56 protein-coding genes and 3 tRNA genes (2 of these 59 cut by a window edge) are annotated in these 55876 nt (G+C 63.5%); 24 read left to right on the plus strand and 35 right to left on the minus strand.

The genetic code is table 11. The features are described 5' to 3' along the window. The 6 genes from dxs to FQU74_RS11990 all read right to left on the minus strand — a co-directional run. On the minus strand, positions 1–595 hold the start of the coding sequence (dxs, locus tag FQU74_RS11965) for a 1-deoxy-D-xylulose-5-phosphate synthase (RefSeq protein ID WP_146286711.1). 1334 nt of this gene lie to the left of the window's left edge; only the first 595 of its 1929 coding nucleotides appear in the window; the start codon lies at positions 593–595; its stop codon lies off the left edge, out of view. A 20-nt stretch (positions 596–615) separates the two neighbouring features. Next, the gene (locus tag FQU74_RS11970; protein WP_229704376.1) at positions 616–1485 is read right to left on the minus strand and encodes a polyprenyl synthetase family protein; all 870 of its coding nucleotides are present in this window, start codon (positions 1483–1485) and stop codon (positions 616–618) included. Continuing rightward, positions 1482–1721, minus strand: a complete 240-nt coding sequence (locus tag FQU74_RS11975; RefSeq protein ID WP_146286712.1) for an exodeoxyribonuclease VII small subunit — start codon at positions 1719–1721, stop codon at positions 1482–1484. Before FQU74_RS11975 ends, FQU74_RS11970 begins: the two co-directional genes overlap by 4 nt. Positions 1722–1724: 3 nt before the next feature. Next, positions 1725–2642, minus strand: a complete 918-nt coding sequence (locus FQU74_RS11980) for a histone deacetylase family protein (protein ID WP_373289021.1) — start codon at positions 2640–2642, stop codon at positions 1725–1727. 86 nt (positions 2643–2728) lie between these two features. After that, on the minus strand, positions 2729–3484 hold the full coding sequence (locus FQU74_RS11985) for a pyrroline-5-carboxylate reductase dimerization domain-containing protein (protein ID WP_146286714.1): 756 nt from the start codon (positions 3482–3484) through the stop codon (positions 2729–2731). Beyond that, positions 3481–4803, minus strand: coding sequence for an aspartate aminotransferase family protein (locus tag FQU74_RS11990; RefSeq protein ID WP_146286715.1), 1323 nt, complete (start codon positions 4801–4803; stop codon positions 3481–3483). The genes FQU74_RS11985 and FQU74_RS11990 overlap by 4 nt, the downstream gene beginning before the upstream one ends. 68 nt (positions 4804–4871) lie before the next feature. On the opposite strand from FQU74_RS11990, the gene FQU74_RS11995 reads away from it, so the two are divergent. The 3 genes from FQU74_RS11995 to FQU74_RS12005 all read left to right on the plus strand — a co-directional run bounded on the left by FQU74_RS11995 (position 4872) and on the right by FQU74_RS12005 (position 6549). Further along, entirely contained in the window at positions 4872–5468 is a 597-nt protein-coding gene (locus tag FQU74_RS11995; protein WP_146286716.1) for an XRE family transcriptional regulator, read from the plus strand. Positions 5469–5658: 190 nt separating this feature from the next. Beyond that, positions 5659–6141 carry a VOC family protein gene (locus tag FQU74_RS12000; protein ID WP_146286717.1) on the plus strand — a complete coding sequence of 161 codons (483 nt, stop codon included), beginning with the start codon at positions 5659–5661 and terminating at the stop codon, positions 6139–6141. Positions 6142–6153: 12 nt separating this feature from the next. Then, positions 6154–6549 carry a DUF1428 domain-containing protein gene (locus tag FQU74_RS12005; protein ID WP_146286718.1) on the plus strand — a complete coding sequence of 132 codons (396 nt, stop codon included), beginning with the start codon at positions 6154–6156 and terminating at the stop codon, positions 6547–6549. Positions 6550–6593: 44 nt separating this feature from the next. Here the strand turns inward: FQU74_RS12005 and FQU74_RS12010 are convergent, their stop codons facing one another. After that, positions 6594–7310 (minus strand): response regulator, encoded by a 717-nt coding sequence (locus tag FQU74_RS12010; RefSeq protein ID WP_146286719.1) that lies wholly within the window; start codon positions 7308–7310, stop codon positions 6594–6596. Beyond that, a complete protein-coding gene (locus FQU74_RS12015) occupies positions 7307–7807 on the minus strand; it encodes a MarR family winged helix-turn-helix transcriptional regulator (protein ID WP_146286720.1) in 501 nt (166 codons plus the stop codon). The genes FQU74_RS12010 and FQU74_RS12015 overlap by 4 nt, the downstream gene beginning before the upstream one ends. A gap of 158 nt (positions 7808–7965) precedes the next feature. Here FQU74_RS12015 and FQU74_RS12020 point away from each other — a divergent pair, with 158 nt between their 5' ends. Next, positions 7966–8832 carry a branched-chain amino acid aminotransferase gene (locus FQU74_RS12020; RefSeq protein WP_146286721.1) on the plus strand — a complete coding sequence of 289 codons (867 nt, stop codon included), beginning with the start codon at positions 7966–7968 and terminating at the stop codon, positions 8830–8832. Between the two features lie 119 nt (positions 8833–8951). On the opposite strand, the gene FQU74_RS12025 is transcribed toward FQU74_RS12020, so the two are convergent. From FQU74_RS12025 to FQU74_RS12075, 11 genes are all read right to left on the minus strand, one after another. Beyond that, positions 8952–9137: a hypothetical protein gene (locus FQU74_RS12025; protein ID WP_146286722.1), complete on the minus strand. Its 186-nt coding sequence runs from the start codon at positions 9135–9137 to the stop codon at positions 8952–8954. Between the two features lie 66 nt (positions 9138–9203). Next, a complete protein-coding gene (gene queG, locus FQU74_RS12030) occupies positions 9204–10238 on the minus strand; it encodes a tRNA epoxyqueuosine(34) reductase QueG (RefSeq protein WP_146286723.1) in 1035 nt (344 codons plus the stop codon). Between the two features lie 44 nt (positions 10239–10282). Beyond that, positions 10283–10948 carry an FtsZ-binding protein FzlA gene (fzlA, locus tag FQU74_RS12035; RefSeq protein WP_146286724.1) on the minus strand — a complete coding sequence of 222 codons (666 nt, stop codon included), beginning with the start codon at positions 10946–10948 and terminating at the stop codon, positions 10283–10285. Between the two features lie 116 nt (positions 10949–11064). Continuing rightward, positions 11065–11814, minus strand: coding sequence for a monofunctional biosynthetic peptidoglycan transglycosylase (gene mtgA, locus FQU74_RS12040; protein ID WP_146286725.1), 750 nt, complete (start codon positions 11812–11814; stop codon positions 11065–11067). A 71-nt stretch (positions 11815–11885) separates the two neighbouring features. After that, positions 11886–12398, minus strand: a complete 513-nt coding sequence (locus FQU74_RS12045) for a DUF1269 domain-containing protein (protein WP_146286726.1) — start codon at positions 12396–12398, stop codon at positions 11886–11888. 154 nt (positions 12399–12552) lie between these two features. After that, on the minus strand, positions 12553–17091 hold the full coding sequence (gene gltB, locus FQU74_RS12050) for a glutamate synthase large subunit (RefSeq protein ID WP_146286727.1): 4539 nt from the start codon (positions 17089–17091) through the stop codon (positions 12553–12555). A gap of 3 nt (positions 17092–17094) precedes the next feature. Next, complete coding sequence (locus FQU74_RS12055; RefSeq protein WP_146286728.1) at positions 17095–17535, minus strand: GFA family protein; 441 nt, start codon at positions 17533–17535, stop codon at positions 17095–17097. After that, on the minus strand, positions 17525–18301 hold the full coding sequence (locus tag FQU74_RS12060; protein WP_229704377.1) for a hypothetical protein: 777 nt from the start codon (positions 18299–18301) through the stop codon (positions 17525–17527). The genes FQU74_RS12055 and FQU74_RS12060 overlap by 11 nt, the downstream gene beginning before the upstream one ends. Positions 18302–18332: 31 nt before the next feature. Continuing rightward, positions 18333–19769, minus strand: coding sequence for an NAD(P)-dependent oxidoreductase (locus tag FQU74_RS12065; RefSeq protein WP_146286729.1), 1437 nt, complete (start codon positions 19767–19769; stop codon positions 18333–18335). Between the two features lie 162 nt (positions 19770–19931). Beyond that, positions 19932–20738, minus strand: coding sequence for an undecaprenyl-diphosphate phosphatase (locus FQU74_RS12070; protein ID WP_146286730.1), 807 nt, complete (start codon positions 20736–20738; stop codon positions 19932–19934). Between the two features lie 3 nt (positions 20739–20741). Continuing rightward, the gene (locus tag FQU74_RS12075; protein WP_146286731.1) at positions 20742–21728 is read right to left on the minus strand and encodes a complex I NDUFA9 subunit family protein; all 987 of its coding nucleotides are present in this window, start codon (positions 21726–21728) and stop codon (positions 20742–20744) included. A 153-nt stretch (positions 21729–21881) separates the two neighbouring features. Between FQU74_RS12075 and FQU74_RS12080 the strand changes: the two genes are divergently transcribed. The 9 genes from FQU74_RS12080 to FQU74_RS12120 all read left to right on the plus strand — a co-directional run bounded on the left by FQU74_RS12080 (position 21882) and on the right by FQU74_RS12120 (position 27097). Further along, positions 21882–21966: transfer RNA gene (locus FQU74_RS12080), tRNA-Leu, on the plus strand. A gap of 141 nt (positions 21967–22107) precedes the next feature. Continuing rightward, positions 22108–22192: transfer RNA gene (locus FQU74_RS12085), tRNA-Leu, on the plus strand. Positions 22193–22302: 110 nt separating this feature from the next. Further along, entirely contained in the window at positions 22303–22917 is a 615-nt protein-coding gene (locus FQU74_RS12090) for a ribonuclease D (RefSeq protein WP_146286732.1), read from the plus strand. Further along, entirely contained in the window at positions 22898–23863 is a 966-nt protein-coding gene (locus tag FQU74_RS12095; RefSeq protein WP_146286733.1) for a KpsF/GutQ family sugar-phosphate isomerase, read from the plus strand. Before FQU74_RS12090 ends, FQU74_RS12095 begins: the two co-directional genes overlap by 20 nt. Positions 23864–23875: 12 nt before the next feature. Beyond that, positions 23876–24478: a hypothetical protein gene (locus FQU74_RS12100; RefSeq protein ID WP_146286734.1), complete on the plus strand. Its 603-nt coding sequence runs from the start codon at positions 23876–23878 to the stop codon at positions 24476–24478. 27 nt (positions 24479–24505) lie between these two features. Next, entirely contained in the window at positions 24506–24994 is a 489-nt protein-coding gene (locus tag FQU74_RS12105) for an LptA/OstA family protein (protein ID WP_146286735.1), read from the plus strand. Continuing rightward, positions 24994–25746 (plus strand): LPS export ABC transporter ATP-binding protein, encoded by a 753-nt coding sequence (gene lptB, locus FQU74_RS12110; RefSeq protein ID WP_146286736.1) that lies wholly within the window; start codon positions 24994–24996, stop codon positions 25744–25746. The genes FQU74_RS12105 and lptB overlap by 1 nt, the downstream gene beginning before the upstream one ends. Positions 25747–26022: 276 nt before the next feature. Continuing rightward, positions 26023–26598 carry a ribosome hibernation-promoting factor, HPF/YfiA family gene (gene hpf, locus FQU74_RS12115; protein ID WP_146286737.1) on the plus strand — a complete coding sequence of 192 codons (576 nt, stop codon included), beginning with the start codon at positions 26023–26025 and terminating at the stop codon, positions 26596–26598. A 34-nt stretch (positions 26599–26632) separates the two neighbouring features. Then, positions 26633–27097, plus strand: coding sequence for a PTS sugar transporter subunit IIA (locus FQU74_RS12120; RefSeq protein WP_146286738.1), 465 nt, complete (start codon positions 26633–26635; stop codon positions 27095–27097). On the opposite strand, the gene FQU74_RS12125 is transcribed toward FQU74_RS12120, so the two are convergent. The 7 genes from FQU74_RS12125 to cysQ all read right to left on the minus strand — a co-directional run bounded on the left by FQU74_RS12125 (position 27098) and on the right by cysQ (position 35148). After that, positions 27098–28507: a nodulation protein NodH gene (locus FQU74_RS12125; RefSeq protein WP_229704378.1), complete on the minus strand. Its 1410-nt coding sequence runs from the start codon at positions 28505–28507 to the stop codon at positions 27098–27100. It lies immediately after the preceding gene. Between the two features lie 7 nt (positions 28508–28514). Further along, a complete protein-coding gene (locus FQU74_RS12130) occupies positions 28515–30203 on the minus strand; it encodes a DUF5927 domain-containing protein (protein ID WP_444542688.1) in 1689 nt (562 codons plus the stop codon). Next, positions 30200–31201, minus strand: coding sequence for a glycosyltransferase family 2 protein (locus tag FQU74_RS12135; RefSeq protein ID WP_146286740.1), 1002 nt, complete (start codon positions 31199–31201; stop codon positions 30200–30202). The genes FQU74_RS12130 and FQU74_RS12135 overlap by 4 nt, the downstream gene beginning before the upstream one ends. Positions 31202–31383: 182 nt before the next feature. Further along, positions 31384–32409, minus strand: coding sequence for a glycosyltransferase family 2 protein (locus FQU74_RS12140; RefSeq protein WP_146286741.1), 1026 nt, complete (start codon positions 32407–32409; stop codon positions 31384–31386). A 5-nt stretch (positions 32410–32414) separates the two neighbouring features. After that, positions 32415–33314: a UTP--glucose-1-phosphate uridylyltransferase GalU gene (gene galU / locus FQU74_RS12145; protein WP_146286742.1), complete on the minus strand. Its 900-nt coding sequence runs from the start codon at positions 33312–33314 to the stop codon at positions 32415–32417. A gap of 248 nt (positions 33315–33562) precedes the next feature. Beyond that, positions 33563–34357: a 3-deoxy-manno-octulosonate cytidylyltransferase gene (locus FQU74_RS12150; RefSeq protein WP_146286743.1), complete on the minus strand. Its 795-nt coding sequence runs from the start codon at positions 34355–34357 to the stop codon at positions 33563–33565. Then, positions 34354–35148, minus strand: a complete 795-nt coding sequence (gene cysQ, locus FQU74_RS12155) for a 3'(2'),5'-bisphosphate nucleotidase CysQ (protein ID WP_146286744.1) — start codon at positions 35146–35148, stop codon at positions 34354–34356. The genes FQU74_RS12150 and cysQ overlap by 4 nt, the downstream gene beginning before the upstream one ends. Positions 35149–35322: 174 nt before the next feature. On the opposite strand from cysQ, the gene FQU74_RS12160 reads away from it, so the two are divergent. The 3 genes from FQU74_RS12160 (at position 35323) to dnaJ (ending at position 39477) form a co-directional block, all read left to right on the plus strand. Next, on the plus strand, positions 35323–36144 hold the full coding sequence (locus tag FQU74_RS12160; protein ID WP_146286745.1) for an ABC transporter permease: 822 nt from the start codon (positions 35323–35325) through the stop codon (positions 36142–36144). Positions 36145–36346: 202 nt separating this feature from the next. Further along, positions 36347–38251, plus strand: a complete 1905-nt coding sequence (gene dnaK, locus FQU74_RS12165; RefSeq protein ID WP_146286746.1) for a molecular chaperone DnaK — start codon at positions 36347–36349, stop codon at positions 38249–38251. A gap of 71 nt (positions 38252–38322) precedes the next feature. Next, positions 38323–39477 (plus strand): molecular chaperone DnaJ, encoded by a 1155-nt coding sequence (dnaJ, locus tag FQU74_RS12170; RefSeq protein WP_146286747.1) that lies wholly within the window; start codon positions 38323–38325, stop codon positions 39475–39477. A gap of 27 nt (positions 39478–39504) precedes the next feature. Here the strand turns inward: dnaJ and FQU74_RS12175 are convergent, their stop codons facing one another. The 3 genes from FQU74_RS12175 to dapF are packed head-to-tail and all read right to left on the minus strand — an operon-like array spanning position 39505 to position 43500. Then, a complete protein-coding gene (locus FQU74_RS12175; RefSeq protein WP_146286748.1) occupies positions 39505–41391 on the minus strand; it encodes a heavy metal translocating P-type ATPase in 1887 nt (628 codons plus the stop codon). A gap of 22 nt (positions 41392–41413) precedes the next feature. Further along, on the minus strand, positions 41414–42667 hold the full coding sequence (gene mtaB / locus FQU74_RS12180; RefSeq protein ID WP_146286749.1) for a tRNA (N(6)-L-threonylcarbamoyladenosine(37)-C(2))-methylthiotransferase MtaB: 1254 nt from the start codon (positions 42665–42667) through the stop codon (positions 41414–41416). After that, positions 42664–43500, minus strand: a complete 837-nt coding sequence (gene dapF / locus FQU74_RS12185; protein WP_146286750.1) for a diaminopimelate epimerase — start codon at positions 43498–43500, stop codon at positions 42664–42666. The genes mtaB and dapF overlap by 4 nt, the downstream gene beginning before the upstream one ends. A 108-nt stretch (positions 43501–43608) precedes the next feature. Here dapF and FQU74_RS12190 point away from each other — a divergent pair. Together FQU74_RS12190 and FQU74_RS12195 are read left to right on the plus strand one after the other, a co-directional pair. Then, positions 43609–43684 (plus strand) — tRNA-Lys (locus FQU74_RS12190). A gap of 237 nt (positions 43685–43921) precedes the next feature. Next, positions 43922–45034, plus strand: a complete 1113-nt coding sequence (locus tag FQU74_RS12195) for an acyltransferase family protein (RefSeq protein WP_146286751.1) — start codon at positions 43922–43924, stop codon at positions 45032–45034. A 20-nt stretch (positions 45035–45054) separates the two neighbouring features. Here the strand turns inward: FQU74_RS12195 and FQU74_RS12200 are convergent, their stop codons facing one another. The 5 genes from FQU74_RS12200 to FQU74_RS12220 form a co-directional block, all read right to left on the minus strand. Then, entirely contained in the window at positions 45055–45774 is a 720-nt protein-coding gene (locus tag FQU74_RS12200; RefSeq protein ID WP_170246236.1) for a sulfate/molybdate ABC transporter ATP-binding protein, read from the minus strand. A gap of 10 nt (positions 45775–45784) precedes the next feature. After that, the gene (cysW, locus tag FQU74_RS12205; protein ID WP_146286753.1) at positions 45785–46663 is read right to left on the minus strand and encodes a sulfate ABC transporter permease subunit CysW; all 879 of its coding nucleotides are present in this window, start codon (positions 46661–46663) and stop codon (positions 45785–45787) included. Then, positions 46656–47492: a sulfate ABC transporter permease subunit CysT gene (cysT, locus tag FQU74_RS12210; RefSeq protein WP_146286754.1), complete on the minus strand. Its 837-nt coding sequence runs from the start codon at positions 47490–47492 to the stop codon at positions 46656–46658. Before cysT ends, cysW begins: the two co-directional genes overlap by 8 nt. Positions 47493–47501: 9 nt before the next feature. Beyond that, positions 47502–48617 (minus strand): sulfate ABC transporter substrate-binding protein, encoded by a 1116-nt coding sequence (locus FQU74_RS12215; protein ID WP_146286913.1) that lies wholly within the window; start codon positions 48615–48617, stop codon positions 47502–47504. A gap of 95 nt (positions 48618–48712) precedes the next feature. Beyond that, positions 48713–48952 carry a hypothetical protein gene (locus tag FQU74_RS12220; RefSeq protein ID WP_146286755.1) on the minus strand — a complete coding sequence of 80 codons (240 nt, stop codon included), beginning with the start codon at positions 48950–48952 and terminating at the stop codon, positions 48713–48715. 326 nt (positions 48953–49278) lie between these two features. Between FQU74_RS12220 and FQU74_RS12225 the strand changes: the two genes are divergently transcribed. Beyond that, positions 49279–49752: an Lrp/AsnC family transcriptional regulator gene (locus FQU74_RS12225; RefSeq protein ID WP_146286914.1), complete on the plus strand. Its 474-nt coding sequence runs from the start codon at positions 49279–49281 to the stop codon at positions 49750–49752. Between the two features lie 9 nt (positions 49753–49761). Here the strand turns inward: FQU74_RS12225 and pdxR are convergent, their stop codons facing one another. Beyond that, positions 49762–51249, minus strand: a complete 1488-nt coding sequence (pdxR, locus tag FQU74_RS12230; RefSeq protein ID WP_170246237.1) for a MocR-like pyridoxine biosynthesis transcription factor PdxR — start codon at positions 51247–51249, stop codon at positions 49762–49764. 106 nt (positions 51250–51355) lie between these two features. Between pdxR and FQU74_RS12235 the strand changes: the two genes are divergently transcribed. The 5 genes from FQU74_RS12235 to FQU74_RS12255 form a co-directional block, all read left to right on the plus strand. Beyond that, on the plus strand, positions 51356–52366 hold the full coding sequence (locus FQU74_RS12235) for a TRAP transporter substrate-binding protein (protein WP_146286756.1): 1011 nt from the start codon (positions 51356–51358) through the stop codon (positions 52364–52366). Between the two features lie 66 nt (positions 52367–52432). Continuing rightward, positions 52433–52969, plus strand: a complete 537-nt coding sequence (locus tag FQU74_RS12240; protein WP_146286757.1) for a TRAP transporter small permease — start codon at positions 52433–52435, stop codon at positions 52967–52969. Then, positions 52969–54309 (plus strand): TRAP transporter large permease, encoded by a 1341-nt coding sequence (locus tag FQU74_RS12245; protein ID WP_146286758.1) that lies wholly within the window; start codon positions 52969–52971, stop codon positions 54307–54309. The genes FQU74_RS12240 and FQU74_RS12245 overlap by 1 nt, the downstream gene beginning before the upstream one ends. Before the next feature lie 58 nt (positions 54310–54367). Beyond that, the gene (locus tag FQU74_RS12250) at positions 54368–54751 is read left to right on the plus strand and encodes a nuclear transport factor 2 family protein (RefSeq protein ID WP_146286759.1); all 384 of its coding nucleotides are present in this window, start codon (positions 54368–54370) and stop codon (positions 54749–54751) included. Between the two features lie 30 nt (positions 54752–54781). Continuing rightward, positions 54782–55876, plus strand: the 5' portion of a protein-coding gene (locus FQU74_RS12255) for an NAD(P)/FAD-dependent oxidoreductase (protein WP_170246238.1). The gene runs 303 nt beyond the window's last position; 1095 of the gene's 1398 nt are visible here — the first part of the coding sequence; it begins with the start codon at positions 54782–54784; its stop codon lies beyond the right edge, outside the window.

The following is a 55876-nucleotide window of genomic DNA, read 5'->3' on the forward strand; positions in this document are numbered from 1 at the left end:
AGGACGACAGCGCCCCGACCGGCGGCGCGATCGACATCTCGTTGTCATTCAGGATGACGAAAAGCCGCTTGCCCAGATGGCCTGCGTTGTTCATCGCCTCGAAGGCCATGCCGGCGCTCATCGAGCCATCGCCGATCACGGCAATCGCATCGCCCGGATCGCCGCCCAGATCCGCCGCCACCTTGAAGCCCAAGGCCGCGCTGATAGAGGTCGAGGAATGCGCCGCACCGAAGGGGTCATAGGGGCTTTCGCTGCGTTTGGTGAAGCCCGAAAGCCCGCCCTCGGTCCGCAGGGTGCGGATGCGGTCACGCCGCCCGGTCAAAATCTTGTGGGGATAGCACTGGTGGCCCACGTCCCAGATCAGCTTGTCACGCGGGGTATCGAACACCGCATGAATCGCCACGGTCAGTTCAACCACGCCAAGACCCGCGCCCAGATGCCCCCCGGTTTCCGACACCGCGCTGATCGTCTCGGACCGCAGCTCGTCAGCCAGCTGCCGCAGTTCGCGGTCAGACATGCCTTTCATATCGGCGGGAATGCGCACGCGGTCCAGCACCGGGGTCTTGGGCTTGTGGGTCTGGGGAAGATCGGTCATGGCGCCCCTCCTCGGGGGATTCAGCTTTGCCGCGAGATAACGAAGCGCGCCGCCTCGATCAAGGCGGAAGCCCGGTCTCCATAGGGCAATAGTGCCGCGGCCGCCTCATCAATCAAGGCCTGTGCGCGGGATTTCGCGCCCTCAAGGCCCAGAAGCGAGACAAAGGTGGCCTTTCCGGCCTCGGCATCCTTGCCAACCCGCTTGCCGGTCGTGGCCTCGGACCCTTCGACATCAAGGATATCGTCGGCAATCTGGAAGGCCAGACCAAGCGCTGTGGCATAGGCGCGCAAGGGCGCGGGATCGGCGCCTGCAAGGATTGCCCCCGCCTCGGCCGAAAAGCAGATGAGCGCGCCGGTCTTGCCCGCCTGCAGGCGGGTAATCTCGGGCAGGGTCAAGGGCGCGGGCGCGGTTTCGGCGGCGATGTCCAGCGCCTGGCCCAGCACCATGCCCTCGGCGCCGCTCGCCTTGGCAAGACCCGCAACCAGCGCAAGCCGACGGTCCGCAGGCCCAAGCGCCGGATCGCAGAGCAGTTCGAACGCCAGCGTCTGCAGCGCATCGCCCGTCAGAACGGCCGTGGCTTCGTCCCATTTCACATGCACCGTGGGCAGACCGCGACGCAGATCGTCGTCGTCCATGCAGGGCAGATCGTCATGAACAAGGCTATAGGCATGAAGCGCCTCGACGGCTGCCGCAGCCGCGACGGCCTGCTCGGGGGCGAGACCATGCAGACGCGCAGATTCCAGCACCAGAAATGCCCGCAACCGCTTGCCGCCCTGCAGGGCATAGCGCATGGCCTGCACCACCGGCACATCATCGTGGTTCGCCAGCGCAACGTTCAGGCGCGCCTGCACAAGTGCCGCGTCCTGCTTCAGAACGTCAGGAAAGCTCACAGCCCCTCCACCGGCGTCGTTCCAAGGGCGCGGCCCTCTTGCGCGCGGATCAGCTCGACCTTCTCTTCGGCATCTTTCAGCTTGGCTGCGCAATGCGCTTTCAGCTTGGCACCCTGTTCATAAAGCGCGATCGACTGCTCCAGCGCGACATCGCCACGCTCCAGCTGCGTCACCACCGCCTCCAGCGCCTGCATCGCCTCTTCAAAGCTTAGTTCGGCAATCGGCTTGTCGGTCATGGGTCACTCCTCGCGCAGCTTGTCGACATGGGCAGCCACCGAGGCTGCCAGTGCCGGCAGATCATAACCGCCCTCAAGGACGGATACCACCCGCCCGCCGCAACAGGTGTCGGCGAGTTTGCAGATCGCCCCGGTGAGCCAGGCAAAATCCTGCGTTTCCCACTCCAGCCCCGCGAGAGGGTCATCGGCATGGGCGTCAAACCCGGCAGAGATCAGGATCAGGTCGGGTCTGAAGGCCGCAACACGATCAAGTGCCGGCTGCCATGCCGCCCGCATCGCGCCACCGCCCGAGCCGGATCGCAAGGGCAGGTTCAGGATCTGGCCATGCGCCCCGACCTCGGACGCCAGGCCCGAGCCGGGGTAAAGCGGCATCTGGTGGCTTGAGACGAACATGGCGCGCGGCTCGTCCCACAGCAGGTCTTGTGTTCCATTGCCATGATGCACGTCGAAATCGAGCACCGCGACGCGCGACAGCCCATGATGATCCAGCGCCCGCTTTGCCCCGATAGCGACGGATCCGAAGAGGCAAAAGCCCATGGCGCGGGCAGTTTCCGCGTGATGCCCCGGCGGGCGGCAAGCCACAAAGGCGCGCCGCGCCTCATCCGCAAGCACTGCATCCACCGCGGCACAGACCCCGCCCACCGCCCTGAGCGCGGCACGCAACGAGCCGGGTGCCAGATAGGTGTCACCATCGAGCATGGCCCAACCTGCGGCGGGCATCGCGCGCTCAACGCGGGCGATGTAGCCTTCGGGGTGGCAGCGCAGCACGTCGTCGCGCGCCGCAAGCGGGGCCTCGCGCCGGTCCAGCGCCATCCCGGCCAGAGCACGCTCTACGGCCAGCAGTCGGGCGGCCTGTTCGGGGTGGCCGTCCGGTTCGCGATGCTCCAGACATTCCGCATGGGTCAGATACAGCATCGCCACCCCTTCCTTCCGGCGCCGTTCATTTACGGCCACAGGTTGCGATGAACGCAGCCTCGGGCGCAATCGCCCGATTGGCACGCAGCCAATCAGCCCTTCAGCCGTTGCGCCACGGCATCCAGCCCCCGATCCCAGGCTTGCAGACCCTCTGTTTCGGCCAGTTTGGCGACCAGCAGTTCGGTGATGCCTCCCGGTGTTGCGACGCTTTGCAGGATCTCTGCGGTCGTGCGCCCCTCACACAGCAAGACCTCGGCATTGCCGCGCAGCGTGGCGGCGACAAGGCTGCGCGCCTGATCATGCGGCAGCCCCTGCGCGGCAAACCAGTCGATGATCTGCGCCATCCACGCAAAGGATGCGCCCGAAAGCGCACCAAATGCCGCCGCCGCGACAAAGCGCTCTTCGGTTTCAAGGACCAGAACAGGGCCAACGCAGTCAAGAAACGCCTGCCAGAAAGGCGTACCGGGGAACAGGATCGAAGGTCCAATGCGCAGCGCGTTCGCATAGCCCGGCATCATCGCCATATCGCCGCAGGCCGGACCGATGGCCGCAGCGAGTGCGTCGGCGCGCGTTCCCGCCATGGCCGAGAGCACAGGCTGCCCTGCGCGGAAGCGAAGACGTGACAACTCGGCAATGCCGCGTGCCGCAGGAAGGGCGACGAACACCCCCGCGCTGCGGTCGACGACCTCCTGATTGCTTGTGGCAATCGCGCAACCGTAGGTATCCGCGAGGCGCTTGGCCATATCCGCGCCACGCGGCGAGAGGATAAATCGATAGTCCGTCCCCTGCAGCCCGCGCACCATCATCTCGGCAAGCTGGCCTGCGCCGAGGATGCCGATCGTGGTCACGGCATCTCCTCCAGAACCTCGGCCATGGCTCGCGCAGTCATCGCGATATCGGCCTCGGTATGCGCAATCGAGGACAGCGAATGAAGCGTGGCCGAGGGGTTCATGTAGATCCCCTTGTCCATCAGCCGCAACGCAAAGTCGCGGAACTTCACGCGGTCGACATGGGTGCAGAAGTCGCGATAGTCCGAGATCTCGGGGTGATCGGTGAAGAAGATCTGGAACATCGAGCTGACACCCTGCACGACAATCCCGTGCCGGTTCGAGGTTCCGGCAACCTTGCGGATCTCGGCCGTCATCTGCTCACCCAGATCACGGAGCCGACGGAAGCCGGCCTTCTCATCGGCGAGCAGTGTCTCGAGCATCACCTTGGTCACATGCAGGGCAAGGCGGCCGGCGTTATGAGTGCCAAAGTGCAGCACCTTGCCCCATTCGAGGCCCGACATGATCTCGTCCCGACCGCCGATCATGGCCATGGGCAGGCCGCCGCCGAGGGCCTTGCCATAGGTCACGATATCGGGCTCCAGCCCGTAAAGCTCGGCGCAGCCCCCGGCGGCAAGGCGGAAACCGGTCACAGTTTCGTCCAGATAGAACAGCGCCCCGTACTGGCGGCAAAGCTCTTGCATGCGGTTCAGATAGCCGGGCTTGGGCGGGATCACCCCCATGTTCGACATGACGCCTTCGGTCACCACGCAGGCGGCATCGCGCCCATGCAGGGCCATCGCTCGTTCCAGCGCGTCAAAGTCGTTCCAGCGCACGACAATGGTGTCCTTCCACGCCTCCTCAGGAATCCCCGAACTGTCGGGGATGCGGATCGGATCGTTGGGGTGGCCCAGAAGGGTTGGCGGATAGGGGTTGGTGTTGACCAGAACCGCGTCCCACCATCCGTGATAGTGCCCCTCGAACTTGATGATCTTGCGCCGCCCCGTATGTCCGCGCGCCAACCGGAAGGCCGCCATCGCGGCCTCGGTCCCGGTGTTGGCAAATCGCACCTTCTCGACATGCGGCAGAAGCGCCACCAACATTTCGGCGACTTCGACCTCGACTTCCAGCGCGGTTGCGAAATGCGTTCCGCGCGCGGCTTCACGTGCTATGGTCTCGGCCACTTTCGGATGCGCGTGGCCAAGGGGAAGCGCACCAAAGGCCATCATCCAGTCAAGGTACTCACGCCCGTCGACATCATAGAGGCGCGCACCCTGACCATGGCTCATGTAGCGCGGGGCCCCGCCAAAAGTCGCAGGCCCGCGCGACGCGGATGAGACCCCTTCGATCAGCACCTTGCGTCCACGCGCGAAAAGGGCTTCCGATTTCGGTCCGGCCATGATGCATCCTTTCTTGTGTTGCTCACCAATTGTTATTATACGAACATCACGTCGTCAACTGGAACACCATGCCCCCAACCACAGATCGCCCCAGAACTGCCGAACCCCACCGTGAACTGGCCGAGCGTATCCGCCGCTGGCGGGAAGAGAGGGGCTGGAACCAGCAGGCCCTTGCCGACCGCGCAGGCTTTGCCCGCTCGACGCTGTCAAAGATCGAGAATGGCCAGCTATCGCCCACATTCGAAATCCTTCTGAAGGTCGCACAGGGCTTTGACTGCGCACTCTCTGATCTTGTGCGCAACGAGAGCGGGCGCCTTTCGGGGCGGATGGTGGTCGAACGCGGCGCGCCGGGCACCCCCATCGAAAGCACTGGCGCCCGTCTTTGGTCGCTGGGGTCTGAACTGCGGGGGCGCCCGTTCCAGACCATGCTGGTCGAATTCACCTTGACCGAGGTGCCGCCCGTCAGTGCCTGGAACCGCCATGAGACAGACGACATGCTACATGTCCTGTCCGGCCAGTTGCTGCTGCACACCGAGGGCTATGCGCCTGTGACGCTCGGCCCCGGCGACACCGTCCATTTCGATGGCACCATGCCCCATGCCTGCCTGAACGGCCTCGCCGACGAGGTGTGCCGCTGCCTCTACGTCTACGCCCCCCGCGTCTGAGGGGCAGCGAGGCCAAAACCGGTTGTGACCCGGACCGCTTGTCGTGCAAGATCGGTGCAGGATCGCCAGCGGCCCCGCAACAGCACCGTACGGACAGACAGACCAATTGCGCACTTGCTACTCGTGACACTCGGGCACGCCCCATGTGTCGCGGCGCTGGCGGAATTTCAGCCTGACGGGAGGATTCCGAATGACCGACCTCGTGCATTGCCTTTGGTTTGATCATGGCGAGGCCAGCAAGGCCGCCGCATTTTATGCCAAGACCTTTCCGGACAGCCATGTTGATCGGGTAAACACCGCACCTTCGGATTTTCCGGGTGGGACGGAAGGCGCCGAGTTGACCGTTGAATTTACACTTCTCGGCCGCAAATGCATTGGCCTGAATGGTGGCCCCATCTTCCGCCCCAACGAGGCGGTAAGCTTCATGGTCGTCACGGATGATCAAGAGGAAACCGACCGCTACTGCGACGCGATCATCGCAAACGGCGGGGCCGAAAGCGCCTGCGGCTGGTGCAAGGACCGTTGGGGCTATTCCTGGCAGATCACCCCGCGCCGGCTGCTTGAACTGACAACCAGCACGGATCGGGACACCGCGAAACGCGCCTTCGCTGCGATGATGACGATGACCCGGATCAACATTGCGCAGCTTGAAGCCGCGATCGCAGACCGCTGAGGAGGACATGTCATGAGCTATATCGATGGTTTTGTCATCGCCGTGCCGACCGCGAACAAAGAGAAGTTCATCGCACATGCCCGGCTGGGCGATGGAGTGTTCCTCGATCTTGGCGCGATCCGCGTGGTCGAATGCTGGGGCGATGATGTGCCGGACGGCAAGGTCACCGACTTTCGCAAGGCCGTGCAGGCGAAAGATGACGAGACGGTTGTCTTTTCCTGGATCGAATGGCCCGACAAGGCCACGCGTGACGCAGGAATGGCCACGATGATGGGGTGGATGGCCCATCCCGAGAAGGCCGATCCGCGGATGGACCCCGCCAAGAACCCGATGCCCTTTGACGGGATGCGGCTGATCTTTGGTGGGTTCGAGCCGATTGTCATCGTTGGGCCGGGTATCGGGCAATAGCCACGCGAGGGCGCCCTGCCATCGGCACCGCGCGCGCCTGGCCCTTAGTCGGGCTGCAGCATATAGCCCGCACCGCGCACGGTCTGCAGATAGCGGGGTTGCTTGGGGTCTGACTCGATCTTGCGGCGCAGGCGCGTGATCTGAACGTCGACAGCACGCTCCTGCGCTTTGTCCGACGCCTCGCCCTCTGCCGGGCCCATGTCACCGACCAGCATCTCGCGGCTGACGGCTTCGCCCGGCTGGGCTGCGAAAATGCGCATGAGCTGCGCCTCGGTCGCGGTCAGGCGAACCGGCTCGTTGCCGCGCCACAGCTCGCCCCGCTCCATATCATAGCGCACGTCGCCCAGATGCAGCACCTTGGGACCCGCGGCCTGCGCCTTGACCGTCGGCACCCGCCGCAGGATGGCATTGATACGCAAGAGCAGTTCCTTCGGCTCGAACGGCTTGACCAGATAGTCGTCGGCCCCGGCCTCCAGACCCTCGATCCGGTTCACGGCCTCGCCCCGCGCGGTCAAAAGCAGGATCGGCACGGCAAGCCGCGCGCGCAGATCGCGGGTCAGCGCCACACCATCCTCGCCCGGCATCATCACATCAAGTACGATCATGTCGAATTCGAGCCCGGACAGAAGGCGCCGCGCCTGTGCGGCATCGCGCGCCACTGTTACCAGAAACCCGTTCCGGATCAGGAATTTTTGCAACAGGCCCCTGATGCGTTCGTCATCATCGACGACAAGAAGATGCGCCTGCGGATCCTGCGTCATACCCCGCCCTCCTTCAGCGCAAGATACTGGCGCTTCATCTCGGGGTCCATCATCGCCTCGAGTACCTGGCGGAAGCCCTGCACCGCCGCCGGCCCCGCCGCGCGATAGGCCGCCCGCATGCGCGCCCGCTGGGCGTCTGACAAGGCGCGCTCCAGTTCGGCCCCACGCTCGGTCAGGAACAGGTGGCGCTCGCGCTTGTCTTCCTTGCCCACGCGACTGTCCACAAGCCCGTCCTCGATCAGCCCGCGCAACACGCGGTTCAGGCTCTGCTTCGTGACACCGAGGATGTTCAGCAGATTGTTCACCGTGGTGCCGGGGCTGCGATGGATGAAATGCAGCGCCCTGTGATGGGCCCGGCCATAGTGCATGCCGTCGAGAATGCGATCAGGATCGGCGGTAAAGCCGCGATAGGCAAAGAACATCGCCTCGATGCCCTTGCGCAATTGCTCGTCGGTCAGAAACAGCAGGCTCTCACCGCCCGCGCCCGGCTCACTCATCCGCATATCCCTGACGGGCCTCCCTCGGTACCGGGCGAAGTTACGTCAGCCTTGTTGACTTTCCAAGACGCAACTGATACCGAAGCCCAGATTTTGCGCAACTTTCTGCCGCATTCGCCACAAAGCTGCGCAACATTCGGAAATGTGAGGAGAGCGGCATGCCCGGCTATGATGATCGTGACGGCAAGATCTGGATGGATGGCACCCTTGTGGAATGGCGTGACGCCAAGGTGCATATCCTGACACATGCGCTGCATTATGCCTCGTCAGTGTTCGAAGGCGAGCGCTGCTACAATGGCAAGATCTTCAAATCGACCGAACATTCGCAGCGCCTGTTGAAATCGGGTGAGCTTCTGGACATGCCGATCCCCTACACGGTCGAAGAGATCAACGCAGCCAAGGATCAGGTTCTGGCCGCCAATGGCCTGACCGACGCCTATGTGCGCGCCGTCGCCTTCCGTGGCGCGGGCGACGAGATGGGCGTGGCAAGCCTTGGCAACCCGGTGCGGCTGGCCATCGCCTGCTGGACCTGGGGCGCGTACTACGGCGACGCCAAGTTCAAGGGTGCCAAGCTCGACATCGCCAAGTGGAAACGCCCCTCTCCTGAAACCATCCCGACCGCGGCAAAGGCGGCTGGTCTTTACATGATCTGCACGATGTCAAAGCATGCGGCGATGGCCAAGGGCTGCTCGGACGCACTGTTTTTCGACTATCGCGGCTATGTGGCCGAGGCGACGGGGGCCAATATCTTCTTCGTCAAGGGCGGCGAGGTGCACACCCCCCTTCCGGATGCCATCCTGAACGGCATCACCCGGCAGACGGTTATCGGCATGCTGCGCGCCAAAGGCATCACGGTCCATGAACGCCACATCGAGGCGGCCGAACTGGAAGGCTTTGAGCAGTGCTGGCTGACCGGCACAGCGGCCGAGGTGACCCCGGTGGGTCAGATCGGCGATTATACATTCGAAGTGGGCGCCCTGACCCGTGAGATTGCCACCGATTATGAAAAGCTGGTGCGGGCCTGAGTGCAGAGGGGGATCTGCCCCCGTCGCGCGACACGCAACTCCCCAAGGGAATTTGCGGCCAGAATGAAAAAGGGCCCCAAGCCTTCCCGGCTTGGGGCCCTTTCGTGTTTGGCTATTGATCAGGCTTCGCGGCCACGATCAATGCGCATGAATTCCACGGTCCGGCGATTGACCACCGGCTGCGGCACGGGGCGCTGCTGCAGCGATCTCCAGAAGGTGCTGCCGTCTTCACGGGCAATGCGCAGGAACTGCTTGAGCCGCCCACCGTTCGAAGGCTTTCGTTTGTCAGCAAGGTGCTTTGTCATGTCAGTCCTCCATCCGTTACCCGGACAGGATAGGCCCGAATCGGTCCTTTTCCAAAGCTTCAAAGCTCAGGACAGGCGCGCAACCGCCCACGCGGCCGCTTCGGCGACCGTCGGGTCGGGATCGGTGCGCAGCTGGTCTGCAACCACGCGCAGGGCGGGCATTCCGGAGTTTCCGATTGCGTAAAGGACGTTGCGGACAAAGCGGTCGCGCCCGATGCGCTTGATGGGGCTACCCGCAAACCGGGCGCGAAACCCCGCATCATCAAGGCGCGCAAGTTCGGCCAGATGGGGCGCTCCGACCTTTGGCTGATAGCCCAGGTCCTTTGCGGCTTGGGCGAACTTGTTCCATGGACAGACGGCAAGGCAGTCATCGCAACCATAGATGCGGTTGCCCATCATCGCCCGCAGATCGGGGTCGACAGGCCCCTTGTGCTCGATGGTCAGGTACGAAATGCAGCGCCGCGCATCGAGCTGATAGGGGGCCGGGAAGGCGCCAGTCGGGCAGATATCGAGGCAGGCCCGGCAGGACCCGCAGTGGCCGATCTCGGCGGTGTCTTTGGGCAGGTCGAGCGTGGTGAAGATCGCCCCGAGAAAGAACCAGCTGCCAAGATCCCGCGCCAGAAGGTTGGTGTGCTTGCCCTGCCAACCCAGACCCGCCGCCTGCGCCAGGGGTTTTTCCATCACCGGCGCCGTATCGACAAAAACCTTGATCGCCGCATCATCCGCCACCTGATCCAGCAGCCAGCGGCCCACCCGCTTCAGGCGCCGCTTCACAAGGTCATGATAGTCCTTGCCCTGCGCATAGACGCTGACGGCGGCGCGATCCGGCTGGGACAGGATGGAGAGCGGATCATCCTCGGGGGTATAGACCTCGGCCAGCATGATGACAGATTGCGCCTCGGGCCAGAGCGCTGCGGCAGAGCCGCGCCATTCCTCACGCTCGGCCATCCAGCCCATCTGCCCGTGACGGCCCGCCTGCAGGAAGGCGCGCAATCGTCCGGCCGTTTCGGGCGCGGCATCCGGCGCGCAGATGCCGACCTTGGAGAAACCCTCCTCCAGCGCCTTGGCAATCAGCCGGTCTTTCAGATCCTGCGGTGACATGGGTTTCAACCTGATCCAGAGCCCCCGGCGTCGTGGATGTGCCGTCAGAAATCCAGATTGACGTAGTGGCGCGGCGGCGGAAAGCCCGGAACATAGTCGGCCAGCAGCGGCCGAAAGCTGGGGCGCGACTTGATCTTGGCGTACCAGTCCTTGACGGCGGCATGGCGGTCCCAATCCACGTCCGAGATGTAGTCAAGGCAGCTCAGATGTGCAGCGGCGGCAAAATCGGCCAGCGTCATGCTGTCGCCTGCCAGCCAGCGGCGCTGCTCAAGAAGCCAGGCCATATAATCGAGGTGATACTTGATGCGGGTGGCGCCGAACTTGACATTGCGGCTGTCGGGATAGCCGGTTCCCTGCATCTTGCGGTTCACCCGCTCGTAGAGCAGCTTCGAGGTGACCTCGTCATGGAACTTGTCATCGAACCAGTTGCAAAGCCTGCGCACCTCGTAGCGCGCATCGACATCGCGCGGCATCAGCGCGGGGGCGGGATAGGCTTCCTCCAACCACTCGCAGATCGCCTGGCTTTCGCTCATCAGGCGGCTTTCGACCTTCAGGACCGGCACCTTCCCGGCGGGGTTGCGGCGCAGGAACTCGGGCGACTGCTCCCAGTAACGCTCTTCGACCAGCTCAACCTCGATCCGCTTTTCGGCCAGCGTCAGGCGGACCTTGCGGCAGAACGGAGAGAGCGGGACGTGATAGAGGCGGATCATGTCGATGACGGCTTTCCGGCGATCAGAAGGACGGGGTCAAACTTCATTGCCGCGAAGCGCCCCGACATGCAATCCCGAAGGCGGGGCCGGTGTCGTCAACGGCGGTTATGCGCGACCTATTCGAAACAGCCTGCGCGCCCGTCGGCGGCAATCGTCTCTGCCCCCGAAAGGATCTGGGCGGTGCGGCGCCGCACGACCGGCCCCGGATTGACCGGATCGCGCGTCTTGGGATCGGGCAGGATCGCCGCGAGACGTGCGGCCTGCGTGGCACTAAGCCTTGAGGCAGGTATCCCGAAATAGTGCTGCGCCGCAGCCTCGACCCCGAAGATGCCTTCGCCGAATTCGGCCACGTTCAGATAGACATGCAGGATGCGCCGCTTGGTCCAGATCAACTCGACCGGCAGGGTCAGAACCGCCTCGGCGGCCTTGCGCGCCCAACTGCGCCCGTGCCAGAGGAAGACGTTCTTCACCACCTGCTGACTGAGCGTCGATGCGCCCCGCCCGCGCCCCTCGTCCAGCGCCGCGCGGATGGCCTGCATGTCAAAGCCCCAGTGCAGGCAGAAATTCGCATCCTCGGCCGCGACGACCGACCGTGCCATGACCGGGGCGATGTCATCCCAGCCGACCCAGTCCTTTTCAATGCCGCCCAAGCGCCAGCTTTCTTGCATCTGATAGAGGTTCGTGGGCACAGGCAGCACGGCAAAGATCAGGATCAGCGCCGCGTAGAACGCAACAAGGCCAAGGCCCAGGCGTCGCGCCCAGATCAGCGCACGCTGCTTCCAGCCCACCACGGCAGCCTCGATGATCTCGGGCGCGGAGGTTGCCTTCCTGCGTGAACGGGGTTTCTTTTCGCTGCTGCTCGCCATGGGCACAGAAACCACGAAGCCCGCGGTGCGGTCAAGCAACCGACACCGCGGGCAGCAGGGTTCAGCGCGTATCAGGCGCCAGGAGCAGCGGCCTTTGCACCGGCCAGCGCGTCGGCCAGTTTCGCCTCTTGCTCTGCCGAAAGCGAGGTGCGCAGGATGCGACCCTTGCCAGCAAAAGCCTCCATCCCGGCCAGCACCTTGTCGGCCGTCATCTTGCGGATCAGGACACCAAGTGCTGCACCGCCCGGCGGGATGCTGTTGCCCACTTCCTTCAGGAAATCATCCTTGATGCCGATATCGGTCATCCACCCCGACAGCGCACCGGCCCCGGCGCCGACCGCGGCGCCCACCAGCGGGTTCAGGAACAAGAGTCCGATCAGGGCGCCCCACATGCCGCCGCCAGCAGCACCAGCCGCCGTCATGTTCACCGCCTGATGCAACTGGACCGAGCCATCATCCTTGCGGGTGACGACCACCGCGTCCTCCATCTCGATCAGGTATTCGCGCTGCAGCTTTACCAGCGCGGCGCGCGCTTCAAAGGCAGTTGCTTCGTCAGGGAAGGCGACGATCACAAGGTCAGACATCGGAATTCTCCATATTGGAAATCGGGGCAGTCAGACCAGACAAAGCACAGCGCCGGCCGATTCGCCCGCGCCCATATTGCCGCACTGATATGAAAGGTCATCGAAAATGCGACAGGCCCCCGGTGGGGGCCTGTGTGGGTCTTGGTGGCTGACCTTATTCGGCCGGCATCGAGGCGCGCTCGTCCGACAGCGGCACAGGCAGATGGATCAGCATCTCGCGTGGGCAGACCTGCAGGAAGTTCATCCGCTCGGCCTCCCAGTTGGAGAGGATGCGCTGTGCCTTCTGGCTGCCGGTCTCGGCGGCGTGCCGTTCGATCAGGCCCTTCAGCTGTGCCTCCCAATGCGGATGGCTGACCGCGCAGGTGACAAGGCTCTCAAGGTTGATGAAGTCTTCGGCGATGCCATCGGGGTCATAGAGATAGGCCATACCCCCGGTCATCCCGGCCCCGAAGTTGGCGCCGATCCGTCCAAGGATCACAGCAACACCGCCTGTCATGTATTCACACCCGTTCGAGCCGCATCCCTCGATCACCACCTTGGCGCCCGAGTTCCGAACCCCGAAACGCTCACCCGCGCGACCTGCCGCGAACAGATGGCCATCGGTCGCCCCGTAAAGCACGGTGTTGCCGATGATCGTGTTCTGATCGGCAACCAGCGGCGAGGTCATCTGCGGGCGCACCACGATCAAGCCGCCCGACAGACCCTTGCCGACATAGTCGTTGGCGTCGCCTTGTACCTCGATCTTCAGGCCGTTCACCGCGAAGGCGCCAAGGCTCTGACCGGCATTGCCGGTCAGCTTCACGGTCAGATGATCGGGCTGCAGGCTGTTGCGCATGCCAAAGCGTTTTACGATATGGCTGGACGAACGCGTGCCGATGGTGCGCAGCGTGTTGCGCACCGCGTAGCTCAACTGCATCTTCTCGCCATCCTCGAAGAAGCGCGCACCGTCCTTGACGATCTCTGCATCCAGCGTATCGGGCACAGCATTGCGCGGCTTCGAGCGGTCGTAGGTGATCTTCTGCGCCCCGTCGACCGTGATCAGCAGCGGGTTCAGGTCCAGATCGTCGAGATGCGCCGAACCGCGGCTGACCTGGCTCAGCAGATCGGCCCGTCCGATGATCTCATCCATCGACCGCGCCCCGATCGAGGCGAGGATTTCGCGCACTTCCTGGGCGTAGAAGGTGATCAGGTTCACCACCTTGTCCGCCGAGCCCGTGAACTTTTCGCGCAGCCGTTCGTCCTGCGTGCAGACGCCCACCGGGCAGGTGTTCGATTGGCACTGACGCACCATGATGCAGCCCATCGCGATCAGCGCGGCGGTGCCAATGCCGTATTCCTCGGCCCCCAGCATCGCGGCCATGACCACATCACGCCCAGTACGCAGACCACCATCGGTGCGCAGCGTCACCCGCTCGCGCAGGTTGTTCATGGTCAGCACCTGATGCGCCTCGGTCAGGCCCATCTCCCACGGCAGGCCTGCGTATTTGATCGAGGTGCCGGGGCTTGCCCCGGTGCCACCGTTGTGACCCGAGATCAGGATGATGTCGGCCTTGGCCTTCGCCACGCCCGCCGCAATCGTGCCCACGCCCGAGGCCGAGACCAGCTTGACCGTCACCTTGCAGCGCGGGTTGATCTGCTTCAGGTCGTAGATCAGCTGTGCCAGATCCTCGATGGAGTAAATGTCGTGGTGTGGCGGGGGCGAGATCAGCGTCACGCCCTTGGTAGAGTGGCGCAGCCGCGCGATCAGGTCGGTGACCTTCATGCCTGGCAGCTGGCCGCCCTCGCCGGGCTTGGCGCCCTGGGCCACCTTGATCTCCAGCTCTTCGCAGGCGTTCAGGTATTCGGCCGTCACCCCAAAGCGACCCGAGGCCACCTGCTTGATCTTGGCGCAGGGGTTATCGCCGTTCGGGAAGGGATGCTGGTGGGCCGGGTCCTCGCCACCCTCGCCCGAGTCGGACTTGGCGCCGATCCGGTTCATCGCGATGTTCAGCGTCATATGCGCCTCGGGGCTCAGCGCCCCAAGCGACATGCCCGGCGTCACAAAACGCTTGCGGATCGAGGTGATCGATTCGACCTCTTCGATCGGCACCGGCTTGCCGAGCGCCTTGATGTCCAGCAGATCGCGGATGTGGATCGGCGGGTTCGCCCGCATCGCGGCCGAATACTGCTTCCAGATATCATAGCTGGCACGGTCACAGGCCGCCTGCAGCATATGCATGGTCTGCGCTTCCCAGGCGTGCTTCTCACCAGACCGGCGGGCCTTGTAGAAGCCGCCGATCGGCAGGACGTCGCTGCCGCCTTTCCAGCCCTTGGCGTGGATTTCCTCAAGCTTGCGCTGCACGCCATGCAGACCGATACCCGAGATCCGGCTGTGCATGCCGGGGAAATACTCGGCCACCATGGCACGCGAGAGGCCCACCGCCTCGAAGTTCAGGCCGCCGCGATAGGACGAGATGACCGAGATGCCCATCTTCGCCATGATCTTGAGAAGGCCTGCATCGATTGCGTCGCGGTAGCGGCGCATCGCATCGGTCAGGCTGCCTTCCAGCAGGCCACGCTCGATCCGGTCGGCGATGCTGTCCTGCGCGAGATAGGCGTTCACCGTGGTCGCGCCACAGCCGATCAGCACCGCAAAGTAATGCGGGTCGATGCATTCCGCCGAACGCACGTTGAGCGAGGTGAAGGTGCGCAGACCCTTGCGCGTCAGCCAGCTGTGAACGGCGCTGGTGGCAAGGATCATCGGCATCGCGACCTTGTCGGCCGACTGCTGCTCGTCGGTCAGCACCAGATGGGCAGACCCCGACCGCACGGCATCCTCGGCCTCGGCGCGGATCCGCTCCAGACCCAGGCGCAGGGCCTCATGGTCGGCCCCTGCGGGGAAGGTGCAGTCGATCACCGTCACCTGCGCGCCGAACTGCTTCAGCATCACCGCATATTCCGCGTTGGCGATGAACGGGCTTTCCAGAACGAGGATTTCGGTCTGCGACGAGCTTTCGTCCAGCACGTTCTTGAGGTTGCCGAAGCGGGTCTTGAGGCTCATCACGCGCGTTTCACGCAGCGAGTCGATCGGCGGGTTGGTGACCTGGCTGAAGTTCTGGCGGAAATAGTGCGACAGCGGGCGGTACTGCTTCGACAGAACCGCGACCGGGGTGTCATCGCCCATCGAGGCGATCATTTCCTTGCCGTCCTCGGCCATGGGCGCCAGAACCTGCTCCAGCTCTTCGACGCTGTAGCCCGCCGCGATCTGCCGCTTGCGCAGCTCGGCCCCGGTGAAGGTTTGCGCCTCGGGCACCTCCTTCAGCATCGAGTTGAGGTCGACGACCTTCTCGATCCACTCGCCATAGGGCTGGCTCGCGGCGAGACGGTCCTTCATCTCGGCGTCGTGGTAGAGCTTGCCTTCCTTGGTATCGACGGCAATCATCTGCCCCGGCCCAAGCGCGCCCTTTTCACGGATCGTCGTTTCATCGACCGGCACCATCCCCGCCTCGGAGCCTGCGATGAGCAGACCATCGCCCGTGACGACATAGCGCATCGGGCGCAGGCCGTTGCGATCAAGCCCGCCGCAGACCCAGCGACCATCGGTCATGGCCAGAGCGGCCGGGCCGTCCCAGGGCTCCATCACCGCGTTGCAATAGGCATACATGTCTGCCCAGGCCTTGGGCATGTCGGTCGTGGTCTTCGACCAGGCCTCGGGAACCAGCATGGTCTTTGCCATCGGCGCCGAACGGCCCGAGCGCACCAGAACCTCGAAGACCGCATCCAGCGCGCCGCTGTCCGAGGTGCCGCCGGGGATGATCGGCTTGATATCTTCAGCCATCTCGCCAAAGGCGCTGGAGGCCATGCGGATCTCATGGCTGCGCATCCAGTTGACGTTGCCCTTCAGCGTGTTGATCTCGCCGTTATGGGCGAGCATGCGGAAAGGCTGCGCCAGCCACCATTGCGGGAAGGTGTTGGTCGAATAGCGCTGGTGATAGATCGCGAAGGTCGATTCAAACCGCTCGTCCTGCAGATCGGGGTAAAAGACGCTGACCTGCTCGGCCAGCATCATGCCCTTGTAGATGATCGACCGGCAGGACAGGCTGCACAGATAGCACCCTGCGATGCCAGCAGCCGTCACCGCCTTTTCGATACGGCGACGGATGATGTAGAGTTCGCGCTCGAACTGCTCCTGGTCGATGTCCTTTTCGCAGCGGATCAGGATCTGCTCGATCTCGGGGCGCGTCGCATTGGCCTTTTCGCCCAGAACGCTCGTGTCCACCGGGACGTGGCGCCAGCCATAGATGTAATGGCCCATGCGCAGCACTTCGGTCTCGACGATCGTGCGGCACCGCTCCTGCGCGCCGAAATCGGTCCGCGGCAGGAAGACCTGACCGACCGCGATCAGCTTCTGCTGGTCGGGTTCATGCCCGGTGCGGCGGACCACATCGTAGAAGAATTTGACCGGGATCTGCACATGGATGCCCGCACCGTCACCGGTCTTGCCGTCAGCATCCACCGCGCCGCGGTGCCAGATCGCGCGCAGTGCATCGAGCCCCGCCTCGACCACCTTGCGCGAGGGCTTGCCGCTGATGGAGGCGACCAGACCGACACCGCAGGACGAATGCTCGTCGTCCTCTTTGTACAGGCCATGCTCGGCCATCCACGCGCGCTTGGTTTCCTCTGCCTTCACCCAGGCTTCATCATAGATCGTCATGGCTCACTCCTCTGGGTTGGCTTTTTGAAGCGAGGCAAGGAACTCCGCTTCGGTCAACTGGTGGGTCGGTCCGGCAAAGGCAAAGGCGGCCGGTTTCTTGTCGATAAAGATTTCTCGCGTCAGCCGCTGGCCCGACAGATCGTCGATAAGGCCCGCAGCCATGTAGTAGTCGGTCGGCCCCATGCCGGGCTTCAGCCTGTACCACAGCGTGCTGCCGCAGGTGCTGCAGAACGACCGTTCGGCCCAGTCGGACGAGGTATAGCTGCGCACATGATCGGCACCCGTCACCGTCATGTCGGCCTCGGGCACGTCGAGGGTGATGAAGGCGGACCCCGTCCAGCGGCGGCACATCGCGCAGTGGCAGGCGCCAAGGTCGTGGGGCGCATTGCGGACGGTGACCTGCACCGCGCCGCACAGGCATTGTCCGTGCAGATCACCGCTCATGGCGCACCTGCTGCAGCATCGGATCCAGCGGTGCCTCTGACATCAGCGAACCGCAGTCGAAGATTGGCTGGGTCGCGCCAAAGCCCGGCTCACCCGGCTTGATGAACTGGACCGGGCTTCCGTCCATCGGAAGCCAGTTCTCGCCATCCCAGAACTCTGACGGTCCCGCGAAGAAGAGCCGCAGCTCCTTTGAGATGTACTCCTTGCCGCGCGACTGTCGCAGCACGGTGCCGTCAGGTGCCGTCTCGGTGAAGGCGAACTCGGTCTGGTTCAGCACCATGCCATCGATGGTGACAGTGCGCCCGGTGAGGATGTCATGACCTGTCACATGGCTCGACTGCCCGTCATCACGGCTCAGGCCAAAGCTGAAATCGTCGCGCCCCGTGGCAACCAGCGCTGAAAAGCTGGCCGGGTCCTCGGCGCCCGCATCCATGGTCTGCCGCACATTCGGGTTGAACTCGAAGCTCTCGACCCACTCGGCCTCGTCATTGATACGGCTGACGAAGAAGACGCCTTCCTGATCGAAATCGGCCCGCCACTGATCGCCCGGCTGGGCGCTGCAGCGATAGTGGTTCGACACCCGGCAGGCGCGCGCCTGCACGGTCAGAAAAGCCTCGCAACCTTCGGGTGCCTGAAAGCCCACGGCCCCGGCAGGGACCGCCGCCATGACCGCCATGCCGGTCAGCAGGCCGTGCAAAGCCACGGGTGCCGCCATTTGCCCAAGCTTCATCTTGCCCCACATGATCCCATGCCCTTTCCGGTCCATGCCCGCGGCCCCGCCTGGGGGCCGAGCGAGCCTATTCCGCTGCAACGCTGGCGGGCTGCGCCAGATATGCCTCGACCGAATCCGCAGCCTCGCGGCCATCGCGGATTGCCCAGACCACCAGTGAGGCGCCACGGACGATATCGCCCACGGCGAACACCCCCGGCAGCGCGGTCTGATGGGTGCGGAAGTCGGCCTTGATGGTCCCCCAGCGGGTCACGGCCAGATCCGGCACGCCCCAGAGGGTCGGCAGTTCCTCGGGCTCGAACCCGAGTGCTGTGATCACCAGATCGGCAGGCTCGACGTAATCGGCGCCCTCGATCACCTCGGGCGACTGACGTCCCGACGCATCAGGTGCTCCAAGGCGCATTTTCTGCACCACCACGCCCTCGACCGCGCCATTGCCGGTGAAGCCCTTGGGCGCAGACAGCCAGACAAACTCCACGCCTTCTTCCTCGGCGTTCTGGGTCTCGCGCTGCGAACCCGGCATGTTGGCCTTGTCGCGACGATAGAGGCATTTCACGCTGACCGCGCCCTGCCGGATGGCCGTACGCACACAGTCCATCGCGGTGTCGCCGCCGCCGATCACCACGACACGTTTGCCGGTGGCATTCAGGTCGCCATTGTCAAAGGCCTCGACCTCATCCCCAAAGCTCTTGCGGTTGGAGGCCGTCAGGTAATCCAGCGCCTGAACGATGCCGGTCTGCCCCACACCCGGTCCACCCACGGCGCGCATCTTGTAGACGCCCGTCGCGATGATGACCGCATCATGCTGCCCACGGATCGCATCAAAGCTGATGTCTTCGCCGACCTTGCAGTTCATCACGAAATGAACGCCTGAGGCTTCGAGTTGTTCCACCCGGCGCATGACGACGGGCTTTTCAAGCTTGAAGCCGGGAATGCCATAGGTCAGCAGGCCGCCCGCGCGGTCATACCGGTCATACACGGTGACCTGAAAGCCCTTGCGGCGCAGCATGTCGGCTGCCGACAGCCCACCGGGGCCTGCGCCAATGATGCCGATGCTTTCGGTACGCTCGACCTCGGGCTTGGTGGGTTTGACCCAGCCATTTTCCCATGCCGTATCAGTGATGTACTTCTCGACCGAGCCGATCGTGACGGTGCCATGACCCGATTGCTCGATCACGCAATTGCCTTCGCACAGTCGGTCCTGCGGGCAGATGCGGCCGCAGATCTCGGGGAAGGTATTGGTGGCCTGGCTGATCGCGTAGGCTTCGTCCAGACGTCCGAGCGCGGTCATGCGCAGCCAGTCGGGAATGTTGTTGTGCAGCGGGCAATGGGCCTGGCAATAGGGCACGCCGCACTGGCTGCAGCGGCTGGACTGCTCGACCGCCTTGCGTGCGGCGAAATCGCGGTAGATCTCGTGAAAGTCCTGTGACCGCAGTTCGGCCGGACGCTTTTCAGGCATCTCCCGGTTGACGGTGACAAACTGAAGCATCCGTTCCTTGGCCATGGTGGCGCCTCCCTGCGGCAAATCGGTGGGTACGCCTTGATACTTTGGGCCGGAGCGAAATAAAAGTCAGCAAGGCTGACCTATAATCCGGTTTTTTGACAGAAAGGTCTGTGTCCCTGACTTTTTCCTGATTTTTTAGGTCAGCAAAAGTTACCTAAACGCCTAAAAACCAGCCAGAAGCGCCACCAAAGCGACCACACCAACCGCGATTCGCCACCAGCCGAACAGTGCGTAGCCATGGCGCGACACGTAACCCAGCAGCGATTTCACCACAAAAGCCCCGGCAAGGAAGGCGACGAAGAAGCCAACGCCGATCTGCGCCCAGGCTGCGCCATCCAGCACGTCGCGGTTTTTCCAGAGGTCATAGGCCACCGCTGCGGCCATTGTGGGCATCGACAGGAAGAACGAGAATTCGGCCGCGCCACGCTTGCCCACCCCGAGCGTGAGCGCGCCCACGATGGTCGCGCCTGACCGGCTGACGCCGGGGATCATCGCCAGACACTGAAAGAGTCCGATCCCCAAAGCAGTACCCAAGGGCACGTCCATGGCATCGTCGTAGCGCGGCGCGGGAACCCATTTGTCGACGAACAGCAAGATCACGCCCCCGATGATCAGGTTGATCGCGATCAGCATCGGAGTCTCGAACAGCACGTTCTTGATGAACCCATGCGCCAGGACGCCGATCAACGCAGCGGGCAGGAAGGCGATCGCCACCGCGATGATGAAGCGCCGCGCCTGCGGATCGCGATGGGCAGTAGAGAATACGCGCCAGAGCTTGCCCGCATAGACCGACAGAATCGCCAGCACCGCGCCCAGCTGAATCACGATCTCGAACGCGCGCCCTGCGCTTTCAAACCCAAGAAAATGCCCGGCCAGCAACAAATGGCCTGTCGATGATACCGGCAGAAACTCGGTCAGCCCTTCGAGCAGACCGAGGGCGGCGGCCGTCAGCAGCGACTGATCCGACACAAGTCAGACCTTGCGCAGGTTCTTGGCCGATGCCTTGATGGCATCGTATTGCCCAGACGGACGATAGGGCCACAGGTAATCCGGCAGCACCGCAGCCAGCGCCGAAGGCGTAATGCCCAGATCGGCAAACCCCTTGGCATCGGGCGACACGACATTGTCACGGTAGAGGTTCTTCAGCTGATCGCCGGTCAGAAGCTTGTTCTCGATCAGGCCAAGGGTCACCGCCTGCAACGCGTCCCCGCCAAACGCTAGGATCCGGCCAACAAAGCGCGGCAGCGGCAGGATCAGCCGACGACGGCGGATAATGGCCAGCATGTCCTTCATCAGATCGGCAAAGCTCGCCCGATCCGGCCCGCCCAGTTCGTAGATGCCCGGAGCGGCCTGCCCCAGAACACCCTTGACCGCTGCCGATGCCACATCCTCGACATGCACCGGCTGGAACTTCGTGTCTGCACCAAAAACCGGCAGAACAGGCGACATCCGTGCCATGCCGGCAAAGCGGTTGAAGAAGCCATCCTCATTGCCGAAGATCACGGAGGGCCGCAGGATCATGGCCGACGGGAAGGCGGCAAGAACCGCCGCTTCGCCCGCGCCCTTGCTGGCAGAATAGGCGCTGTCGCTGTTCGTGTCGGCGCCGATGGCCGAGATGTGCACCAGATTCGCCACGCCTTCAGCCGCCGCAAGCCGGGCCACCCGGCCCGCACCCTCTGCCTGCACGGAATCGAACTTGTTCTTGCCGACGGCGTTGAGGATGCCCACGCAGTTGACCACCGCATCTGCCCCGCGCATCGCGGCCGCCACGCTGGCGTCATCGCGGATGTTGCAAAGCACGGGCTCCACCTGACCCACCACACCGTAGGGCCGCACGAACAGCGCCTCGTTCGGGCGGCGGACGGCGACGCGGACGCGCCAGCCCTCTTTCGCCATGCGCCGGGCGATGTACCGCCCGACGAAACCCGAACCGCCATAGATCGTGACCAGCTTGCTCATCTGCGAGCCCTTCCCGGTAGGTAATGGTGCAAAATTCCTTGTCTCCATAGCTATAAGGCAAAATCCAAACAAGCCGCAAATCCCCGTGAAGATTTTTCACCGCGGCCTGTTGACACCCCCGCGCGCCGACCGTAGATACCGCCGCACGACATCGCCCAGATGGCGGAATTGGTAGACGCGCTGGTTTCAGGTACCAGTGCCGCAAGGCGTGGAGGTTCGAGTCCTCTTCTGGGCACCAATAAAAAGGCCCGGTCGCTGCAAAGCGCCGGGCCTTTTGGTTTTTCTGCTGTCCCGCGCAGCGCAGGACGCCTGTCAGATCTGCACCAGATGGGCAATTGACTTGGCCCGGGACTGCCCGTAGAAGCCGCTCCACGACATCGCCCAGATGGCGGAATTGGTAGACGCGCTGGTTTCAGGTACCAGTGCCGCAAGGCGTGGAGGTTCGAGTCCTCTTCTGGGCACCATCATCCAAGGCGCGGACCCGACCGGGTGCCGCGCCTTTGGTTTTCTCGCGCGATTGACCGCGCGCACCTGCAGGTCTATCCCCTGCGGGAACAGCCGGCGGAGGCCCCTCGTGACGATTTACCTGCACAAGAACGATTTGCCCGACGGGCTGGACCTTGGCCCTGTGGTGGCCATCGACACCGAGACGATGGGTCTGGACCCGCGCCGCGACCGTCTTTGCGTGGTGCAACTGTCGTCCGGGAATGGCGACGCCCATCTGGTGCAGATCGCCCGCGGCCAGACCAGCGCCCCCAACCTGCAACGCCTGCTGACCGACCCGTCGGTGGTGAAGCTGTTCCACTTTGGCCGCTTTGACATTGCCGCACTCAAGAATGCCTTTGGCGTGACGACCTCGCCCGTCTGGTGCACCAAGATCGCCTCACGCCTGATCCGCACCTTTACCGACCGGCACGGGTTGAAATACCTTCTGGCCGAACTGGTGGGCGTTGATGTGTCCAAGCAGCAGCAGACCTCTGACTGGGGGTCGGAGGAGCTGTCCGAGGCGCAGAAAGAATATGCGGCATCCGACGTCCTTTACCTGCATCGTCTGAAGACCGCGCTGGAGGAACGGCTGTCGCGTGAAGGCCGGATGGATCTGGCACAGCGCTGCTTCGACTTTCTGCCCACACGGGCAGAGCTGGACCTGATGGGATGGGATGAGCCCAATGACCTCTTCCACCACTGACTTTCTGGCCATCGGCCGTCGCGTCATACGCCGCGAATCAGAGGCGCTGGACATTCTCGCCGATACGCTGGACGGCGGCTTCAGCGCAGCGGTCGATCTGATCCTGCAGGCGCAGGGCCGCGTCATTGTCTGCGGCATGGGGAAATCCGGCCATATCGCGCGCAAGATCGCGGCGACCTTCGCATCAACCGGCACGCCCGCACAGTTCGTCCATCCGGGCGAGGCGAGCCACGGTGATCTGGGCATGGTCACCGAATCCGATGTGGCGCTGGTTCTGTCGAACTCGGGCGAGACGCCCGAGCTTGCCGACATCATCGCCCATACCCGGCGCTTTGGCATTCCCCTGATCGGGGTCGCGGGGCGCGAAGGCTCGACCCTGCTGCGGCAGGCGGATGTGGCCATCCTGCTGCCGACGGTGCCCGAGGCCTGCGAGACGGGCATCGTGCCGACCACCTCGACCACGATGACACTGGCCCTTGGCGATGCGCTGGCGATCGCGCTGATGGAGCATCGGCAGTTCACCCCCGACCAGTTCCGCATCTTCCACCCCGGCGGCAAGCTTGGCGCGAAACTGGCCACCGTGCGCCAGTTAATGCATGCCGACCTGCCGCTGGTCGAAGAACATACTCCCATGAGCGAGACGCTGCTGACCATGAGCCAGAAGGGCTTTGGTGTGGTGGGCGTGACGGACGTGCAGGGTCATCTGGCCGGCATCATCACGGATGGCGACCTGCGGCGCCACATGGAGGGCTTGCTCTCGCTCTCGGCCGCGCAGGTCATGACCCGGCATCCGCGCACAATCGGCCCCGATGCGCTGGCCGAAAAGGCCGTCGCGGTGATGCAGGCGAAAAAGATCACCTCGCTCTTCGTGGTCGATCCCGAAGGGACCGGCCATGCGGTCGGGCTGATCCATATCCACGACTGCCTGCGCGCGGGCGTGGTCTGATCGGGGGCGGCGATGGACGGGTACAGCCGGCTGGTGGGATGGCTCAAGGTCGCGCTGCCGCTGCTGGCGCTGGCGATCCTGTCGAGCCTCTTCCTGCTGACCCGTCGCATCGATCCCGAATCGGCGATCCCTTACAGCGATGCCGAGATTGCCGACCGACTGCGCGAGCCCCGGATGACCGACCCGGCCTTTGCCGGAACCACGCGCGATGGCGCCATGGTTACGATCACCGCAGCCGAGGCACGCCCTGCCGAAGATGGCGGCGGTGCGGCCCGCGACATCCGCGCGCAGCTGGCAACGCCTGACGGCGCGCGATCGGCGCTGACATCGGCCGGGCTGCGTTATGACCGCACATCGGGCCTCGCGGTCTTTGAGGACGGCGTGCTCTTTTCGAACTCGCTGGGCTACGAATTCCGCACCGACAGCATGTCGTTGCATCTTGACCGCACAGGGGCCGAAAGTGGTGGCGAGGTGCAGGGGCATGGTCCGCTGGGACAACTCACAGCCGGTCGGATGGAGTTGCGCCCGGCAGAGGATGGCGCATCGCCGGATGCGGGCTATCTTCTCGTTTTCAATGGTGGCGTCAGGCTGATATACCAGCCCCGCACACCCTGATCCAAGCAGTTGAGCCGAGGCATTTTCATGGTCCGCCCGCGTCGTTTCGTCCTTTTGCTGAGCGCCTTCCTGCCCCTCGCGGCCTGGGCTCAGGACGCGCAGGTGGCCTTTGGCGGGCTACGGCAGGACACGACCCTGCCGGTGGAGGTCAAGGCCGAGAGCCTGACGGTGAACCAGACCGACGGCAGCGCCACCTTTACCGGAAACGTGCTGGTCGGACAGGGTGAGATGCGGCTGGCAGCCCAGACGGTCCGGGTGGAGTATGCGGCGGATGGCAAGTCCATCGCCAAGCTGCATGCAACGGGCGGCGTCACACTCGCCAGTAACAGCGACGCTGCCGAGTCGGACGAGGCGGTCTATGCGGTCGACGTAGGAACCGTACTGATGACCGGCAACGTTCTACTGACCCAAGGCCCGAGCGCCATTGCCGGACAGAAGCTTCTGATCGACCTCAAGGCCGGGACTGGTCGCATGGAGGGTGGGGTGTCGACCGTCTTCTCGCCGGGTGGCAACTGATGCGGGATGGATCGGTTGAAACCCCCTCGCTTGGCCTGCAGGTGCGCGGCCTGCGCAAGAGCTATCGCAAGCGTCCGGTGATCCGCGACGTGACGCTGAACCTCAATCGTGGTGAAGTGGTCGCCCTTCTGGGGCCAAATGGCTCGGGCAAGACCACTTGCTTCTACTCGATCGCGGGCCTTGTCACGCCCGAGGGTGGGCAGGTGCTGATCGATGGCAAGGACGTCACCGCCCTTCCAATGTATCGGCGCGCACGGCTTGGCGTGGGCTATCTGCCGCAAGAGATGTCGATCTTCCGCGGCCTTTCGGTCGAGGACAATATCCTTGCCGTATTGGAGATTCGCGAGCCCGACAGCCACAAGCGGCGCGAGCGGCTGGAAGAACTGCTGTCGGATTTTTCGATCACCCATCTGCGGCGCGCCCCTGCGCTGGCACTTTCGGGTGGCGAGCGGCGGCGGGTGGAGATCGCGCGCTGCCTGGCCGCCAACCCCAATTACCTGCTGCTTGACGAACCCTTTGCCGGCGTCGATCCCATCGCGGTGGGCGAGATCCGGCATCTGGTGCAGGACCTCAAGGGCCGTGGGCTGGGCGTTCTGATCACCGATCACAACGTCCGCGAAACGCTGGAGATCGTGGATCGCGCCTATATCCTGCACGACGGCCATGTTCTGATGAGCGGCACGACCGACGAGATCGTTCAGGACGAGACCGTGCGCCGCGTCTATCTTGGCCAGAACTTCCGGATGAACTAGGCAGCATCTCGCCATTCGCAGGCGCGGTGGTCGGCACAAGGTGCGCCCAGCTTCACATGGCCGTTACAGTGGCAGCACGAGGGCATTGACAATCGCCCGCCACCTGCCACCAATTGACCTTGATGCGTGTGATAACCGCCACCGGCTACACTTCTTCCACGGCAGTTTTCTGCCCTCTACCGGCAAGTGCCCGTCAGGCGGTCCCATGTAAAATTCATCAGCGGGACATCCTGCATGATGCAGGATGAGCTTTGCTGTTTTCGCGAAGGAGGAGCCATGCGTTATCAGATCAGCGGAAAACAGATCGACATAGGTGAGGCGCTTCAGACGCATGTGAAGGCCGAACTTGGCGAAGTGGTCGAGAAGTACGCCCAGCGTCCGACAGACGCGATGGTGGTGTTTTCCAGAAGTGCGCATGAAAATGTCTGCGAGGCGACGATTCACCTTTCGACCGGACTGACCGCGACCGCCAAGGGGCACGCCCCCGAAATCTATGCTGCATTCGAGGCGTGCAGGGAACGGCTGGACAAGCAACTGCGCCGCTACAAGCGCCGTCTGCGCGACCACCACAACCGCCGCACGGCACCGGTTGAATTCGACGGGGGTTCCTCCTATATCCTCGCCCCGACCGAAGAGCCCGAGGATTCGGAAGCCACACCGCTGCAGCCGATCGTCATCGCCGAGATGGAGACGAAGATTCCTTCGATCACCGTCGGCGAGGCCGTGATGCAGTTGGAGCTTGGCAGCCAGAAGATGCTCGTGTTCCGCAACGAAGGCCATGGGGGCGTGAATGTCGTGTACCGTCGGGATGACGGCAACATCGGCTGGATAGACCCCCGCAACAGCAAGTGAAGCGCCCTGCGGCGCAGTTTGGACGACGACCCTGATGGAACTTTCAAAGATTCTGACCCCACAAGCCGTCAGGGTCGTCAGCCAGATGACCAGCAAGAAGCGCCTCTTTCAGGAACTGGGCGAGATTGCAGCCCAGGCCTATAAGCTTAACGGATCGGTCGTGATCGACGGCCTGCAAGAGCGTGAAAGCCTTGGCCCGACCGGCGTGGGCCATGGCATCGCCCTGCCCCATGCCCGGCTGGAAGAAATCAGCGGCATCGTGGGCGTCTTTGTCCGGCTGGAAAAGCCGCTCGACTATGACAGCGTCGACCGCCAGCCGGTTGACCTGATCTTCGGGCTGTTCGCACCCAAGGATTCGGGTGTCGAACATCTCAAGGCGCTGGCACTGGTCAGCCGCACGATGCGCGATCCGGGGATCTGCGCCAAGCTGCGCGCCAACATTGACCCCGCAAAGCTGCATGCGATTCTGACGGAAGGCCGCAGTTCGGCTGCCGCCTGATCAGGCAACGGGCGGGTTGGTCTTGCGCCAGTCCTTGAAACCGAACGACTGATAGTCGCGCGCATAAGCCTCGCGCGCGGCATCCTCAAGGTCTGGGTCCCAAATCTCCCCCAGAGAGATCGGCAGGCCATCGTCCACGGGTCGATACTCTGGCGCCGCAACGCCGACCTCTGCAGCAAGCCAGGCCAGCCCCTCGGCCAGACGTTCTTCGCGCAGCACGACGTCGGGGATCTGGAACTGGGCAAATCCCTGCAGGGCGGCGGTCTGGCTTGCCAGGTGTCCGTCAATCTTTTGTCCGGTCTGGCCAGCCAGATAGATCCGCAGCCAGCGCAGGAAAGCGAGGAACCCGGCGCGCTGCGCAGCAGGTGTCACATCCGGCCCGACCGGCAGCTCAAGCCCATAGGCCCGCGTCATCAGCCGGTGCAGATCGTTGCGACCGCCCAGCACGACGCGGCAATAGCCGACATAGGCGCGCGGCAGCGGATGTCGCAGCACGGCAAAGCTGCGCTGGACGGGCTGGCTGGCCTTCCAGTCCCGCAACGACTTTTTCACGAAGCCGTCGATCGTGCCGCCGCTGCCCACACGATCCAGCCAGTCGTTCACCGCAGCCTCGGGCCCGCCCCGCAGCGGCATGTGCAAAAGCCCCGCCCCTGCCGCCGCGACATAACCCGGGATGACCGGCCCCCGGCGCGGCTCAAAATTCGGGGTGCGTGCCAGGTTGAAGCGGTCGAGCCCGGCGAGCGCGACCACCATATCCTCAAAGTTTTCAACCTTGTCCGCCAGCGGTTCGGGATTTTGCTTCTTCAACCGGGGGTCAGGACCTTCCAGCCGCCCCTTGACCCCAAGGAACCGGGCCAGGCCATTCAGCACCTCGGGGTCGGCGAGGTCCTCATAGTCGATATAGAAAGCCGTCTGCCCGGTGAGCTGCAACCGACGCATCAGATGCAGTTGAAACTGCTGGTTTGCGTCGAGATGCGCCTCGAACTCGACCGGATCGAAATGAGCGGTTGCCCGTTTCAGCCGCGAGGCATTGGTCAGGCGCCACTGGTCGGTCGCGACCGCAATCCGCAGGCTGACATAGCTTTCCAGCGGATTGCGCGTCAGGATGATCTTGCCGCAGGCGGGATCGTTCAACACATGCTCGATCACACGCGCATCATGATCGTGAAAGCAGCGGAAGCCCGACAGCCCCTCGGTCTCGGCCCGCATGGATGCCAAGACAGCCAGCGGATCGGCCTCACGTGCTGCAAGGTCATGGCCAAAGAGGCTCTCGCAATTGCGCTTGCCCATGAATAGCGGATTGAAGACCTCCCCATGGCAGGTGACGCCTTCGAGCGCATTCAGACTTGCCTCAAGGAAGTTCGACCCGGTGCGCATGCCTGCGAACATGACGAAAGAGGTGAAGGTCATCGGGATCTCACTTCACCAGATGCGGACGGCTGCGCTGTGGCAGGGACTCGGCCGGTCGGGGCAGGCCGGTGAAATCACCGGTCAGGATGGGCTGCATGCCCTGATTGCGCAGTGTGGCCAGAAACTCGGCAAAACCCGCAAGGTCGATCATGCGCGGCACCTCGGTCAGCCGGCGCGCGCTGCGGGGATTGATGTCCTCCAGCAGCGTCTGCAGATGGTCCATCGGGTTCTCTGCGAACTCGGCCAGCGTCCAGATACGGACCCTGCCCTTGGCCGAAGGGCGGCGCAGCAGCGCAAGGTGGTCGGCCTCGATCTTCTGGAGGCGCGCCGCCTCTTTGCGGATGCTGCCCAGATCGGCGCCGCTGCGGAACAAATGCAGCGCCCATGCGCCCGAAATCACCGCGATGCGGGCATTGTCGTCCTGCGCCAGATGCGCACCGATTTGCTGCACATCACGCGGACCAAACTGAAAGCACTGACGTTCGCCCCGCGTATTCCAGATCAGGTTGGTCAGGAACGCCTCGGGGTTATAGTCACGCAAGGCGGCGCTGTCGGACACCGCGCCGTTGTAGATCGTCTCACCCCCCGCGAACTCGGCGCGTTCGGGCGCGAAAAGTCGTCCATGCACCCGCATGCCTGCAACCTTGCCCAGCCAGGATTCGAAATCCACGAACAGCTCGGAAAAGCCCTCGAACACCGAATAGGGGGCGGCCGTCTCGCGGGCGCCTTGCGGATAGCGGCTCTGCATGTAAAGCCCGTGCCGCCCCGCCGTGCGCCGTTCAACCGCACGGGCGAAGATCCGGTCGATCTTGCCTGGTGCAGGCTCAGCCGCAGGTTGGCGCGCCAGATCGGCTGACAGGAAATGGTTGTAGAGCTTGTCGGCATGCGGCCAGATCTTGCGTGCGACAAAACAATCCGACTTGCGCAGAAGCTGCAGGTGATCGTCGTAAAAGACATGTGGCTTGCCCTGAAAGTCGAACTTCGACAAGGTCAGTGACCGGCTTTCGACATTCTGCGAATAGCGCCGCACCAGCGTCTGGAAATAGGCCTCATCGGGGATCCACACGCGCTTGAAGTAGCGGTCATGGGCGGCCCGGTCGGGGCTTTGCAGGATTGCGGTCAGCGTTTTCCGGGTCAGGCACCACCACTGGCTGCCCAGATGCGGCTCTATCCCCGCAGGAATGCGGCGCGCAAAGCCAAGGCGTCGTTGCAGGCGGACGTAGGCATCGAACAGCCGCCTCTGCTTGCGCCACGAGAACGGGAAACGCAGCGTGAAGCGCTCGATATTCAGCCCGCCCACCGTCCAGCCGACATCCTCGGTCGTGACGCTTTCGATGAAATCGGTCTCGGGTCGGGCCGCGAGATAGCCAACCAACTCTTCAACGGGGCGCAGCGGCAGACAGGCACCAGAAGCGAGATAAGCGTGCTGGACATCTGGAAAATCAGCAAGAAGCCGGGTCGCCGCGGCTTGGGTCGCCTGCACCAGCCCCCAGGTGCCCCATTCGCAGGCGTAGCGATCTGAAAAGCGGATGTTTGAAACATCCGCAAGCGATCGCCGCAGACGTTGAAAGGCGCGTTTGCGGACGCGACGATCAACATGGATCACCACGGGGCAGCCATGATCTGACCAATGCCGCGCGGCATCGGCCGCGCGCTCTAGCGCGGTATGGCACAGCATGATGATGCCGACGCTCAAGCCCAGTTCCCTTTCGACATCAGGCCCAGGATCTCGAGCTGGCGCCAGTTGATGTACTTTTCGCTCCACCGGCACCACAGGTCTTCACCGCCCTCGCGATAGGCGGCGTATTCAGCCCCGCTGGCGTAATGCTCGCGGCGCCCGGCCTCCTCCTCGGCCTTCCCGGCAAGGGTCGGCAGGAACTTGGCATGCAGAAGACAGCCCGAGGCTTTCTCGCCCCCCCATGCATCATAGACAAGATTCAAGCCGCGCGGCAAAAGCATATGGGTCGAGCTGACATAAACATAGTCGCGCCGCCAGCGCACCAGCGGGATCTTGTTCAGCGCCGGTGCCTGCTCTGGCTGGTCGGCGAACATTACCCGCGCACGCGGCCCGCCCTGGATCCACAGATTGCCGTAGCGTTGGTTCGGGGTGATCGTGTAGTTCCCGCTGTCAAACCAGTTCAGCAGGCTGAACGGGTCCTGACCTTCGCGGTAATCCAGCGCCTTCCACGGCCCCTTGGGATACATGTCCAGCAGCATCGCCGGGAACGACCGCACCCCACCAGCATCAAGCCAGTCTGTCAGCGCCCGTAGCGGTCGGCTGTCGCAGAACGGATAGACCAGAAACTCATCCGGATCGACAACCACTGTCCAGTGGTCGCTTCCATAGCGCAGAAGCAGCCAGTTTATCCAGTCAATGCCGTAACGGGCACTCTTGTAGCTGCTGTCGGTGGTCCAGACCGATACATCGGGCTGCGCCGCAAGATATTCGGTCGACCCATCAGTGCTTGCGTTGTCCACAATCAGAAAGTGGTTCACGCCGAGTTCGCGGTAGTACTGCAGGAAATAAGGAAGCCGCGTCCGCTCATTCCGGATGGTTGAGAACAGAAGGATGTCGCTGCGCCGGATCAGGTCTGTCCGGTTCTGCATGGCAGTCAGCTCGCGCCGCTTCCGGAAGGCGCGGAAGCGCCAGCGCTTGCGCGCCAGTCGCAGCTGATATGTCGACACCAATCCCACCGCGAAACCCCTGAACTCTCCAAACACCGGGTGCCGCGCCCCTGTTACCATGCGCTCCCGTCGAAATCTCGATCTAGGATGATAATCAAGCGTTGCAACGGCGTAAACGGGAGCAGGCCACTGATGCGGCCGAATTCAACGCGCGAAATGCAATATGTAGCGTCCATGCCGCCATATGCACCCTAGAACCATGCGCCACGCGTCATCAGGCCCAGATGTTCCAGCTGTTCAGCCCCCTGATACCGCGTGGACGAAGGCTGCCAGAGGACTGGGTCTGCAGCGAGACTGTCGTAGTAGCCCGCGTAGTTCCCCGTATGGGTGAAGTGCTCCCCCCGCTGCTTCTCTTCGACCGCGCGTGCGGTGATCGAGGGGAGGAACTTGGTGTGAAGCAGAACGCCGGTTGGCAGGCCTTGGCACAGGAAGCCCTTGTTCAATGCGCGTGGCAGAGCGGCATGGGTCGAACTGAGATAGGCGTCACCCCGTTGCCAACGGATCAGCGGCGTCTTGTGCAGATGGGGTGAGAGGTCCGGTCGATCAGGAAAGAACACCCGTTCACGCACCCCGCCGCGGATCGACAGGTTTGCGTAGCGGGTCTGCACCTCACGCCGATAGCCCACTGCATCGAACCAGCACAGCGCATCCAGCGGGTTATCTCCCGGCGCCGGCCCCGTCTGGGTCAGACGCCCTTGGGGATAGAGGTCGAGCATCATGGCCGCGAACACCCGCTCTCCCCGTCCATCCAGCCAGCGGGTCAGATCATGCAGGTTGCGTTCGGGGAAATGCGGATGCACCAGCAACTCGTCGGCGTCGACTGTCAGACACCAGTGTCCATGACCGTGCCGACGCAGAAGATGGTTGATCCAGTCCATGCCAAAGCGCGAGGCACGGTAGCTATGTGCGGTCTGCCAGAGCGACACGTCGGGGCAGTCCGACAAGAGCGCCGCGCTATTGTCGGTGCTGGCATTGTCTACGATCAGAAAATGCCGGACGCCCAGCCTGCGGTAATGGTCGAGAAAGTGTGGAAGCCTTTCGGCTTCGTTCCGGATGGTCGCGAAGCACAGGATCTCATCCCGGCTTATCGACGCCGTCCGGTCAACGAGACAGTGCAACTGGTGGCGGCTGCGGAAGGCACGCCAAAGCAGGCGGCGCCTGCGCCAGCGCAGCCTTAGGGCCGCACGCGCCTGCGCCACCAGTTCACTTGCCCGCATCGGCCTTATTGGGCGGCCTTCTGCTGCGCGACGACGTCATGCAGATAGGTTGCAAACTCGTCCTGCAGGTCGGGGCGCGAGAGGCCGAAGGCGACGGTGGCTTGCAGGAAGCCAGCTTTCGATCCGCAATCATAGCGCTGGCCGCTGAAGCGATAGCCATAGACGCCCGTGCCACCGGCGCGGGTTTCCTCGGCAATGGCGTCGGTCAGCTGGATCTCGCCGCCGGCGCCAAGCTTCTTGGCGTTGAGGTTGTTCAGAACCTCGGGCGACAGGATGTAGCGGCCGATCACGGCAAGGTTCGACGGCGCCTCGTTGGCCTTGGGCTTTTCAACCATGCCACGGGCCTTGACGATGCTGCCCATATCCTCGGCGATGTCGAGCACCCCGTAGGCCGATGCCTTGGCGGGCGGCACTTCCATTGCGGCCACCATGTTGCCGCCGGTCTGCTCATAGGCCTCGACCATCTGCTGCAGGCAGGGCTTGTCGGCGGCAATCACGTCATCGGGCAGCAGCACGGCAAAGGGCTCGTCCCCGATCAGGCGGCGGGCGCACCAGACGGCGTGGCCAAGCCCCATCGGGCGGTTCTGACGGACATATGCGATGGCGCCCGAATCCATGTTCGTCGCGTCAAGCACCTTAAGAAGATCGGTCTTGTTCGAATCGCGGAGCTTGTTTTCAAGCTCGGGCGCGTGGTCGAAATAGTCCTCCAGCGCGGATTTGCCGCGCGAAGTGACGAAGATGAACTCGGTGATCCCGGCCGCGCGCGCCTCGTCGATCGCGTATTGGATCAACGGGCGGTCCACCAACGTCATGATCTCTTTCGGGATCGACTTGGTAGCCGGAAGGAACCGCGTCCCCATACCCGCCACGGGAAAGACCGCCTTGGTGACCTTTCTTGGATTCATGTTCGTCTCGATTCCTGACAGCTAATCGGTTTCTCAGGGCTGGGCGGCTACACCGGCCAGCGGGGTCTAATCTCTCGGGGTCCGCAACCATCGACGCGAATCGGCGCGGTCTGGTGGCGGACATAACATCAACGGGGTCGTGCTATCCACTGGTGCCCGCCCCCACAAGCATGGCCTGCAGTTTGAACCACATGGATTGGGCGAAGTTTTGCCAAACCTGCGGCTTTGCTGTGATCTTGACGCGCGGATCACCGCGCGGCCATTTCAGCCATCATCGCTTCGATGCGCGGCACGTCCTCAGGGTTGTTCAGCTCCCAGAACTGGCGGCCTTTCGCCTCGACCTCGACGCAAAGCACATTGCGCCCCTGCTCCAGAAAGCGCAACTGTTCGAGCCCCTCCAGCACCTCAAGCGGGCCCACCGGCCAGGCGGGATAGGCGCGCAGCGCCCGCGGGCGATAGGCATAGACGCCCACATGGTGAAAGACCGGCGTCGGATCATCGTCACCAAAGGTCTTGCCGGTATAGGGGATCACCTCTTTGGAGAAGTAGAGCGCCCGCCCGCCCGCACCAAAGACGGCAGTGGTGCCACCCACGCGACCCGCGCGGCGGTCTGCGAGGAAACTCGATACCGCCCGACCATCACAGCGCAGCACAGGCGTTGCGATATCGGCCTGGGAATCGGCGCGCAGACCCGCGATCAGGTCCTCGACGAACCACGCAGGCGTCAGCGGCGCGTCGCCCTGCAGGTTCACCACCATCTCGAAGCCCGGCAGCTTTGCCGCCACCTCGGCGCAGCGCTCGGTGCCGTTCTGGCAGGTGGTCGAGGTCATCACGACCTCGGCGCCAAAGCCCTCGGCATGGGCCTTGATGCGGTCATCATCGGTGGCAACCACAACACGGTCGGCGCCCTTTACCGCCCGCGCCGCCTCATAGCTGCGCTGGATCAGGGTCTTGGCGCCATCGGGCCCATTCAGCACGACAAGCGGCTTGCCCGGATAGCGGGTGGAGGCATAACGGGCCGGGATCGCGATCAGAACGCTCATTTCCGAAGCTCCACGCCGGGGGCATAGGCGATGAAGAACGGATTGTCCCAGCCGGGTTTGCCATAGGCAAGGGGGGTGTGGTCATCGAACCGCACCACATGGCCACCCGCGCCACGCAGAACCGCATCGCCGGCTGCCGTGTCCCATTCCATCGTGCGGCCAAGGCGGGGATAGAGATCGGCCTCACCCGTCGCCACCAGACAGAATTTCAGCGAAGAGCCAGCCGAGCGCATGTCCTTGACCGCATATTTCGCAATGTAGTCATCCGTCGCGGCATCACGGTGCGATTTCGAGGCAACCACCATCAGCGCGCCATTGTCAGGGGTGGACACCCCGATGCGGCGCAGATTACCGGGCTTTTCCTTGTCGAGCGCACCCGTCTCCTCAACGGCGGCACCATCCTCGGTCGTGTAGAAAAGCCGTCCCTGCGCCGGGGCATAGACCACACCGCGCGTCGGCACGCCATTCTCGACATAGGCGATGTTCACGGTGAAATCGCCACGGCGCTGAATGAATTCCTTGGTGCCGTCCAGCGGATCGACGATCAGGAAGGTCTGGGCCGTCAGATCATGGCTGGCCGCCTGCTCTTCGGTGATCAGGGTCACATCGGGAAAGGCTGCGCGCAAACCTGCCGCGATCACGGCATCGGCGGCCTCGTCCGCTGCGGTCACCGGACTTGCGTCGCTCTTGGAGCGCACCTCGAACTCGGGCGAGTTGTAGATTTCCATGATCCGGTCGCCTGCCTCGAGGGCCAGACGGCGGATAACGGGGACGAGGCGCGAAAAATCCATCTTCAGCTCCGGATGCGGCGCGGATGCCGCGAAGTTGCGTCAAAAACCGAGTGCCCTTATCATCGTTCGGCAACCGTTCGGCAAGGTTTCGCGCGCAGACTGCGTTTCGCGCCCAGATTAGCGCCATCCAACCGGACCAACAGCCCAGCACAGGGTCACGCCAAAGGTTTACGCATGTTTCAGGTCGAACGACCGAAATCGATACTCGGATCGGTGATTGGCACCTTCGAGCTGATCTTTCACGCCAGCGTCCACAAGGTCCGCAAGGGACACGGCAACGCGATCGTCGGGCTGTTGCTGAACATCCTGCAGATGGTGCTGATGATCGTCGTCTTCTACACGATGATGAGCCTCCTGGGCGCGCGCGGCATGGCGATCCGGGGCAACTATGTCGTCTACCTGATGACGGGGATCTTCTTCTTCTTCACGCATATCAAGGCCATTGGCGCGGTCGCCAGCGCCGATGGCCCGACCTCGACGATGATGCAACACGCGCCCATGAACACAGTGATCTCGATTGTCGCCTCGGCGCTGGCCTCGCTCTACCAGCAGTTTCTCGCCGTCGCGGTGATCCTGTATCTGTACCACGCGGCCATTGAACCCATCAGCATCCACGATCCGGTCGGCGCCATGGGCATGATGCTGCTCTCTTGGGGGTCGGGCGTGGGAATCGGGATGATCCTGATGGCCGCAAAACCCTGGGCACCAGATTTTTTTGGCATCCTGACGCAGGTCTATATGCGGGCCAACATGTTCGCATCGGGAAAGATGATGGTCGCCAACAACACGCCCGGCCATATCCTGCAATGGTTCACCTGGAACCCGTTGTTCCATACGATTGATCAGGGCCGGGGCTTCGTCTTTCAGAATTATCACCCGCACAACAGCAACATCGCCTATCCGCTGGCCTGCACCTTTGTCTGCATCCTGATCGGGCTGATGGCGGAGTTCTACACGCGCAAGCACATCTCGGTCAGCTGGAGCGCCCGGCGGTAAGGGCCGCGACGCGGGCGCCCCGGTCGGAATTCCGTGCAACTCGCGCGATTTTCACACAGGCGTCATGCTTGCAGCGCTTCGAGGCCCTGCCTATATACGCCGGGAAGCCGGGGACAAATGTGCGCCCTGCTCAATTGGGATCGGGGACGGAAGCCTCTTGAGGGTCCGCCTCCATAACATCGCCTGAAGAAGAGGTACTATCATGGCCAAAGTCATCGGGATCGACCTCGGGACGACCAACTCCTGCGTTGCCATCATGGATGGATCGCAGCCCCGTGTGATCGAAAACTCCGAAGGTGCACGCACCACGCCCTCGATCGTGGGCTTTACCGACACTGAACGTCTGGTTGGGCAGCCCGCCAAGCGTCAGGCTGTCACCAACCCGACCAATACCGTATTTGCCGTCAAACGCCTGATCGGTCGCCGCGTGGGCGATGCCGAGGTGGAAAAGGACAAGAAGCTTGTCCCCTATTCCATCGTGAACGCGGGCAATGGCGACGCATGGGTCGAAGTGCGCGGCGAGAAGTATTCGCCGGCGCAGATCTCGGCCATGATCCTGCAGAAGATGAAGGAAACCGCCGAGTCCTATCTGGGCGAGACGGTGACGCAGGCCGTGATCACGGTGCCTGCCTACTTCAACGATGCGCAACGCCAGGCCACCAAGGACGCGGGCAAGATCGCAGGGCTTGAGGTTCTGCGCATCATCAACGAGCCGACCGCCGCCGCGCTGGCCTATGGGCTTGACAAGAAAGACACCAAGACCATCGCCGTCTATGACCTTGGCGGTGGCACCTTCGACATCACCATCCTCGAAATCGATGACGGTCTGTTCGAGGTGAAATCGACCAACGGCGACACCTTCCTCGGTGGCGAAGACTTCGACATGCGCATCGTCAACTATCTGGCTGACGAGTTCAAGAAAGAGCATGGCGTCGATCTGACCCAGGACAAGATGGCGCTTCAACGCCTGAAGGAAGCCGCTGAAAAGGCCAAGATCGAGCTGTCGTCCTCCAGCCAGACCGAGATCAACCAGCCGTTCATCTCGATGGACCGCAACTCGGGCACGCCGCTGCACATGGTGATGAAGCTGACCCGCGCCAAGCTGGAAAGCCTTGTGGACGACCTGATCAAGAAGTCGATGAAGCCCTGTCAGGCCGCGCTCAAGGATGCAGGCCTGTCGACCAGCGACATCGACGAGGTGGTTCTGGTCGGCGGGATGACCCGCATGCCGCGCGTGATCGAGGAAGTGACCAAGTTCTTTGGCAAGGAACCCCACAAGGGCGTGAACCCGGATGAGGTCGTGGCGCTTGGCGCGGCGATCCAGGCGGGCGTTCTTCAGGGTGACGTGAAGGATGTGGTCCTGCTGGACGTGACCCCCCTCAGCCTCGGGATCGAGACGCTGGGCGGCGTATTCACCCGTCTGATCGACCGCAACACCACCATCCCGACCAAGAAGAGCCAGGTCTTCTCGACCGCCGAGGACAATCAGAACGCGGTGACGATCCGCGTGTTCCAGGGTGAGCGCGAGATGGCGGCAGACAACAAGCTGCTTGGCCAGTTCAACCTTGAAGACATCCCGCCGGCACCGCGCGGCCTTCCGCAGATCGAGGTCACCTTCGACATCGACGCAAACGGCATCGTCAGCGTCTCGGCCAAGGACAAGGGTACCGGCAAGTCGCAGAACATCACGATCCAGGCGTCGGGCGGCCTGTCCGATGACGAGATCGAGAAGATGGTCCGCGACGCCGAGGCCAATGCCGAGGCAGACAAGAAACGCAAGGACCTTGTCGAGGCCCGCAACCAGGCCGAAAGCCTGCTGCACTCGACCAAGAAGTCGCTCGCCGAGCACAGCGACAAGGTGGACCCGTCCACCGTCGAGGCGATCGAACTGGCCATGGGCGCGCTGGAAGAAACGCTGAAGACCGAAGACGCGGGCAAGATCCGCGGCGGTATCCAGAACGTGACCGAAGCGGCGATGAAGCTGGGCGAGGCGATCTACAAAGCGCAAGCGGCTGATGCCGGCGGCGACGACGAAGGCCCGCGCTCGGTCGATGACGACATCGTTGACGCCGATTTCGAAGATCTCGGCGAAAACAAGCGGAAGTAAGGCCGCTGGAAACGGAAAGGGGGCGGTCCGGCAACGGGCCGCCCCTCGCCGGTTCCACAGGGGAATGATCCATGGCGAAACGTGATTTCTACGACGTGCTTGGCGTCTCTCGCGGTGCTTCCGCCGAGGAGCTGAAGAAGGCCTATCGCCAGAAGGCCAAGGAGCTGCACCCCGACCGCAACGCCGACAACCCCAATGCCGAAGCCCAGTTCAAGGAAGTGAACGAGGCCTACGACGTTCTGAAGGATGCCGACAAGAAGGCCGCCTATGACCGTTTCGGCCATGCAGCCTTTGACGGCGGCATGGGTGGCGGTGGCGGGCCGCGTGGTGGCTTCTCTGGCAACGGCGATTTCGCCAGCGCATTCTCGGACGTGTTCGAGGACCTGTTCGGCGACTTCATGGGCGGGCGCGGCGGTGGCGGCGGCGGGGCAAGGTCGCGGGCGCAACGCGGCTCTGACCTGCGCTACAACCTGCGCATCAGCCTGGAAGAGGCCTTCAAGGGTGTCCAGAAGACCATCAATGTCCCGGCCTCTGTCACCTGCGACAGCTGCCATGGCACCGGGGCCGAGGGTGGCGCCGAGCCTGTGACCTGTCCGACCTGTTCGGGCATGGGCAAGGTGCGCGCGCAGCAGGGCTTCTTTACGGTCGAGCGCACCTGCCCCACCTGCAATGGCATGGGCCAGATGGTCAAGAACCCGTGCAAGGTCTGCGGCGGCGCCGGCCGGACCGAAAAGGACCGCGCGCTGTCGGTCAACATCCCCGCGGGGGTGGAGACGGGCACCCGCATCCGTCTTGCGGGCGAGGGAGAGGCAGGTCTGCGCGGCGGGCCTTCGGGTGATCTCTATATCTTCATCGAGGTCAAAGAGCATCCGATCTTCCAGCGCGACGGGGTGCATCTGTTCTTCCGTGTTCCGGTGCCGATGACCACCGCGGCATTGGGGGGCGAGGTTGAAGTGCCCACGATCGACGGGGGCCGCAGCCGCGTAAAGGTGCCCGCTGGCAGCCAGACCGGCAAGCAGATGCGCCTGCGCAGCAAGGGGATGCCTGCCCTGCGTGGCGGCGGCGTGGGCGATCTGATGATCGAGCTTGCGGTCGAAACGCCGGTGAACCTGACTGCGCGGCAGAAAGAGCTTCTGCGCGAGTTTGAAAAGCTGAGCGAAGAGAACAACCCCGAAGCATCGTCCTTCTTCTCGAAGGTCAAAAGCTTCTGGGACGGGATGAAGTAAAAGGGCGCCTGCGGGCGCCCTTTTACTTCAGCGGCGGTCGCTGCGCACCGGATCGGCCAACAAGCGCAAGCCATTCAGCACTACAAGCACCGTGCCACCTTCATGCCCCAGGACGGCAAGCGGCAGCGGCAAGTTGAAGAAAAGCCCCCCGATCACCAGCACGACCATGGCGCCAAGCGCAAAGATCAGGTTCTGCCGGATGATCCTTGCGGTGCGACGGGCAAGGCGTTGTGCGGCGGCCAGTTGCGCCATCTCGTCTGACAGCAGCGCGACGTCGGCCGCCTGCAGCGCAACCTCGCTTCCTGCGGCACCCATGGCGATGCCCACATCTGCTCGCGCCAGCGCCGCCGCATCGTTCACGCCGTCGCCCACAAAGGCGATATGCCCCCTATTGCCCAGTTCGGCCACCAGCCGGACCTTGTCTTCCGGCAAAAGCTCTGCGTGGATTTCGTCCGCCGTGAAACCAAGCTCCGCCCCGATCCGGTCGGCAACGCTGCGGCGGTCACCGGTCATCAGGGCGACGCGCATGCCTTGGGCGCGCAACTGAACCAGCGCGTCGCGTGACGATGTGCGGGGCCGGTCCGCCACGGTGACAGCCCCCAGTACCTCGGGTCCTCGCCCAAGCCAGATCAGGGTTTCGGCGCCGTCGCTGGCACCATCGATCATCGGCAGATCCGCCCCCATGCGCGCCGCAAGACGGGCGTTGCCTGCCCAAAGCGCACCCGCCGCATCGCGCCCCGTGATGCCTTCGCTGGGCAGCGCGACGATCTCTGAAACCGGGGCAGCGGCGAGACCCCGAGCCGTCACCTCGCGCCGGATCGCGTCGGCAATCGGATGCTCGGAATTGGCCTCAAGCCCTGCGAGCAGGGCAAGAAACTGCGCCGCATCCGTCGCATGCACGCCCGTCACCTCGGCCCGACCGGTGGTCAATGTGCCAGTCTTGTCAAAGGCAAAGGCCTTAACCGCAGCCAGACGCTCCAGCGCCGCGCCACCCTTGAAAAGAACGCCACCCCGCGCAGCCGCCGACAGCGCAGACAGGATCGCCGCGGGCACCGAGATGACAACCGCGCAGGGGCTTGCCGCCACCAGCAGCGTCGCCGACCGATAGAGCGCATCATCAAGACCGCGCCCGAGGCCCATCAGTATCAGGAAGGCCGCGACCGACCCTGCAAGAACCATCAGCGTATAGCGCTGGCCGAACCAGTCAGAGAACTGTTCCGACGGGGCCTTGGCTGCCTGCGCCTCGGTGACCAGCGTCACCATGCGCGCGACGGTGCTTTCCGCCACCGAGCGTGCGACCGTCACTTCGAGCACGCCATTCAGGTTTACGGTCGCCTCAAAGACCTTTTCTCCCTCGGCCCGGCGCACCGGCACCGATTCCCCGGTGATGCTCGACAGGTCCATCAGCGCTGACCCCGCGCGGATCACCCCATCCACCGGGATACGCCCACCAGGTCTGACAACGACGACATCGCCGGGGTTCAGACTGTCAGACGCGACCTCGACCTGCCCATCTGCGGTCAGAAGAAAGGCGGTATCGGGCCGCATCGCCATCAGCGCCTCGACCGCGCGGCGGGCGCGGCCCATCGCACGGGTCTCCAGCGTCTCGGATATGGCGAAAAGCGTCAGCAGCACCGCGCCCTCAAGCGGCGATCCGACGGCAGCGGCGGCAAGTGCGGCCAGCACCATCAGCAGGTCGATGTCCAGACGGAATCGCCGGAACAGGATCACCAGCGCCGAGATCAGCGTGGGCACCCCGGCTGCAAGGTAGACGGCCACAAGGCCCGCCATCCCCCACCATCCGGGCCAGACGAACTGCGAGACCAGCGCGGCTGTCATGCCGGCAAGCGTCAGGATGATCAGGACGGACTGCGCATCGGCCCCGTCATGAGAGTGGCTTTGGGCAAGTGCCATGGCTGTCTCCCTTTCGGGTAGCCTAGGCGGTCAACCGACCATCCGCAAATCCGGAAATCCGTGCTGTGACAATCTGGCCTTCCGGCTGATCGCTGGCAAAGGCCACTTCCGTGAACTGCCCCGTGCGTCCAAGTCGCGGACCTTCCATCAGAATCCGATGCTCGACGCCCACCTGCGCAGAAAGGTGCCGCGACAGCGCCACATCGCCCGCCGCCCGCAGCCGCGCCGCGCGGTCCTTGATCACCGGCCCCTTGACCTGCGGCATGCGCGCCGCCGGCGTGCCCTTGCGGGGGCTGAAGGGAAAGACGTGCAGGAAGGTCAGCCCGCAGTCTTCGACCAGCCGGATCGAATTTACGAACATCTCTTCGGTTTCTGTCGGAAAGCCCGCAATGATGTCGGCGCCGAAAACGATATCGGGGCGCAGACGGCGCGCCTCTTCGCAAAAGCGGATCGCGTCGTCGCGCAGGTGACGCCGCTTCATCCGCTTGAGGATCATGTCGTCGCCTGCCTGCAGGGACAGGTGCAGATGCGGCATCAGGCGCGGCTCGTTCGCAATGGCCTGCATCAGCATCTCATCCGCCTCGATCGAGTCGATAGAGCTGATACGCAGGCGCTGCAGGTCCGGCACCAGCTTCAGGATGCGCATGACCAGATCACCAAGGCGCGGCGTCGCCGGAAGATCGGCGCCCCAGCTTGTCAGGTCGACGCCGGTCAAAACGACCTCATGAAACCCGCGATCGACAAGCCTCTTGATCTGCTCAACCACCACCCCCGCCGGAACCGAGCGCGAATTGCCTCGGCCAAAGGGGATGATGCAAAAGGTGCAGCGATGGTCGCAGCCGTTCTGCACCTGTACATAGGCGCGGTGCCGGCCAAATCCGTCGATCAGATGCCCCGCCGTCTCCTTGACAGACATGATGTCATCGACCTGCACCCGCTCGCTTGTTCCGATCAGGTCAGGGACGCGCAGGCTGGCCCAGGTGTCGGCCTGCATCTTCTCGGTATTGCCGACAACCTTGGTAACCTCTGGCATCGCGGCAAAGGTCTCGGGCTCGGTCTGCGCGGCGCAGCCCGTCACGATCACCGGCGCACCCGGGTTCTCGCGGGCGAGACGGCGGATTTCCTGCTTGGCCTTGCGGACGGCCTCGGCCGTCACGGCGCAGGTATTGATGACAACCGCGTTGTCCACCCCGGCCGCTGCGGCGAGTTCCTTCATCGCCTCGGTCTCATAGGCGTTCAGGCGGCAACCAAGGGTGGAGAAGATTGGCGCGCTCACGCCAGTGCCCTCAGGAATGCGGGCGAAAGGACGCCATCGAAGACATGGGCCACCGGACCCGCCATCCAGACGCCATCGGCGCGCCAGTCAATCTCCAGCACACCCCCATCGAGGTCAAGCGTGACGTGTCGACCGGTCAGGCCGCGTTCGGCAGCAGCGACCGCCGTGGCGCAGGCGCCCGAGCCACAGGCAAGCGTGATGCCGGCGCCGCGTTCCCAGACCCGCATGCGCAGCCGGTCAGGCCCGACGAGGCTTGCAAACTCGACATTTGTGCGCTCGGGGAACAAGGGATCGGTTTCGAACCGCCGTCCTTCGGCGGTAACGTCCACAGCCTCGGCATCCGGCACGAAGAACACACAATGCGGGTTACCCATCCCCACCGCCACCGGATCGCCCGGCAGGGGCAGATGCGCGGTGTCCACGGCCATTGACAGCGGCACCTCGCGCCAGTCGCGCTGCGGCTGGCCCATGTTCACGCTGACCCGGCCGTCGGGCAGGCGTATCGCGGCAAGATGGCCCCTTTGCGTCACAAGGCGCACGTCATCGCGGCCCAGTTGGCGCATCATGAAATCGCTGACACAGCGCGTGGCGTTGCCACATGCCCCGGCACGGCTGCCGTCAGAGTTCCAGAAATCCAGCGCGAAATCCGCGCCTTCGGCATCATGGATCTCGGCCAGCTGATCGAACCCCACTCCACGATTGCGGTCGCCCACCGCCCGCGCCAACACAGGCGTAACCACCGGCCCGCGCCCGCGCGAGTCGATGACAACGAAATCATTGCCCGCCCCGTGCATCTTCATGAACGGCAGGCCCTGGGGAAAAAGCTGATCCATGACCGCCTCCTACCGCAGTTCAGGGGATTCTTCCAGAGACCCGCTTTTTTCGGAATTTCGCTCTTGACCCCCCCGCATGAAGCCCTTAGTTAGCCGCTCACAGACGGCGGGCCGGTAGCTCAGTTGGTAGAGCAGCTGACTTTTAATCAGCGGGTCACAGGTTCGAATCCTGTCCGGCTCACCACTGTATCCTCCTCCAGACATTGATAGACGGAATGCGAACCAAGCGCAGAACCGTTTGATTTTCTGGGGATAACAGTGGTGCGTCACCGTCCGCCTGTGGTGGTCGATCGCCTGCAGAACTCCCAAGGATCATGGAATCGTGCCCGCCCCGGTTGCGGGTCCTGCACATCCATCCATCGACAGCCCCCCGCGCATCTTCTACAAAAGTCGGGTCGATTGTCAGTTTATCCGAGTGCATATGACCCAGTCCCGATTCCCGCATGAAGCCTATCTGGCAACCCGCCATTTCGGCGATCTCGATGGCCTGCGATTCATCTGCATTGCTGCGGTGATCTGGCACCATGCGCCGATCTGGACCGGCCTGTCGTCAAATGCCTCCGGTCTTGCCTCGCGCGGCCACGTTGGCGTCGATTTCTTCTTCGTACTGTCAGGCTTTCTGATCACCACACTTCTGCTGCGTGAGGAGGGCGCCAAGGGGCGCTTCAGCCTGCGGGGCTTTTACTGGCGGCGCGCGCTGCGCATCATTCCGATCTACTATCTGGTGGTCAGTGTGGCGGCGCTATACGCGATCGTGCTCAAGGGGCAGACCGCACAGGCAGCACTTCTGCCCTACTACTACCTGTTCCTGTCGAACTTCCTGACCGTTCCGCATATCGCCATGCTCGATCCGACATGGTCGCTTGCGGTTGAAGAGCAGTATTATCTGGTCTGGCCGCTTTTGCTGCTGATCCTGCCCCGTCGATGGATCATTCCTGTGCTGCTGGTGCTGATCGCGCTGAACATCGCGGGCGCACTGGGTGCCTTTGCCGGTCTTCCGCCAATCCAGACCACATATCTGCGGCTCGGGCTCAGCGGGCCGACCTATGCGCCCATCCTGATGGGGTCTCTGGTTGCCGTGCTGATGCACCGGCCGCGCGGATTTTCGGCCATCTGTCGGCTTGCGGGGTTCCGTCTGGCACCGCTGGCGTGGTTTGCCGTGATCATCGCCATTCTGGCGGTACCGGGCCACTTGCAGGGCTGGCCGAACCTTGCGCTTCATACGGCGATGTGTCTGGCATTGGCCAGTCTTGTGGTGCGCGAGGGGAATGTGATGTCCCCCTTCCTGCGCCTGCGCCCCGTCGCACGCATCGGGCAGATCAGCTACGGCATCTACCTCTATCACCTCTTCGCCCTCGTGCTGGTCAGCGAGGTGTTCGGGGCCATCGGGCTGAACAGTCCGTGGGGGGTTCTGGTCGCCTATTTCGCCCTGTCGATCCTGATCGCCGAAATCAGCTTCCGCACCTTTGAGGCCTGGTTCCTTGGTCTGCGCCACAAGGCACTTGGCCGCGTGGGGCGGTCGCCTGCGGTCTGACCCGACCGCAGGCCTCCGTATCAGGCGGTGACGAAGTCGCGCACGAAATCCGTTGCGGGGCGCGCGCGTATGTCCTGCGGCTTGCCAACCTGTTCGATGCGCCCCATCGACATGACGACCACCAGATCGGCAAGCTCCATCGCTTCTTCCTGATCGTGGGTCACGAAAACCGTGGTCAGGCCCGTCTCGTCATGGATATCGCGCAACCCCTGCCGCAACTCCTTGCGGACCTTGGCATCCAGCGCGCCAAAGGGCTCATCAAGCAGCAGCATCCGCGGCTCGATGGCCAGAGCACGGGCCAGCGCGACGCGCTGGCGCTGCCCACCCGACAACTGGCTGGGGAACCGCCCGCCAACTTCGGGCAACTGGATAAGTTCGAGCAACTTTGTGACGCGGCGCGAGATTTCGGCCTTGGTGGGACGGCTTGCGCGCGGCCGGGCATTCAGCCCATAGGCAATGTTGTCGAAAACCGTCATGTGCCGGAACAGCGCATAGCTTTGAAACACAAAGCCGGCGCGGCGCTCCTGCACTGTCAGCCCTGTGGCATCCTGCCCGTCAAAGAGCACCCGCCCCGAGGTCGGAAACTCCAGCCCGCCGAGGATGCGAAGAAGCGTGGTCTTCCCCGACCCGGACGGACCAAGCAGCGCCACCAGAGCGCCCGAGGGGATCGACAGCGAGACCGGATGCAGCGCCGCCGTGACGCCGAACTGCTTGGAGATTTCGTCGATTTCGATGTGCATGTGCGGCCTCCTAATGGCGGTGCGTGGCAGCGAGTTGATCGGCATGGCGGATTTCCAGCGCGGTCTTGAGAAGAAGGGTGAGAAGTGCAAGCAGGGCGAGAACCGCGGCAAGGCTGAAGGCCGCGACCGAGAGGTATTCCTGATAGAGCATCTCGATCGTCGTCGGCATCGTGGCGGTTTGGCCCCGGATCTTGCCCGATACGACCGAAACGGCGCCGAATTCCCCCATCGCGCGGGCGTTGCAGAGCAGCACGCCGTAGAGCAATGCCCAGCGGATATTCGGCAGCGTCACGGTCCAGAACGTGCGCCAACCGCTTGCGCCAAGCGTCAACGCGGCCTCTTCCTCGGCCCGGCCTTGCTCGATCATCACCGGGATCAGCTCGCGCGCAACAAACGGGAACGTCACAAAGAGCGTGGCAAGGATGATGCCCGGCATCGCAAAGACAATCGGAAAGCCCTGCGCCACCAGCCATCCGCCGATCAGCGAATTGGTGCCAAACATCAGCACGATGCAAAGCCCGGCCACCACCGGAGAGACCGAGAACGGCAGATCGATCAGGGTGATCAGAAAGGCCTTTCCACGGAAGTCGAACTTCGTGATGAACCACGCGGCGGCAATGCCGAAGGCTGCGTTAAGCGGGACCGAGATCGCGGCAATGGTCAGTGTCAGCCGGATCGCATCCAAGGCATCGGGGTTGGCAAGGCTGCGCAGCGCCGCCGACACCCCATCGGCCAGTGCCTCGGCAAAGACCGCAATCAGCGGCGCAAAGACCAGGATCGCAAGGCCGATGAAGGCGACGCCAATCAAGGCCCGTCGTGCCAGCGGGCTTTCCTCGGTCGCAGATCGGAAGCGCGCCGTGGTCCCTTTTTGAAGCGTTGCATCAGACATGGCCAATCCTCCGGCGGCTCCAGATCTGGATCAGGTTGATCGCGAGCAGCATCGCAAAGCTGATCAGCAACATGGCGATGCCGATGGCGGCGGCGGCGTCATAGTTGAACTCTTCAAGCTGGATGATGATCAGCAGCGGAGCAATTTCGGTCACCAGCGGGATGTTTCCCGCGATGAAGATGACCGAGCCATACTCTCCGACGGCGCGGGCCAGCGCGAGGGCAAAGCCCGTCAACGCCGCCGGCGCGAGCATCGGCAGGATCACATGGCGCAGCGTATGCAGGCGCGAGGCGCCAAGCGTGGCGCTCGCCTCCTCGACCTCGCGCTCGATCTCTTCGACAACGGGTTGCACCGTGCGGGCGACGAAGGGCAGCCCCACAAAGACCAGCGCAATGAAGATGCCCCATTGCGTGTAGGCGATCTTCCAGCCGATGCTGGCCGCGATGTGCCCGAAGGTTCCGTTGGGCGCATAGAGCGCCGTCAACGCGATGCCGGCGACTGCGGTCGGCAGTGCGAAGGGCAGATCGATGGCCGCATCCAGAATGCGGCGGCCCGCAAAGCGATAGCGTACCAGCACCCAGGCCAGAAGCACGCCGAACACGAGGTTGAAAAGCGCCGCCAGCAGCGAGAGCCGGAACGACAGGAACAGGGCCGCCCAGACCCGTTCACGGTTCACCGTCTCCCAGATACCCTCCAGACCATAGTTGGCGCCCTTCAGAAGAAGGGCGCCGATGGGCAGAAGGACGACAAGCGACAGCATCGTCAGGGTGATCCCCATCGACAGGCCAAGGCCGGGCATGGGGGATCGGTGGATCAGGGGTCTGCCCATCACGACACCTTATTTCGCAACGTAGATCTGGTCGAAGATGCCGCCATCGCCAAAGTGTTCCGGCTGCACCTTGGACCAGCCGCCGAAGCTTGCGATGTCCACGAGCTCAAGCTTGGGGAAGCGCGCCACATCCTCGGGGTTCGCCTTGGATGCGTCCCATGCCCGGTAGAAGTGCTTGAAGGCCAGCGCCTGCCCTTCTGGCGAATAGAGGAAGTTCAGGTAGCCTTCAGCCAGTTTGCGGCTTTCATCAGACTTGATGTTGCCCTCCACCAGTGCCACCGGCGGCTCTGCCAGAACCGAGACGCTGGGCACGACGATGTCGAACTGATCCTCGCCCAGTTCCTTCAGCGCCAGATAGGCCTCGTTCTCCCAGGCCAGCAACACATCACCGATGCCACGCTGAGCGAAAGTGGTGGTCGAGCCCCGCGCCCCGGTGTCCAGCACCGGCACATGCTTGAACAACTCGCCCACAAAGGCCTTGGGATCCTTGCCGTTCTTTTCAGCCCAGGCCCAGGCCGCCAGATAGTTCCAGCGCGCACCGCCCGATGTCTTGGGGTTCGGGGTGATGACCTCGACGCCCTCGCCCACCAGATCGCCCCAGTCCTTCAGGCCCTTTGGGTTCCCCTCGCGCACCAGAAAGACGATGGTCGAGGTATAGGGCGATGAGTTGTGCGGCAGTTTCGACTGCCAGTCCTTGGGCAACTTGCCCGCCTCGGCAATCTTGTCGATGTCCGAGGCCAGCGCCAGCGTCACCACCTGCGCTTCAAGCCCGTCGATCACGGCGCGCGCCTGACTGCCCGATCCACCATGGCTGGCTTCGATCGTGGGGGCGGGATTGCCTTGGGCAACCCAGTGGGCGCTGAAGACCTCGTTGAACTCGCGGTAAAGCTCACGCGTCGGGTCATAGCTGACGTTCAGCAGCGATTCCGCGCGAAGTTCCGGCGCCGCGGCGACGGAGAACAGGGCCACCGCCAGCGCGCTGATCGCTCCGCGCAGAAAGCGGGGCACGGGCCAACCGGTCAGACGCTGGTGTCCGGTTTCGATGGTCACGCGCCCGTCGTGATGCTCGGCCACCTTCAGGCCTTGGGCAGTGACGGTTCCGGCAAGTTGGATCGTGGTCAGCATGGCGGTTTCTCTCTCTGTCGGTGCCGGGCTTTGCGCGGCGAATTGTCTGGGGATCAGGGGCACGAGGCCGAGAAGGATCGAGGGGAATGTTGCCGTCATCGCCGGACTCCGGGATCAATGCGCTCGACGCGCGCCTCCCAGAGCGCCGGGTCGCGGCCCTCCAGCAGTTCGGCGACAGCCTCGGCGGGATGACGGGTGAACACCGTCAGGGGTGTTCCGTTGACGCGGTGCAGATCACCTGTGCGGCGGTCGACCAGACGAACCGCGCAGGTTCCCAGATCGCCTTGCATCATGCGCCTGGTTCCCGTCAGAGCGGTGGCGGCGTGTGATTCCATTTGCGATCTCCTCTGCCCTGGGGCGGCACCGTGCTGCCCTTTGCCCTTTAATAACGACATTGTTGGTCGAGTATTTCCAGAGAAAATTCACGCCAATCTTTATCGTGTATTTAGAATTTTCTTCCCTTTCGGGGCCGAATCCCGTGCAGGATTATGAGCATAATGCAATAATTTCAATGTATTACGCAGTATCACGCCATCGGCCACGGCCGCGAATCAAATCACGATCAAAGTTATAGACATTTAGCCAAAGCCTGCCATTCTACCCTCACACCCCGCAGCCGGGCTTGCTCGGGCGACACATGGACCAGAATGGAGGACAGAGGATGGAGGCGCTGGATCTGATCGACCGCAAGATCGTGGCCGAGCTGATGCGCGATGCCACGCTGCCGGTGGCCCAGATTGGAGAGAAGGTGGGTCTGTCACAGACCCCCTGCTGGAAGCGCATCCAGCGCCTGCAGGAGAACGGTGTGCTGACTTCTCGGGTTGCGCTGGCGGACCCTGCAAAGCTGGGCTTTGGCCTGACGATCTTTGTCGGGATCGAGGCGCCTGACCACAGCGCCGAGTGGCGCGAGGTCTTCGTGCGCGCGGTGAACGCCATCCCCGAGATCATGGAGGTTTACCGGATGGCGGGTGAGATGGACTACCTGCTGCGCATTGCGGTGGCAGACATGGCGGCGTTCGATACGCTCTACAAACGCCTGACGGATGCGGTGCCGATCAAGAACGTAACCTCGCACTTTGCGATGGAGAGGATGAAGTTCACCACAGCCTACCCGGTGGATACCCGCAACCGGTGACGTCTCGGATCATCCGCCGCGCACGAGGGCCCCTGTCTGCAGTGTGCGCGCCATCCGCCTGACGCCCTCACGGATGCGGTCCTCGCTGATCGAGGAATAGCCCAGCCGGAAGTGGCGGCAAATGTCCGGCGGTACGGCAAAGAACGGATGGCCCGGCTCGATCAGCACGCCCTCTGGGCGCAGCGCTTCGGCCAGGTCCGCACTGTCGACACCTTCCGGCGCGGTGACCCAGAGGCTGGAGCCCCCATGACGCGCCGCGCCCACCACGTCGAGCGGAGTTCCGGCAAGTGCCGTCACCAGCGCGTCGCGCCGCCGCCGGAATGTCTCGCGCAGGCGCACAAGATGGGCGTCGTAATGACCAAGGGCGAGGAAATAGCCCGTCACCCGCTGCATGTGGCCCGGCGCGTGCCGCAGCATCATCGCCCGCAGCGCGCGCGCCTGACGTATGAACGGCTCGGGGCCGACCAGATAGCCAATGCGCAGACCCGGAAACAGCGACTTGGAAAAGCTGCCCAGATAGATCACGCGCCCCGATCCATCGAGCGACTTGAGCGAGGGCGAAGGCGGCTCCAGAAAGCCCATCTCGGTTTCATAGTCATCTTCGATCATCAGAAAGTCGTGCCGATCAGCGGCGGCCAACAGGTCTCGGCGGCGATCCAGCGTCATTGTGATCCCGGCGGGAATCGAGTGGCTGGGCGTGACCAGCACGAGCCCGGTCTGCGGCGGCAGGTCGTCAGGGTTCAGGCCCTGTGGATCGGTTGGCACAAACAATGTGGGCATGCCGTGCAGCCGCAAGCTCTCGGCAAAGTCGGGAAAGCCGGGATCCTCGACCACAGCCAGCCGGTCAGGCTGGGCCAGCAGACCCACCGCAATCCACAGCGCATTCTGTGCGCCCAGCGTGATCAGCACCTCTTCCGGGCGGGCGCGGATGCCACGCCGCGGCAGGGTATTGCGACAGATATAGTCGACCAGAACCGGATCATCCTGGGTCAGGCTGTCATCGGCCAGTTCCGCAAAGTCGCGCGCACCAAGCGCCCGCCGGGCACAGTCGCGCCAGGCGGTATGGTCAAACAACTGCGGATCGGCCTGTCCATATATGAACGGATAGGGATAGCTGCGCCAGTCGAGCGGCTTCACGATCCGGCGCCGCCGTGTCAGATCGGGCAGTCGTGCGGCCCAGTCGACCCGGCTCGCGGCGGTCAGGTCGATCGCCTCCAGCCGTCGGTGCGGCACTTTATGCGAAACCGCAAAGCCCGAACGCGGGCTGCTTTCCAGATACCCCTGCGCGACAAGCTCTTGATAAACAAGCGTCACGGTCAACCTCGAAAGCCCCAGATGCTCGGCCAGCATCCGCGTCGAGGGCATCCGGCTGCCCGGCTGCGCCCGCGTATCGAGCAGGACAGAGGTGATCGAGGCGGCAAGCTGCATCTGCAGCGGCTCGCGTCGTTGGCGATCCACAAAGAACATCTCGGGTGAAATCTGGCCGATCAGGGACATCCATCTGGACCTAAACTTGTATGGATCTGGATATAACCACGCGCCGCGTGGCGTGACAACCTGCCGCAGTCCGACCGAGAGAGTCGGCTGAACAGGGAGTTCCAACATGACCTTTTCGCTCCGCACGCTGCGCCGTGCGACCGTCCTTGCCATGCTTTTGGCCAGCGCCGTCCCGGCCGCCGCACGCGATTTCCGTATTGCCGTGGGCGACGGCGCGGGCGGCACCCAAGAGGCGCTCGGGCTTGCCTTCGTCAAGGCGCTGGAAGAAAAATCGGGCGGCACGCATACCGCCAAGCTGTTCCTGAACGGCCAGTTGGGCGACGAGCAGGACACCGTCACCGCCGCCGCGACCGGAACGCTGGATTTCTCGATCCTTGCGATCAACAACATCACGCCCTTCTCGCCTTCGGTTGGCACCCTGACGCTGCCCTATGTCATCCTCTCGCTTGAGGACGCTGAGAAGATCACCCAGGGCGAGATCGGCCAGCAGATGGTCGACAGGACGGTCGAGGATGCCGGCGTTCGCATCATCGGCTGGGCCTATTCCGGGTTCCGGGTGCTGACCAATTCCAAGAAGCCGGTCACGACGGTCGCCGATCTGCAGGACCTCGTCATCCGCGTTCCCAAAAACGAGATCATGATCGAGACCTACAAGTCCTGGGGCGTGAACCCGACGCCGATGGCGTGGTCGGAAACCTTTGCCGCACTTCAGCAAAAGGTCGTTGACGGCCAGGACAACCCCTACATGACCGTGCACGCGATGAAGTTCGACGAGGTGCAGAAGTACGTCACCAACATTCGCTACATCTTCTCGATCGAGCCGCTCATCGTCTCGGAACAGCTGTTCCAGAGCCTGAGCGCCGAAGAACAGGCCGCAGTCCTCGCAGCCGGTCAGGAGGCCACGCTCGCCTCGGGTCAGTTCCTGCGTGATCAGGAAGCGCAGATCAAGGCAGATCTTCAGGCCAAGGGCATGGAGATCAGCGATCCGGCGGATGGCGAGGCAGAGTTTATCGCGCTCGCAACCACGGCGGTCTGGCCGAAATTCTACGACAGCATAGGCGGCAAGGACGTTCTGAACGGCGTCCTGACCGCACTCGACCGACCCACCGTCGAGTGATTGCCGCCCGGGGCCGCGCCCCTTCTCCGCGGCCCCGTCCCTGTCGTCTTGCAACAAGGGTCAGCCATGTCATCCTTCTGGCGCCACCTCGACAAGCTGGAGAGCTACATCTGCCAGCTTCTGCTTGCCGCCTTCGTCTGCCTGCTGTTCGTGCAGATCATCTCGCGGTCGGTCTTTGGCAATTCGATCACCTGGATCGAAGAGCTTTCCGTCTTCATGTTCGTCTGGTTTGCCTATTTCGGGGCCAGCTATGCCGCGCGGATGTATGCGCATAACCGGGTGTCCTTTCACCTCAACCGCATGCCGCGCAGCGTCGCGCGCTGGATCGAGGCGGCGGGCGATTTGGTCTGGGTCGGCTTCAACCTGGTCTTCATCCGCTACGCGATCGAATACATCAGCCTGCTCAAGCCCTTTGTAAAGGCGCAGACGCTGGGCTGGCCGATGAAGTGGGTGATGCTGGTGCTGCCCATCGCCTTTGCGCTGATGACGCTTCGCATCCTGCAGGTGAACTACCTCAAGCTCGTGCTGGGTCAGGATCCGCGCGATCCGGACGAGGTCGATGTGGCCGCGCTCGCGGCTGGCGCAAAGCCGGAGGCCGCGTGATGGACGGCGATATCACCCTGGTCCTGTTTGGAACTTTCTTCCTGCTCATGCTTCTGGGCGCACCGATCTCGGTCGGGCTTGGTGTCTCGGCGCTGTCGGCCATGTGGTATCTGGGCGACAACCCGATCAAGATGGTACAGATCGCCTTTTCGTCGGTCGGGGCCTTCCCGCTGATGGCGCTGCCAGCCTTCATCCTCGCCGGGGCCCTGATGGAGGCTGCGGGCATCTCGCGCCGGCTGATCACGGTCGCCGAAAGCCTTGCCGGGCCGTTTACCGGCGGCATTTCCGCCGCGACTGTGGTCGCCTGTCTGTTCTTCGGCGCGATCTCGGGCTCTGGTCCCGCCACCACTGCCGCCGTGGGCATGCTGATGATCCCGGCCATGGTGCGCGCGGGCTATGCCAAGGGCTATGGCGCAGCTGTCACTGCCGCATCGGGCGGGCTGGGCATCGTGATCCCGCCCTCAATCCCGATGGTGATCTTCGGCATCTCTGCGATGGGGATGCAGCCCCCTGTCGAGGCGGTCGAGCAGTTCGGCGCCTTCCAGACGGTCTCGATTTCCAAGCTGTTTATCGCAGGTTTCCTGCCCGGCTTCCTGATGGCCTTCGGCCTGCTGGTGATGAACTGGCTGCGCTGCCGGGCGGCAGGCTATCGCGGCGGCGGCGAGCCGCTGTCGGCGGGCCGTATCCTTGAAGCCTGCCGCAAGGGGTTCTGGTCGCTGATGGCGCCCGTCGTGATCCTGGGTGGCATCTATGCAGGTCTCTTTACCCCGACCGAGGCCGCAATCGTTGCCATCGCCTACACCCTGATCGTCGGCATCTTCATCTACCGCGAAATTCGCCTGAGCGAGGTAATGCGCGCGCTGGAGGCGACAACCTGGCTGACGGGGCGGGTGCTGCTGGTTCTGTTCACCGCAACGATCTTTGGCCGCATCCTCGTCGAAAACCAGATCCCCGCGCATATCGCAGATGCGATGCTGGGTCTGACGCAAAACATCGCCGTCATCTGGGCCCTGATCATCGGGTTCCTGCTGTTCGTCGGCATGTTCATGGAGACGCTGGCCGCCATCATGATCCTCGTGCCGGTGATGCTCCCGGTGGCCTACTCGGTCGGCATCGATCCGATCCACTTCGGCATCGTGATGATCTGCACCCTCTCTGTCGGGTTCCAGACCCCACCGCTGGGCGAGAACCTCTTCATCGCCTCGGGCATATCCAAGGTATCGATTGAAGAGATCTCGGTGCGCGCCCTGCCCTTCGCCGCTGCCAGCACCGTCATGATCGCCGTGATCGCAGCCTTCCCCGAGATCGCGCTCTGGCTGCCCCGCGTGATGGGCTACTGAGCCACCCCTCCTCGTCACTGGCCCCCGCTTCGGCGGGGGCAAATCGAAAGGACCTACCATGACCCTGACCGCCGCTGACCTGAAGGCTACCTTTGACGCCTTCAACCGCCATGACATCGCTGCCGTGATGACTCATTTCGCCGAGGATTGCGTCTTCACCACGGTGGGCGGGCCCGAGGTGTTCGGCACGCGGATCGAGGGCCGCGCGGCCATTGCCAAGGCCTTTGCCGCCGTCTGGACCGCGATGCCCGACGCCGAATGGGCCGACCATCGCCACTTCGTCTGCGGCGACCGTGCCGTTTCGGAATGGACTTTCCGCGGCACCGATGCCGAAGGGCGTCGCACCGAGGCGCAGGGCGTCGATCTGTTCACCCTGCGTGACGGCAAACTGGTGATGAAGCAGGCTTTCCGCAAGCAGCGCCCCGTCATCGAGACACGCTGACCCCACCTTTCCACAGCAGGAAACACGTCGATGCAAGGCACGACACCCATGCGCATGCGCGCACCATACAACCCCAAGTATGACCCCGTAACCGATAGATCAATCGGAAGCGGTTCAGACTACGCCCCGACGTATTGGATCGGCACGGCAGGTCCCGCCCCACAGGACGATGGTCCCGTCACCGGCGACATGGATGTCGATGTCGTCGTGATCGGCTCGGGCTACACCGGTCTGTCCTGCGCCCTGCATCTGGCCAAGGAGTTTGGCATCAAGGCGCATGTGCTCGAGGCCAATGGCGTGGCCTACGGCTGCTCCACCCGCAACGGTGGACAGGCGCAGATCTCGTCGGGGCGCCTGAAACGGTCGCAATGGATCGAACGATGGGGCCTTGATGTCGCCAAAGGCATGCATGCCGAGGTGTCCGAAGCCTTCGCGCTGTTCCGCAGCCTGATCGTTGACCATGCCATCGACTGCGAGCCACAGGACGGCGGGCATTACTACATCGCCCACAAGGGCTGGATGATGCCCAAGCTGGCCAAGGAGGCCGCGCTGCTGCGCGACACCTTCGGATACGGCGCCCGCATGCTGAGCCGCGAGGAACTGCACGAGACGGCGGTGCGCGACCAGGAAGCCCATGGCGCAATGTGGGAGCCTGATGGAACGGCGATCCACGCCGCAAAGCTCGCCTTCGGCTATATGCGCGCCGCCCGCGAACTGGGTGCCCGGATCCATACCGACAGCCCCGTCGAGGGATGGGAAACGAAGAACGGCATCCACCACCTGCGCACGCCAGGTGGCACCGTGCGGGCCCGCGCTGTCGCTGTCGCGACGGCGGGCTATGCCCCGCGCGGCCTTCATCCGCGCCTGCGTGACCGCATCATGCCGATCATGTCGAACTCGATCGTCACGCGGAAATTGCGCCCGGCCGAGCTTGACGCCTGCGGCTTCAAGGTCGGCTCGCCGCTGACCGACACGCGGACATTGCGCCACTACTACCGGCTCTTGCCGGATGGCCGGGTGCAGATCGGATCGCGCGCCGCCATCACAGGCCAGGATGCGGACAATCCCGCCCATCTGGCGAGCCTGCGTGAAGGGCTTGCCCGCAAGTTCCCGGCGCTGCGCGGG

The sequence above is a fragment of the Gemmobacter aquaticus genome, assembly GCF_007859075.1.
Taxonomy (GTDB): Bacteria; Pseudomonadota; Alphaproteobacteria; order Rhodobacterales; family Rhodobacteraceae; genus Gemmobacter; species Gemmobacter aquaticus.

What these genes read in the sequence shown, in the direction of transcription:
- FQU74_RS11975 (WP_146286712.1), bottom strand. Translation starts at nt 1,721, where the DNA reads ATGACCGACAAGCCGATTGCCGAACTAAGCTTTGAAGAGGCGATGCAG.
- FQU74_RS11990 (WP_146286715.1), bottom strand. Translation starts at nt 4,803, where the DNA reads ATGGCCGGACCGAAATCGGAAGCCCTTTTCGCGCGTGGACGCAAGGTG.
- FQU74_RS11995 (WP_146286716.1), top strand. Translation starts at nt 4,872, where the DNA reads ATGCCCCCAACCACAGATCGCCCCAGAACTGCCGAACCCCACCGTGAA.
- FQU74_RS12000 (WP_146286717.1), top strand. Translation starts at nt 5,659, where the DNA reads ATGACCGACCTCGTGCATTGCCTTTGGTTTGATCATGGCGAGGCCAGC.
- FQU74_RS12005 (WP_146286718.1), top strand. Translation starts at nt 6,154, where the DNA reads ATGAGCTATATCGATGGTTTTGTCATCGCCGTGCCGACCGCGAACAAA.
- FQU74_RS12010 (WP_146286719.1), bottom strand. Translation starts at nt 7,310, where the DNA reads ATGACGCAGGATCCGCAGGCGCATCTTCTTGTCGTCGATGATGACGAA.
- FQU74_RS12015 (WP_146286720.1), bottom strand. Translation starts at nt 7,807, where the DNA reads ATGAGTGAGCCGGGCGCGGGCGGTGAGAGCCTGCTGTTTCTGACCGAC.
- FQU74_RS12020 (WP_146286721.1), top strand. Translation starts at nt 7,966, where the DNA reads ATGCCCGGCTATGATGATCGTGACGGCAAGATCTGGATGGATGGCACC.
- FQU74_RS12025 (WP_146286722.1), bottom strand. Translation starts at nt 9,137, where the DNA reads ATGACAAAGCACCTTGCTGACAAACGAAAGCCTTCGAACGGTGGGCGG.
- queG (WP_146286723.1), bottom strand. Translation starts at nt 10,238, where the DNA reads ATGTCACCGCAGGATCTGAAAGACCGGCTGATTGCCAAGGCGCTGGAG.
- fzlA (WP_146286724.1), bottom strand. Translation starts at nt 10,948, where the DNA reads ATGATCCGCCTCTATCACGTCCCGCTCTCTCCGTTCTGCCGCAAGGTC.
- mtgA (WP_146286725.1), bottom strand. Translation starts at nt 11,814, where the DNA reads ATGGCGAGCAGCAGCGAAAAGAAACCCCGTTCACGCAGGAAGGCAACC.
- FQU74_RS12045 (WP_146286726.1), bottom strand. Translation starts at nt 12,398, where the DNA reads ATGTCTGACCTTGTGATCGTCGCCTTCCCTGACGAAGCAACTGCCTTT.
- gltB (WP_146286727.1), bottom strand. Translation starts at nt 17,091, where the DNA reads ATGACGATCTATGATGAAGCCTGGGTGAAGGCAGAGGAAACCAAGCGC.
- FQU74_RS12055 (WP_146286728.1), bottom strand. Translation starts at nt 17,535, where the DNA reads ATGAGCGGTGATCTGCACGGACAATGCCTGTGCGGCGCGGTGCAGGTC.
- FQU74_RS12060 (WP_229704377.1), bottom strand. Translation starts at nt 18,301, where the DNA reads ATGGACCGGAAAGGGCATGGGATCATGTGGGGCAAGATGAAGCTTGGG.
- FQU74_RS12065 (WP_146286729.1), bottom strand. Translation starts at nt 19,769, where the DNA reads ATGGCCAAGGAACGGATGCTTCAGTTTGTCACCGTCAACCGGGAGATG.
- FQU74_RS12075 (WP_146286731.1), bottom strand. Translation starts at nt 21,728, where the DNA reads ATGAGCAAGCTGGTCACGATCTATGGCGGTTCGGGTTTCGTCGGGCGG.
- FQU74_RS12095 (WP_146286733.1), top strand. Translation starts at nt 22,898, where the DNA reads ATGACCTCTTCCACCACTGACTTTCTGGCCATCGGCCGTCGCGTCATA.
- FQU74_RS12100 (WP_146286734.1), top strand. Translation starts at nt 23,876, where the DNA reads ATGGACGGGTACAGCCGGCTGGTGGGATGGCTCAAGGTCGCGCTGCCG.
- FQU74_RS12105 (WP_146286735.1), top strand. Translation starts at nt 24,506, where the DNA reads ATGGTCCGCCCGCGTCGTTTCGTCCTTTTGCTGAGCGCCTTCCTGCCC.
- lptB (WP_146286736.1), top strand. Translation starts at nt 24,994, where the DNA reads ATGCGGGATGGATCGGTTGAAACCCCCTCGCTTGGCCTGCAGGTGCGC.
- hpf (WP_146286737.1), top strand. Translation starts at nt 26,023, where the DNA reads ATGCGTTATCAGATCAGCGGAAAACAGATCGACATAGGTGAGGCGCTT.
- FQU74_RS12120 (WP_146286738.1), top strand. Translation starts at nt 26,633, where the DNA reads ATGGAACTTTCAAAGATTCTGACCCCACAAGCCGTCAGGGTCGTCAGC.
- FQU74_RS12125 (WP_229704378.1), bottom strand. Translation starts at nt 28,507, where the DNA reads ATGACCTTCACCTCTTTCGTCATGTTCGCAGGCATGCGCACCGGGTCG.
- FQU74_RS12140 (WP_146286741.1), bottom strand. Translation starts at nt 32,409, where the DNA reads ATGCGGGCAAGTGAACTGGTGGCGCAGGCGCGTGCGGCCCTAAGGCTG.
- galU (WP_146286742.1), bottom strand. Translation starts at nt 33,314, where the DNA reads ATGAATCCAAGAAAGGTCACCAAGGCGGTCTTTCCCGTGGCGGGTATG.
- FQU74_RS12150 (WP_146286743.1), bottom strand. Translation starts at nt 34,357, where the DNA reads ATGAGCGTTCTGATCGCGATCCCGGCCCGTTATGCCTCCACCCGCTAT.
- cysQ (WP_146286744.1), bottom strand. Translation starts at nt 35,148, where the DNA reads ATGGATTTTTCGCGCCTCGTCCCCGTTATCCGCCGTCTGGCCCTCGAG.
- FQU74_RS12160 (WP_146286745.1), top strand. Translation starts at nt 35,323, where the DNA reads ATGTTTCAGGTCGAACGACCGAAATCGATACTCGGATCGGTGATTGGC.
- dnaK (WP_146286746.1), top strand. Translation starts at nt 36,347, where the DNA reads ATGGCCAAAGTCATCGGGATCGACCTCGGGACGACCAACTCCTGCGTT.
- dnaJ (WP_146286747.1), top strand. Translation starts at nt 38,323, where the DNA reads ATGGCGAAACGTGATTTCTACGACGTGCTTGGCGTCTCTCGCGGTGCT.
- FQU74_RS12175 (WP_146286748.1), bottom strand. Translation starts at nt 41,391, where the DNA reads ATGGCACTTGCCCAAAGCCACTCTCATGACGGGGCCGATGCGCAGTCC.
- dapF (WP_146286750.1), bottom strand. Translation starts at nt 43,500, where the DNA reads ATGGATCAGCTTTTTCCCCAGGGCCTGCCGTTCATGAAGATGCACGGG.
- FQU74_RS12195 (WP_146286751.1), top strand. Translation starts at nt 43,922, where the DNA reads ATGACCCAGTCCCGATTCCCGCATGAAGCCTATCTGGCAACCCGCCAT.
- FQU74_RS12200 (WP_170246236.1), bottom strand. Translation starts at nt 45,774, where the DNA reads ATGCACATCGAAATCGACGAAATCTCCAAGCAGTTCGGCGTCACGGCG.
- cysW (WP_146286753.1), bottom strand. Translation starts at nt 46,663, where the DNA reads ATGTCTGATGCAACGCTTCAAAAAGGGACCACGGCGCGCTTCCGATCT.
- cysT (WP_146286754.1), bottom strand. Translation starts at nt 47,492, where the DNA reads ATGGGCAGACCCCTGATCCACCGATCCCCCATGCCCGGCCTTGGCCTG.
- FQU74_RS12215 (WP_146286913.1), bottom strand. Translation starts at nt 48,617, where the DNA reads ATGCTGACCACGATCCAACTTGCCGGAACCGTCACTGCCCAAGGCCTG.
- FQU74_RS12220 (WP_146286755.1), bottom strand. Translation starts at nt 48,952, where the DNA reads ATGGAATCACACGCCGCCACCGCTCTGACGGGAACCAGGCGCATGATG.
- FQU74_RS12225 (WP_146286914.1), top strand. Translation starts at nt 49,279, where the DNA reads ATGGAGGCGCTGGATCTGATCGACCGCAAGATCGTGGCCGAGCTGATG.
- pdxR (WP_170246237.1), bottom strand. Translation starts at nt 51,249, where the DNA reads ATGTCCCTGATCGGCCAGATTTCACCCGAGATGTTCTTTGTGGATCGC.
- FQU74_RS12235 (WP_146286756.1), top strand. Translation starts at nt 51,356, where the DNA reads ATGACCTTTTCGCTCCGCACGCTGCGCCGTGCGACCGTCCTTGCCATG.
- FQU74_RS12240 (WP_146286757.1), top strand. Translation starts at nt 52,433, where the DNA reads ATGTCATCCTTCTGGCGCCACCTCGACAAGCTGGAGAGCTACATCTGC.
- FQU74_RS12245 (WP_146286758.1), top strand. Translation starts at nt 52,969, where the DNA reads ATGGACGGCGATATCACCCTGGTCCTGTTTGGAACTTTCTTCCTGCTC.
- FQU74_RS12250 (WP_146286759.1), top strand. Translation starts at nt 54,368, where the DNA reads ATGACCCTGACCGCCGCTGACCTGAAGGCTACCTTTGACGCCTTCAAC.